Source organism: Proteus sp. G2618 (assembly GCF_009915995.1).
Taxonomy (GTDB): domain Bacteria; phylum Pseudomonadota; class Gammaproteobacteria; order Enterobacterales; family Enterobacteriaceae; genus Proteus; species Proteus terrae.
In genome coordinates this window covers 1-54673 of record NZ_JAABNI010000020.1, presented here as the reverse complement: position 1 = coordinate 54673, position 54673 = coordinate 1, and the positions used below count along the sequence as shown (strand labels likewise).

The window sequence follows — 54673 nt, the reverse complement described above, 5'->3', positions numbered from 1 at the left end:
GGCGGGTGAGAGTGTTATGGATATTGAATCTGCTGTCTTAATCGAAAAAACAGAGACAGTTTTAACGCAATGGGATGCAACACAAGCAACATTAACTGCTTTAGGTTGTCGCCAAATGCAACGTATCACTTTGTAAAAAGTTTTAACTTATTCCTCTAAAAATCTCTCCTAAAAAAGCATCAGCATGTAAATTTTGCTGATGCTTACCAGAAAAAGTTGTAACAACCGTATCTATCTCTCATTTCTAAGCATAAAAATCATAAAAAAATAACATAAGCTGTACATATTTTTATTATTTTGTAGGATCTACAATTGTCATGTGACTAACTGCCTTACAAGAGTATTTTTCATGGAACTGGAACACGAAAGTAAACGCCCTCTCTACATCCCGTATGCAGGTCCAATCCTGCTTGAATTTCCCCTGTTAAATAAAGGTAGTGCTTTCAGCGAAGAAGAACGCAGCACCTTTAACTTACATGGTTTACTGCCTGAAGCAGTTGAAACCATCGAAGAGCAGGTTGAACGCGCTTATCGCCAATATCTTGATTTCAAAAACGATAACGATAAACATATTTACCTACGAAATATCCAAGATACCAATGAAACCCTGTTTTACCGTCTATTGGAATCTCACCTAACTGAAATGATGCCTATCATTTACACACCAACTGTAGGTGAAGCTTGTGAACATTTCTCTGATATTTATCGTCGTGCTCGTGGTTTATTTATCTCTTACCCTAACCGTGCCAATATCGACGATATGCTACAAAACGCCACGAAACAGAACGTAAAAGTCATTGTTGTAACAGATGGCGAACGCATTCTTGGTCTAGGTGACCAAGGTATCGGTGGTATGGGTATTCCTATCGGTAAACTCTCTTTATATACCGCGTGTGGTGGTATTAGCCCAGCGTACACACTGCCTGTTGTACTTGATGTTGGTACTAATAACCCACAACGTCTAAACGATCCTCTGTATATGGGATGGCGTCATCCTCGCATTACAGGTGATGAATATAACGAGTTTGTTGATGAGTTTATTCAAGCTGTTAAACGTCGCTGGCCAAATGTTTTACTGCAATTCGAAGATTTCGCACAAAAAAATGCGATGCCTTTATTAAACCGTTATCGTGATGAGCTATGTTGCTTTAACGATGATATTCAAGGTACAGCGTCTGTTACTTTAGGTAGCTTAATTGCAGCAAGTCGTGCTGCTGGCCGCCAATTAAAAGACCAAACTGTCACTTTCTTAGGCGCAGGCTCTGCAGGTTGTGGTATTGCTGAGCAAATCATTGCCCAAATGAAATCTGAAGGTTTAAGTGATGAGCAAGCGCGTGAACGTATCTTTATGGTTGACCGTTTTGGCTTATTAACAGACAAACTACCAAATCTACTTGATTTCCAAAGTAAACTTATCCAAAAAAGCGAAACTATTGCTGATTGGGAAACCGAAAGCGATGCAATTTCACTGTTAGAAGTGGTTAAGAATGCAAAACCGACTATTTTGATTGGTGTTTCAGGACAAGCAGGTTTATTCACTGAAGAAATTATTCGTGAAATGCACAAACACTGTGAACGCCCTATCGTAATGCCATTATCTAACCCAACTTCTCGTGTAGAAGCACGTCCTGAAGATATTATCAACTGGACTGATGGACAAGCTTTAGTCGCAACGGGTAGCCCATTTGCACCAGTTAAATACAAAGATAAAGAGTATCCAATTGCACAATGCAACAACTCTTATATTTTCCCAGGTATTGGACTAGGTGTTATCGCATGTGGTGCAAAACGTGTTACTGATGCCATGTTAATGGTTGCAAGCCGTGCATTAGCAGATTGCTCACCAATGGCAAAAGATGGTGATGGTTCTCTGTTACCTTTACTGGCTGATATTCAGCAAGTTTCGCGTTATATTGCAAAACAAGTTGCAAAAGAAGCTCAAGTACAAGGTGTTGCTACCGTAACTTCTGATTCAGCATTAGAAGAAGCTATTGAACGTAACTATTGGTCACCAGAGTACCGTATTTACAAAAGAACCTCGTTCTAAGTAGCTTGAAACACTAAGTACCATTCTGAAAAGCGCGTCATTACTTAATATGAAGCGCTTTTTTCTTGCTTCCCTATCTCCGCTCAAGTAGCCTTAAGTATTATGAAAGTCATTCATTATTTGCGTCATTAAGGCAAGGAAATGCTAAAACGCCTCATTTATCTCTTTCTCACACTTTTTATTCTGCTTGCAGTCACCTTGATTGCCTGCGATCGCTGGATCGGGTGGAAAACCAATCCTTATATCTTTGAAGATGTGGATACGTTGCCCGCTAAAAAAGTGGGCATGGTATTAGGTACATCTAAGTACTATACCAGTGGTTATATAAATCAGTTTTATCAATACCGCATCCAAGGCGCTGTTAATGCTTATAATAGTGGCAAAATTCAGTATTTATTACTCAGCGGTGATAATGCCAAGCACAGCTATAATGAACCGAATACGATGCGTAAAGATCTCATTAAAGCAGGTATTCCGGCCTCTCGTATTGTGATGGATTTTGCTGGCTTCAGAACACTTGATTCAGTAGTACGAACAAAAGAGGTATTTGGTACAGATGGATTTACTATTATCACTCAGCGTTTTCACTGTGAACGAGCCGTTTTTATCGCATTAGAAAAAGGAATTGACGCACAATGCTTTGCGGTTGCATCCCCTAAAAGCATGTTTAAAGTACGTGTACGCGAAGTATTTGCCAGAGCAGGCGCAATGATTGATGTGTATATTCTAAACCGTGAGCCACGCTTTTTAGGGCCACCAGAAACTATTCCTGCAATACAATCTATTCCAGAAGGTATTAAAGGTTATCCTGCGGTTTCACCAGAGGAAGTTGAATCACTTCCTCTGAACGAAAATAATCATGAAAAAACCTAAAAGAATTGTGCTAATTTTGAGGCTGATTTACGCCAGATCCACTCTATAGGCCCTTGTGGGAAATAACGTAACCAAATCACAGCAAAAGTAATATTGATTGCCCAAATGGCCGCAACAAAAGGCATCAATTCCGGTAGAGTAAATTGATTAAATAGCCCCATACGCTGAAATAAATAAATCCCGATAAGGCTTTGCATTAAATAGGTTGTTAACGCCATTTTGCCGACACAACGTAAAGCATAGGCAAAATAAGAATGTTGAATAATATCCCAACTCCAATAAAACAGCGCAATATACCCCAAACTTTGCATCACTTGGATCAGCATGGTTAAAGGTTGTGCCAAAATAGCTGCCCAGCGGTAATCCCAATCAAGGTAATAATCCACCAGCACAATAGCTGTTTGTAAGCTTAAACTGATTGTGAGGAAATAAAGTGCCACATGACCATAATGAGCGCGACTAAATTTCTGCTGTAACCAACCCGACGCCATTAATGCAGAGCCCATCAACATCGCACCAAACAAAAACCAACTGTATTGACGTACTAGATTAAAAACAAAAAGACTTAGCTCATTCAAACGATAATAAACACTATTTAAATAAGGCCCTGTTTTCCAATCTGATTCAGCCAATTGAGAATATGACGTGCTGTACCAAACGGTATCAATAAAATCACGATAATAGTAAAACAACGCACCTAAAATAAGTGCGCCACAAAAATAGAGTATTATTCCCAATATAAACTGGTGTTTTGTCGCTATTGATTTAATAAACGCAAAAACAAATAAACCACATATACTATATGGTAATAAAATATCACCTTCCCAAATAAATAGTGTGTGAATAAGGCCAATCAAGGCCAGCACAACTAACCGCGATATATTAAAACGCGCTCCTTTATGCAAAAGGAGATAAAGCGTACCACCAAATAGCAAGGCAAAAATAAAGAGGAATTTTCCTTGAGCAAACAGATTTAATGCCATCCATGTTATACGATCACCAAAAGAGGCTTCTCCCGAATGTAATGGGTTAAATGAAGCCACTCTTAATAATGCAAAACCTGAAATATTGAGCAATAAAATGCCAAGGATCGCCATTCCTCTCAACGCATCGAGAGCTTCGATACGTTGATGGGACGATTTATTCATTTTTATTTAAAATCTCAAAGATGACGAACAGCGCGCAAAAACTCCTGACGCGTATTTTGACTCGATTTAAATAACCCACCTAACGAGGTAGTTGTTGTTGCACTAGTTGCATCACGAATACCACGAGCCTTAACACAGTAGTGAACCGCATCAATAGAAACAGCCACATTTTTTGTGCCTAGTAACGTTTGTAATGCGATAAGAATTTGCTGTGTTAAGCGTTCTTGAACTTGAGGGCGTTGAGCAAAGAATTGCACAATACGATTGATTTTAGATAACCCAATCACTTTATCTTTCGGGATATAAGCCACAATCGCTTTACCATCAATGGTAACAAAGTGATGTTCGCAAGTACTTGTTAATGTGATATCTCGTACTGTCACCATTTCATCAACTTGCATTTTATTTTCAATTAGCGTGATTTTTGGGAAGTTGTGGTAATCCAGCCCTGAGAAAATTTCATCAACATACATTTTAGCGATACGACGAGGTGTTTCAGCTAAACTATCGTCGCTCAAATCCAGATTTAACAGCTTCATCACTTCTGTCATATGATGTTCAATTTGCTGTTTACTCTCACTTGGAGAGAGTTTGGGTTCACGAAGAGGCGTTTCCAAACCGCGTTCAACTAACGCAGCATGCACCCATTGCGCCTCTTTACTTAATGATGACATTGGACTCTCCGATAAACACATTAATTAAGTAGCTGTTATCACACTTAGCAACAACAGCCTACACTTTAGATGACCTCAATCACATTATCCAGCGATACCGCATTTTTCGTTATGAAATTATTGCATTTTTGTATGAACTATTTTTAGCTTGCGGATGCTCTTTTTTCTTTTAAACACACCAGAAAACCACCGATTATCAACACAATAAAAGCAACATAAAGTGCAGGTTCTAATTTTCCTGTTAATGCGGTTGAAAGTGAAGAAATTACGGGGCCAACTAATTGTCCGATGGCATAAAAAGTGGTGAGTAAACCCGCCATATAACGCCCATGATCAGGCGCTAGTTCTCTGCCTCGTAAAAAAGCAAGTTGTACAGCGCACATAAGACCGCCACCAATTAAGAACGCGCCAATTGCAAGCCCTGTTATCGTCGGGATCCACTCTGCAATCAAAATACCTAATGCTTGTAACCAAAGCGTAATAGCTAAGCGTAACTGCGTATTTAGTATGTTACGCGTTAAAATGGCGATCCCGATACACAATGCAGCTGAAGCACCAAAAACAGGCCAAACAAATTGTGCAATCAAGCTACCCGGAAAACGCTCGGCTGCCATTTGAGAAAGAAATGTAGCAGGTAAAATATAGCCAAATCCGGCAAAGGTATAACCCCAAATCAGCTTTTTCATCGCTGGAGTGAGCGTTAAAGGGGCAACTTTTACTTCTTCTCTACTCATTTTCCAAGGTTTCGGAAGATGGTAGCTCACATATATGGCACAAATAAAAGCAAGAGAACCATAAATTAACCACCCTGCCATCGCACTCATTTGCCATTTCATAATTAGCACGGCGAGAATACCGCTAATAAATATACCTGCACCCGTTCCTGCATAAACAGCCACACTTAATGCAGGCCGATTAAGACGAGCCAGTAACTCATTAGCCCATGAAGCCACCAGCACTAACGTCCAACCACTTGCCCAGCCAATAAAAAAGCGCGCAATACTATGTGTAAAAGCATCATTTAAAAAAGCAGACAACAGAGTGATTATCACCGCGCCCCAAAGACCTGCCCACAAACGATATCCCACACCTTTAACGGCTTTCATCGCATCATAAGAGCCCGCGAGATAACCAAGATAATTAAATGCAGCGACAATACCCGCACTTGTTAGCGTCAATTGATATTCTGCAATCATCAATGGCACTTGAGGTGTAAATGTAAAGCGCCCTATCCCCATTGCAACCACTAAAGCAAGAAACCCACTAAAAGCGATATGAAAAGCTTGTGCTGAATGACTTTGGTGATTTGAAGTATTCATGGATATCCATTATTTTGTTTTATCATTTTAATGTGCCGCCCATTAATAACAGAACAAGCAACACATTAACCCCAGACAGTTAACATTTTTGCAATAAGAAGTTTCATTTCTTTCTATTCACAAGATGATCTCTGACATGATGATGTTCATCGTGATAGATTAGTATCATGAAATAAAACAGAACATTTCGATAGATCTTGGAGTATATGATGAGTCAATGTCACGTTAGCGGTTTATTATCTCTTGATGAAGCGCTAGAAAAACTACTTGAAAAACCGCTGGCAATTACCAATACCCTTAACATTCCATTAAATAACGCCGCAGATTATATTCTAAGTGAAGATATTACATCTCCACTGAATGTTCCGCCTTTTGATAATTCGGCAATGGATGGTTATGGACTTCGTTACACTGACTTAGAAGCTCAAACTCCACTTCCTGTTGCTGGTAAATCGTTCGCAGGTATTCCTTTTGAGGGAGAACTCCCTGCTGGGCAATGTGTACGCATTATGACAGGGGCAATGGTTCCTGCGGGTGTTGATACTGTCATAATGCAAGAAGAAGCTGAAGTGACTGAAAATGGTGTTCGTTTTCCACACCCTGCGAAAAAAGGCCAGAATATTCGCCGTATTGGTGAAGATATTAAAGAAAATGACATTGTATTACCGGCTGGCACTAAGCTTTCAACAGCGCAATTACCTTTAATCGCCTCTTTAGGTGTAGCAACAGTACAAGTTTATCGTCGTTTAAAAGTGGCTGTTTTCTCAACGGGTGATGAATTACAAACCATTGGCCAGCCATTAAAAGCGGGTCAAATTTATGATACTAACCGCTTTGCGGTACGTTTAATGCTTGAAAAATTAGGATGTGAAGTCTTAGATTTAGGGGTTATCCCTGATTCACCGGAAAAACTGCGTGAAACCTTTAAAAAGGCTGATCAAGAAGCAGATTTGGTGATCAGCAGTGGTGGTGTTTCTGTGGGTGAAGCCGATTACACCAAACAAATTCTTGATGAAATTGGTGAAATTGGTTTTTGGAAACTTGCCATTAAACCGGGAAAACCTTTTGCCTTTGGTCGATTACATAATGCATGGTTCTGCGGCTTACCGGGTAACCCAGTGTCAGCGACCGTGACATTCTATCAATTGGTTCAGCCTTTAATTGCACGTCTATCAGGCTTTAGCCATTGGAAAGCTCCGCAACGTTTCCAAGCCATTGCACAATCACCATTGAAAAAATCAGCAGGTCGCCTTGATTTTCAACGTGGTATTGCAAGTATTAATACAGAAGGTGTATGGCAAGTAGATACCTCTGGTCATCAAGGCTCACACGTTTATAGCTCCTTTAGTGTCGCTAATTGCTTTATCGTTTTAGAGCGTGAACGCGGTAAAGTTGCAGCTGGTGAAACTGTTACTATTGAGCTATTTAATTCTCTATTAAAAAGTGAATAGCCTTTATGAGTATTGAATTAACCGATGAAGAAACGCTACGCTACAATCGCCAAATTGTATTAAGGGGTTTTGATTTTGACGGACAAGAGGCGCTGAAAAGTGCCTCAGTATTGATTGTTGGTGCAGGTGGCTTAGGGTGTAGTGCCTCACAATATCTTACAGCTGCAGGTGTAGGAAAACTCACATTATTAGATTTTGATACGGTTTCCCTTTCTAATCTTCAGCGCCAAATTCTTCATCGAGACGCCACGATTGGTCAACCTAAAGTGCTATCTGCAAAAGCGACATTAGAAGCAATTAATCCTCATGTCACGATAGAAACCGTCGATGCATTACTTGAAGATGAGGCTTTAGCAGAGCTTATTAGCCAACATAATATTGTTATGGATTGTACTGATAATGTGACAGTACGCGAGCAACTTAATCGTCTCTGCTTTCATCAGAAAAAGCCCCTTGTTTCTGGTGCAGCCATTCGAATGGAAGGCCAAATCAGTGTATTCACCTACCAAGATGACGAGCCTTGCTACCGCTGTTTAAGCCATCTTTTTGGTGATAATGCGTTAAGTTGTGTTGAAGCTGGTATAATGGCGCCTGTTGTGGGTACAATTGGCACATTACAAGCAATTGAAGCCATTAAATTACTCACCGGTTATGGTGAAAACCTACATGGTAAGGTATTGATGTTTGATGCCATGCGTATGCAATTTCGTGAATTCAGATTACCTAAAAATCCGCATTGTGAAGTGTGTTCTGCCAAATCACCAGATAACTAACCACTTTCTATCTTAAATAAGGTAAGTCTAACTTCTTTAAACTTACCTTATCACCTTTTAAAGAGAGAGGTATTAATCTGTTTTTTAAGCATTTTAATTGCCCTCTAAGTCGTATTTTTCGTTAAGTCGATGTAATAAGCTTGTAGTATTCACTCTGATTTAATTCTACTATGACCACCCGCGTCAAAACGCAACAGGATGCCCTATAAGCAGAATCATCATTTAAGCACGCGTTTTATGTGCTTAAAAAGCAATACAAGGTAGAAGAATGACATTTCAAATTGCAGACACTCTCTATTACAACGGGCTTATTTATACTGCTGATCATAATAACAATATTGTTGATGCTATCGCGATCAGCCAAGGTGTAATTATTGCTTCTGGTAAAAAAGAGGGGTTACTTTCTTACTGTAATGAAAATACTGAGCAGATTGATTTACAGGGAAGAATGGTCATGCCGGGCATTATTGATGCACATATGCACCCATTTTGGGGTGGCGCAACATTAGCGGGTTGCCATCTTGATTATCAATCGCTCTCTATCGATGACATTTTATTGCGTATTCAGAAATACCTTGATGAAAACTTTATTGATGGTGATACCGAATGGTTAAAAGTCTCCGCATGGTATCGTGAAGGTATGCAACCTGAAGGCGTGCAAATGACACGTTATCACCTTGATACCCTAAATACGACTCGCCCTATTTTGCTCTTTTCTAGCGATTGTCATAGTGTTCTTGCTAATTCTCGCGCTTTAGAGTTGTTAAATATCACCGCTGAAACGCCCGATCCACCAGATGGAAATATTGAACGTGATTGTGATAGAACACCTATTGGTATTCTTGAAGATGCGCCAGCAATGCAAGCCATTGACAAGTTACCGCCACTAACTGAAGCACAAAACCTGCAAATAGCCCGTCATGTTCAAAAATTATTAAATGAACAAGGTGTAACCACTATCATGGATGCGCGTGTAGGCGAGCCTCAATTACGCGCCTTTAATGCATTAAGAAAAGCAGGCGAGCTGACTCTTCGCGTAGAGAATGCCGTTGAAATCACGCCGGATGATGTACCTTGTATTGAAGATATTCCAAACGCTGTACACCATGCTGCCACTCGTTTTTCACAATGGCATCAAATCAGCGAAAATGCTCAACCTAGTGTTGCGATCCGCCACATCAAGCTTTTCCTTGATGGTGTATTGCAAGCGCCGATTATGACAGCACGCTTACACTCACCTTATCGTATCAATGTTGGCACCGATGACACGCCACACTGGCAAGATTCTGATCATATTGGCGATCTCTATTTTCCACCTGAAATTTTAACGCCGCTAGTCACCGAAATTGCCCGTGCTGGTTATCACCCTCATATTCATACTGTTGCTGAAGGTGCAATTAGTACGGCTCTTAATGCCATTAGTGCGATGCGTGAAGCCTTACCTGAAAAAGACATAAGACCAGGGCTTGCTCATAATGAATTGATGTGTAAAAAAGATTACGCTCGTTTTACACAACTAAAAACCTACCCTTTTCTCTCCTTCCAATGGGCGGTAGCAGAACAGAGCAATATCGAAAAAGATATTGAAATGCTGGGTAAATCTCGCTGTGACTATTTAGAGACTGCTGGCAAATTTATTGATGCTGGCGTTACCGTCGCTTTTGGTAGCGATTGGCCGATTGATCCACTTAATGAATGGTACGATTTTAAAGTCGCAATGACTCGCCAAAAAGATGCAGCAAGTCCTCGTCTTGATAATGATCGTAACCTAACATTAATTGAAGTCCTACGCGCAGCCACTATTAATGCAGCTCAAGCATTGGATATGGATAGACAAATTGGATCATTAGAAGTCGGAAAATTTGCCGATTTTATTGTATTAGATAGAAACCTGTTTGAAATATCGGCAGAAGATGTTGAAAATGTCAGGGTATTGTGTACGATCATTGCGGGGAAACCCACAATTTAGCTGAATAATATAAGTAATAAACCCGCTTTAAGCGGGTTTATTTTTATCTACGCACTTAATCTTATGAGAATTAACGTAAATTGGATCTGCTATAAAGCAATCCCCATTACTGTGCTCACTTCTTTTAATCCTTCACGCTCGTAAAAACGTTTAGCCGCACTATTTTCAGCTAATACAGATAACTCAAGATGCGTCATTCTTTCTGATTTAGCCCACTCTTTCATCGCTGTTAATAATAAACTGCCTGTGCCTTGGCTACGTACAGAAGGATCGACAACAATATCATAAATATAAGCATATTTACGCTGAACCAAGCAGTTAAACATTGGTGTTTCTTGAATTTGCGCCATGCTAAATCCAACTACTTTACCGTCTAAATCTGCCACTAAAAGATGAAACTTATCATTTTTTACTCCATTAATAATAAAAGCTTCATCTTGCTTACCCGGTTTTAAACGATCAGGTTGTAAATTCGCCATTTCATTAAATAAATAAGTGTAAAGCGTATTAATTTCTTCTACATCAGACAAAATTGCTTTTCTTATTATTATCATTTTTTACCTTTATTTGTTGTAGGTTTTTACAGGGGGGGCAATATATGTTTCAAATTTATCTAATAATTGAATAGGACATTGTTCTACAATCGCCATATTCCGATATTTTTCATGTAAGAATTGTTCATCCGCCATTTTATCAATCATCATTAATAATGGAGAATAGAACTGATTGATATTAAGCAAGCCTAAAGGTTTTTGATGTAATCCAATTTGGCTCCATGTAAAGACTTCACTAAACTCCTCTAATGTACCAAAGCCACCGGGTAAAGCGACAAAACCTTCAGCTAATTCAATCATTTTACTTTTACGCTGATGCATGGTCTCAACAATATGCAGTTCAGTCAGATTTTTATGAGATATTTCACGCCCTTCTAATAGCGTAGGAATAACGCCAATCACCTTTCCGCCTTCAGCTAATACTGTATCGGCGAGTGTACCCATAATTCCTACACTTGCACCACCATAAATTAAGGTGATATTACGTTTAACCAGCTCTTTGGCAAAAATAATTGCTTGTTCTTTATAAATAGGTGAAGCCCCTAAACTAGAACCACAATACACAGCGATAGATTTTATTTTATTCATTTTTTATTCTCTTTTAGCTAGTTAAAACGAGCTTGGAATTATACTGAAGGTACTTTTAATAAAAAAGGTTAAAAAAAGTGTTTTTACGCTTTTTATTGCACATATATATTTAATCATTATCACCCCTTATATTTATAAGAAGCTGTTTTTTATTTTATTAAAAATAAATTAATTCTTAATAAAGCTAATTTAACTCAATAAATTTAAAATAAAAAATATTTATTAATGAATAACTATATTAAAACAGATAGTTTTAATTTATATTATGCGATCCTTTGTTATCTGCTAACAAAGACACATACGATTGATTATTGACGAGGTTTTATAGGATGTTGTCAGCCAGACACTCAGCTAAATTACAGGTGTTTTACCCTGTGCTTCTTTTGCTTCTCTCCATGCTTTCAATTCAAAGTGGCGCATCCCTTGCTAAAAGCCTATTTCCTGTTATTGGTGCCCCCGCAGTAACGGCGTTACGCCTGTTATTGGGTACTTTGATCCTCTTTTTTATTTTTAAACCGTGGCGACTTAAGTTTTCTCGAGAATCAATTATGCCACTGTTTTTATATGGTTTATCTTTAGGGATGATGAATTACCTTTTCTACCTCGCCCTTGAAACCATTCCTTTAGGTATTGCGGTTGCCCTTGAATTTACAGGCCCTTTAGCTGTTGCTATGTTTTCATCGCGCAGAGCCATCGACTTTTTATGGATAATTTTAGTCATTGCAGGTTTAGGATTATTGCTACCTATTGGCGATAATATTCATGGATTAGATCCTCTAGGTATCCTTTATGCACTGGGTGCCGGTGTAGGTTGGGCGTTATATATTGTATTCGGACAACGTGCAGGTAAAGGTTACGGCGCGGCAACGGTTTCTATTGGCTCGTTAGTTGCGGCTTTTATTTTCGTTCCTATTGGTATGTTACAAAGTAGCCCAGATATTATGTTTAGCTGGTCAATTTTACCTGTTGCACTAGCTATTGCGATTCTATCAACCGCTTTCCCTTACACTTTAGAAATGATTGCTCTTACACGTTTACCCGCTAAAACGTTCGGGACTTTAATGAGCTTAGAACCTTGTATGGGTGCCTTTATTGGTATTATTTTCTTACACGAACATTTGACGTTAATACAATGGGTTGCCCTCGCCTTTATTGTGTTAGCTTCAATTGGTTCAACGGCAACCATAAAAAGCAAAACCAAAATTGAAGAGGTTAAATAATTATTTAACCGTATTTATAAGAAATAAATATTTATTTAAAAAGGATCTTATGATCCTTTTTACTTATTAAGTAATAACTTTACTGGCCTATCATTGCTATTTTGTACGTATTGTCTTACCCTAAATAGGTTATTTCGATAGATTAGATTTTTTTAATAGATGACCTATCAATTTAATAGTATCAATCGATAAGACTAACCATTAATAATTTACTATCATAATTAACAGAAATTAAGATATTGAGTTATTAATTATTTAGGGAGAACGATTATGAGTACTGCTAAATTAGTCAAATCCACACCTTCAACTCTGCTTTATACCCGTAATAACCTTGATGACAGCGTAAAACTACATGCTATAGAGTTATTGCAACAGATGGTGACGCAGTTTATCGACCTATCTCTCATCACAAAACAAGCGCACTGGAATATGCGTGGCAGAAACTTTATTTCTGTCCATGAGATGGTTGACGGTTTCCGCGATACCATTAATCAGCATACTGATGAGTTTGCAGAGCGTGTTGTTCAATTAGGTGGCACTGTATTAGGTACTGCACAAGTGGTGAGTAAGAAAACACCATTAAAGGCTTATCCTCTGGATATTCATGATGTACAAGATCACTTAAAAGCACTTGCTGATCGTTATGCTGCCGTTGCAAATGATATTCGTAAAGCTATTGACGAAGTTGAAGACGAAGATACCGCAGATATGTTTACCGCAGCATCGCGTGATCTTGATAAATTCTTATGGTTTATTGAAGCCAATATTGAGAATTAATTCGTAATAACATATTGAAATTATGTCGTTAAAAGGCTACCTCTCTTTCTCTAGGTAGTCTTTTTTTATTTATCTTTCTCTTTAGGCATCTCTGGTTGATAAATAGGGAAAATAGGTAACGCGGTTAATAAACGCGAACCATAGTTTTTTGTTAGCAAGCGTCTGTCATAAATCACTATTTCACCGTGACAATGATGACTACGAATAAGACGCCCAACCTGCTGAATTAAATTAAACGATGCACTCGGTAAACTCTGCACTTCAAAAGGATAACGTTTTAGCGATTTAAGCCACTCTCCTTCTGTCACAATCACGGGATCTGTCACAGGCGGAAAAGCAATTTTATGAATATGCACCTGCGTTAAATAATCCCCTTTTAAATCGAGCCCTTCTGCAAAAGATTGCAAACCTATCAACACGCTATTATCACCCGCATCAATACGCTTGCAATGTGTTTCGACTAATCGATAGCGTGGCTGATCGCCTTGCACTAATAAGCACAAACGTAAATCTTTCACTTCTTCTAAAAAGCCTTCCATTGCTCGCTGGCTACTAAATAAAACTAATTGGCCTCTGTGGTTATTCTCTTCCATACTGTGTCGAAAATAACGCGCCATCTCTTTTAAATGTTCACGTTCATGGCTCATGGTCGGTTCATAACGCATTTTAGGAATAACTAATCTACCTTGCTCTTTATGTTCAAAAGGCGAAGACAATGTAATAAAGCGATCATCAAAATGCTCACTTAAGCCTGTTAATTCTTGAATACGAGAATAGCTATTTAATGAGCGTAATGTCGCAGAAGTAATAACCACATGTGGGATATTTTTCCATAACAATTGCGTCAGTTGTTCGCTAACACGAATGCCAGCACAATGAAAATAGAGATGAGACTGCTTTTTATCGTAACGGCGCGTTAACCATTTGGATACTGGCGCTTTTGAGGTTTGCTCTAATGTGGCTAAGCGCCACAGTTTTGCCATATTTTCTAAATAACCCACCATTCTACTGGTCGTTAAAATAGCACGATGTAAACGTACAACATCTTCTTTTGCAGTACGCTCTGTTAAATCATTTAAAATGGCTTCGCCCAACATTTTTAAACCATCTGTTAGCTTAAATAATGTCTGGCAACTTAACAGAAGTTGTTCAGGCAATTCACCTAACGGGAAGAGGTATTCATCTTGCTCACTACGTTCTGGCAATAGTGCGCGTGTAAATGTATCAACCTCTTGATAAGCTTCACGCAACTTAGCGATATGGGCATCAAAACGAATAGGATCAGCCAATTTAGGCGGCCTTATCGGAATAAATTGCGCTAAATACTGGCTAACATGGCGAGTGATATTATCAAGCTGATTATTAAGAGCAACTAAGGTTATTTCCCCTTCAACTTCAAGGGCATCTCGCGCAACATCAGGAATATGGTGCCCTTCATCAAGTACCAAAAGTAGATTTTTAGCATCTGGCAACACAGATTCACTTTCCATTGCCGCCATCACTAAAGCGTGATTGGTAATAACCACATCCACTTCATCAATTTCACGGCGGGCAATAAAGAAAGGACAACGATGATAATATTGGCAATTGCGCCCTAAACAGTTCATCTTATCCGTGCTGATTTTACGCCATAAGCTATCTGTTAATGCGCGTTTATGATGATCACGCAAACCATCCCAACCAAAACTAGTGAAATCATTTTTCAGCTCTAGGCAAATTTCTCTTTCTGCACTTGTCGCCACATCAACTTTATCTTCAAGCAAAAACATAAGGTCAATTTGCTCACCTTCTGTTGCACAAATCGCATCTAAATTACGAGGGCATAAGTAACGTCCACGACCAAAAGCGCCAGTAAACGTGAGATCAGGAATGATTTTTTTAAGTAATGGTAGATCTTTGCTATAAATTTGATCTTGTAATGCCACATTGGCTGTACTGATTATCAGTGGTTTTTTCTCATCACGGCTAATAGCAATACCCGGAATAAGGTAAGAGAGTGTTTTACCCACGCCAGTTGGGGCTTCTATCACTAAATGACGTCCCATCTCATCAGAAAAAGTCTTAGCCACCTCAGCTATCATTTCACGCTGTGGCGCTCGCGGAATAAACCCTTCGATATGCTCAGGTAGGGCTTTATACCACTGACTTATTTGATTTTTAACTGATTGAGAAAGGGACATAACCACTCTGTAACTGATTTTAAGAAAGGCGCCATTGTCTCATAACACTGTATAAAAATCAGTAGTTACCTTCATTTGCTCTCCTTTTTCATCAAAGAATGGATAACATCTCGAAATTATTGAGCTTTGTTATAGATTATTAATTCAACTCTTCATAGTATGAGTATTCATTACGTAATATCTAAAATAGTCTTATAAAAAATGTGATTTATTGGTTTTATTAAACACAACACCAGTTAAGAGATACCTATAATGACTTCCGCAAAGCGCCCTATTTTTAACTTAGAACTTGATTTGCTTCGAACCTTTGTTGCTGTTGTCGATGGAAATACCTTTGCAGCGGCGGCTGAGTCTGTTTGTCGTACACAATCTGCCGTAAGCCAGCAAATGCAACGACTTGAATCGCTGATAGGCAAAGAGCTGTTTGCTCGCCAAGGACGAAACAAAACACTGACAGAAGCAGGTACACAACTGCTTAATTATGCTCGCCGTATTTTGCGTTTGAATGATGAAGCCTGTCTTTCATTGATGCATGAAGAAATTGATGGGATCTTAAAAATTGGCTCTCCAGATGATACGGCAAACACGATTTTACCTGATCTTCTTGCGCGTTTTTCTGGAGCCTATCCTCGCCTTATCATGGAAATTATTGTTAAACGTAGCCCATTTTTAATGTCTATGTTAGAAAACAACGAGCTGGATTTGGCCATTTCCACTGAAGAACATGTGGGTTATCCCAAAATTGTATTACGAGTTTCTCCCTCTTTATGGTATTGCGGAAAACACTTCCGGTTTGATCTTGATGAACCCTTACCGTTAGTTGTATTAGATGAACCCAGCACATACCGCGATATGATGATAAATCACCTTGATCAACAAGGTATTCGTTGGCGAATCGCTTATATTGCTACAACGCTTTCGGGTGCTAGAGCCGCAGTACGTGCAGGCTTAGGCATTATGGCGCGCTCAATTGAGCTTTCAGGTGATGATTTACGCATTTTAGGCGAAAAAGAAGGCTTACCGGCTTTACCTGCTATCAGTTATAACTTGTATCTCAATGCCAACAGCCCCGGAAAAGCAGCCCAAATACTGTTTGATTCATTAAAAAATGAACAAAATGAAGTGATTAATCATGCCGACATAACACTTCAACAAGAATAGAGATCCTAGAGCCCTTAAATCGTGTTGATAACCAAAGTAATAAAAGATTAAAACCATAAAACAGGACACCGATTATGACCCAATTTCATGGCATTTTTCCTTACCTTGTTTCACCAGTTGATCAAACTAAAGGTACCATCCTCGAAGCTTCATTACGTCGATTAGTCGAACATTTGATTTCGTGTGGCGTTCATGGTTTAAGTCCATTAGGTAGCACTGGTGAATACGCTTATCTCTCTCAAACACAACGCAATGAAATTGTGCGTATTACAGTTGATCAAACCGCAGGCCGAATTCCCGTTATTGCGGGTGTTGCAGGTTTTTCAACTGCAGATGCTTGTCATCAAGCTGAACAATACGCTCAATTAGGCGTCGATGGCATGGTCTTAATTTCACAAAAAATGTACCCATTAAGCGAAGCCGCACAAGCTGGTTATTTCCGAACTATCGCCGAAGCTTTTCCTGAAAAATCCATGACAATTTATACCAACCCAGGACTTTTGGGAGATGTTCTTCCTATTTCTTTATTCAATGAGCTTAGCTATATCCCGAATATTGAATATATTAAAGATGCCTCAAGCAATACAGGTCGCTTACTCACCATGATCAATACGTTTGGTGAGCGTGTTAAGATCTTTAGTGCTTCAGCTCATATTCCATTGTTGGTGTTAAAACTTGGCGGTGTAGGTTGGATGGCGGGGCCTGCTTGTGTGTTGCCAAAGCAATGTGTTGAACTGTATGAGTTAGCAACAAAAGGCGATTTTGATACAGCACTAGCAAAACAAAAAGAGATATGGCAAATCAATGAAGCGTTTACAAAGTACTCGCTCGCATCATGTATTAAAGCATCCTTAAATATTCAAGGCTTTGAAGTCGGCTCTCCTATTTTACCGCAAGAGCCTCTAAATGAAGCAGCAATGAACGATCTACGCCAAATTATTGCTCGCCTTGATTAATAAACTATTCTTATTTAGAAATAGCAAAGGCTAGATTTTTCCTATTCTGGTCTTTGTTATCTGTTTAACTCAATTTTCTCATCAAAAATACAGGTCAATACTGTACCATATTGAATAAGAATGAAATAATAACCACCGTTGTTGTAAAACTGAGCTTACCCTATCACCATAACGAGGAGAAAATATATGCTCATTTCCGTCAGTGAAATAATGGAAATATTGCCTCATCGTTATCCATTCTTATTAATTGATCGCGTTATTTCTGAGCCAGCTGAACTTGCTAGTGGCAAATTAACAGCCATTAAAAATATCACAACCAATGATACGGTTGTTTTTGGTGAGTTTTATCCACCTTTATTACTACTTGAAAGTATGGCTCAAGCTTCTGGCGTTCTTGCCCATTACTACCTTTCACCAATGGGTAAAGATCAACAATGTTATTTTGCCAGTATAAAAAATGCGCGTTTTTATGACGTGGTGAAAGCGGGCGATCAGCTACATATTGAGATCCAATTTCGCCGACAACGACGCACAATTGTTAGCTTTTCAGGTACGGTGAAAATTGGTGAGAAGGTAGTTTGTATATCTGAATTTATGTGTGCAAGACAATAAGTAAAGGATTGGTAGTTAAAACCAATCCTTTACACTAATCTTTTATACGAATCCTTTATACAATCACCTTGTTTGCATTATTTCAGCCTAACCTTCTATTTCTTTAATACGTAATAATTGTGTTATTTCTGAAATAGTGACATTGTCGAAATGCAGTATTTTTTCAACTAACTGTGCTGATTGTTCTGCTTCTATCACCAAAGATGCATTATCGTAAAACTTACTGATCACATCTTTATCTGCCATTGGATTTTTCGGATTACCGTATTGAATGTCTAATCTTTCCGTGATCTTCTCGCCATTTTTTAATGTCACGAAAATTAATCCTGGGAAATAAGTAGGAAATGGGATCTCCCCTTTTTCGGGATAACGATAACTTACACGCTTCGCTAATGACTGAATATCTTCCCGTTGTAGGTTTTCAGGTAATAATGAAGAGAGCGTTAAAGCGTTATCTAGAAAACCCGCAGCAAATAACCATGGCAAACTAAATTTAGCCCCATACGCGGTTTGAGGTACCCATTTTGTTTCAAGTGGCTCGCAAATCAAAGCAGCCGCTACTGGATCGACAACACACTCAACACTATCAATATCATCAGCCATGATCCCTTTTTTCAGCAAATTACGCCCACAATCTACAGTCGCATGAGCGAAATGGCATACCGGATAAGGCTTAATAGAAACATTTAAAAATTCCCACACATCACCTAATCCTAATGCCACTTGTTCTGGTTGTGCTTGCTCTTTAATACCATGTGTTTGATAAAGGCTATAACGACCTTCAAATATTGTGTCAGGACCTGTCATTCCGCCTTTTGCTAATGATGCTGCGATAATACCTGATTGTGCAGCCCATCCCGCATGAAAGCATTTAGAAGATGAACTGTTAGTAAGATATTCTGCCACACCTCCTGCTTGGCTTCCTGTTAGGCCTATTGCATTCACAGTTTGTTCTGGCGTTAACTTTAATAGTGAAGCGGCACAAGCTGTTGCGCCAAAAATTCCCGCAATTGCTGTGGCATGAAAACCTCGCTGATGAAATCCACTATGGCTTGCTAAGCCTACTCTTGCTGCCACTTCCCAGCCAATCACCCATGCCGTTAAAATATCTTTTGATGACGCACCAATAGACTCACCCAATGCAAAAGCAATTGGCGTTAATACCGCGCTACCATGTGCAATCGAATCAGTATGTGTATCATCAAAATCTAAGGCATGTGATGCAATACCATTTGTCAGTGCCGCCACCGTAGTGCTTGTTGTTAGCGAACTTCCCCAAATCGGAATGTTACCTTGGCTATCAGGTAAAAAAGCCACACCTTGACGACTTTGAATAGCACTTTGTTGCACACTTCCAGCAAGTGCGACACCTAATGTATCTAATAAATGAATTTTGGCTCGGCTAACAACTTGAACAGGTAAATCAGAGAAAGTGGTTGTAGTAATAAATTGGGCTAACTGCTGACTCAATGTCATAAACACCTCGGGATAGATAAGAAAAAGCCAGCAATATCACCGGCTTTTAGATAATAAGAAGATTGGATGTAATTAAGTCACTTAGTCATTTAACCAGCCAGAAGCTTTGGTTTGTGCGACAACTCGATCAACTTGGGCTGGTGCATTACCGACATATGTCGTTGGATCTAAAAGTGCATCAAGTTCCTCTTGAGTAATGTGATCACGAATACGGGTATCACGATTAATCGCTTCAACGAAGGTTATGCCTTCTTCTTGCCCAGACATTGATGCCTCATACACAATTTCATGCGCGGTTTGTTTACCTGCTTTATCAGATAATGCAAACATCACACGCTCTGCCAGCATAAAGCCACCAAGAATATCCATATTTTCGCGCATTTTTTCAACATGCACATTCAGTCCGCCTATTACTGTTTTCATATTATCGAAAATAACAGACAGCATCAGGCACATTTCAGGCATGATCTTCCATTCCATTTTCCAGATTGCACCATCACGCTCATGTTGGTGTTTCATCATATCCGTTAAAACAGAAAGATTCGCTTTTAGGGTGTTACTCACACAGGCCGCATTTTCAACAATGGCAGGGTTACGTTTATGTGGCATGGTCGAAGAGCCTACTTGTCCTTTGCTGAAAGGCTCGGATAACTCATCAATTTCGTTATGTGCTAATAGTAGGATTTCATTAGCAATTTTACCTAGAGTTCCACTAATTAAGCCCATTAACATGCCATATTCACTGAATCTATCTCGCGCAGGTTGCCATGAAATTTCAGGTACACCTAAACCTAAGCGTTTTAATACACGGGCTTCTAATTCATCAGCTTTATCGCTTAAAGAAGCCTTTGTACCCACCGCACCAACAACACTACCTACAAATAAGCGAGGTTCGATCTCTTTAAGACGTTGATAATGACGCGCTAACTCAGTTAACCAAATTGCGGTTTTATGGCCAAATGTAATTGGCAGAGCTTGTAATGCTAATGTACGCCCAACCATTGGTGTGTTGCGATGTTGTTCACTTAATGACAGTAATGCACGACCTAATACTTTGATATCACGTAAGAAAGTATGATGAGCATCTTTTAGTTGCAGTACAAGACCGGTATCAATAACATCTTGTGTTGTTGGACCAAAGTGAACGTATTCCCCATAGTGTTCTGGGCAAGCATGTTCTAAACCACGAATTGTTGGCACTAATGGATGGCGAGTAAGACGCACTTGTTCTAATACATAATCCATATCGAGCTTTTCAAGTTTCGCGGTGTCTGCAATCACTTTTGCAGCCTCTTTTGGGATCAAACCTAATTCAGCTTGCTCAATCGCTAATGCGGCTTCGTAATCAAGCCAATTTTGCATTCTAGTTTTATCAGAAAAAATAATTCTCATCTCTTCTGTTGACCATAAATTCTTTAATAAAACCGAATCAAAAACGCTGGTTCCCATAATTATTTCCCCTGTTAAAAGAATAATAAAAAAATCGTTTTTTTAATCAAACGACTTGTTAGATTGTTATTTTATTTATGCAATATAATCTCAATAAAAACACTTTGATAATTTTAATCTAATTTCAAATATTTCTAATCAATTAAAAAGTAGCATTAATTCAATTAGTTATAAACAACCCTTTATTTATTACTTATAACTTTTGAATCTTAAATGTTATTTAAGATTTAATTAGAATAATTAATGCTAAAAAGTTAGAGGAAGATCATCATTTTTAGAAAATAGCTATTTTAAAAATAAATAAGTTTGTTATAAATAATAGAAACAAAATAAGCGCAAACAGTAATTAATCCTTTTATTTAATTACCGGGGAACTCTATTTCTATATTTGGAGATATTAATAATGAAACAAAATAAACAAACAAAACTGATACACAGTGGACGTCAAGAAATCAAAACTTCAGGCCCTATTAATCCACCCGTAATGAGAGCCAGTACCATCGTTTTTGATTCGATTAAGAGTTGGCGTGATGTTCGTGATCGTCGTGCAACAGAGCGTGTTTTAAGCTACGGTGCGCGTGGTACAGAAACCGCATTTGCCCTTGAAGCTTTAGTAACCGAATTAGAAGGCGGCTATCGTGCTCAGTTATTCCCTACTGGGTTAGCCGCTATTGCCGTCACAATTATGGGATATGCCCGCAGTGGTGGACATGTTTTATTTGCTGATTCTGTTTATGAGCCTGTTCGTAAAATTGCATCGGCTTTTCTTGAGCCTAATAATATCGCTTATAGTTTCTTTAAAACCGATGGTTCTGATTTTGAACAAAAAATTCAACAAAATACACAGCTTATTTTTGTCGAATCACCGGGCTCACTCCTTTATGAAATGCTAGACCTGCCTGAAATTTGCCGTATTGCTCATGAGAAAGATATTCCTGTCGGTGTTGATAATACTTGGGGCTCTGCATGGCTCTATAACCCGCTGGAATTAGGCGCGGATGTCTCTGTTATCGCGGCAACCAAATATTTATGCGGTCACTCTGATGTGATGATGGGCATTATGGTTGCGAATGAAAAAGCATGGAAAAAAATTGGTGCATTACCTGAAGCATTAGGGCAAGCCAGTAGCCCAGATGATGCAGCATTAGTTCTTCGTGGTATGAGGACATTAGGTCAACGCATCGCAGCACATGGTAAATCAGCACTAGCCATTGCACAGTGGTTAGAGACTCGCCCTGAAGTTGAAAAAGTCTGGTTCCCTGAATTACCTAATCATCCTCGTCATGATTTATGGAAACGTGATTGCAAAGGCAGTAACGGTCTATTAACCATTGAATTTAAACAAGAATATACCGCTAAACAATCAGAACAATTTATTGATGCGCTTGAGCTTTTTGGCATTGGTGCTTCTTGGGGGGGATTTGAAAGCCTCGCTTTACCTGCCAATGTTATCGGTGCGAGAACAGCATCTGATTGGCGTGAAGGTCATGGTCCTTTTGTCCGTTTACATATTGGCCTTGAAGCAACGGATGATCTTATTGCAGATATTACACAAGCTTTTTCAGCATTAAACCAATAACAAAAATATTGCATCATTACCGGGGAATTCACTATGACAGGTTTAATCATTGCCGCGCTGGTAACAGCGTTGGTGGTTTATTTACTGGCGCGAGGTTATAAACCTCAGCCAGTATTATTACTCGGCGGATTATTGCTATTACTCTTAACAGCATCTCTCGACCTTAATCCGTTATTGCCAGAAAATAAATCCACCCAATTTAAATATTTTGATATTTTCCAAATCTTTACGGATATTATGAGTTCTCGCCTAGCGGGTCTTGGTTTAACATTAATGGCAATTGCGGGTTTCTCTCGTTATATGGAACACGTTGGCGCAAGTCGCGCTTTATTCGCTATTTTTGAAAGACCATTAAAAGCGATAAAATCGCCTTACTTATTATTAGTGATTTCATTTTTAGTCACCCAAATCTTGGTTATCTTTATTCCTAGCCATGCAGGTTTAGGTATGCTGTTAATGGTCACCATGTATCCGATATTAATTCGTTCTGGTATTAGCCCACTTTCCGCTTTAGCCGTAATTGGATGCTGCCAATTTATCGACCATGGCCCTGGCTCTGGTAACGTGATTATGGCGGCGAAAACAGCGGATATAGAACCTGCCGTCTACTTTGTTCAACACCAGTTACCGATCACAATTCCTATTATTATTGCCGTTGCGATCACTCATTTCTTTATTCAACGCTGGTGGGATAAACGTGAAGGATTTGTTTTTGACCCAACAACCATTGATGCTGTAAAGGAAGAAGGCAATAAAATTCCACTGTCTTATGCCTTATTACCTGTCATCCCTTTAATTCTCATTATCGGCTTCAGCCCTTTGTTACACCCGTATATTAAATTAGAAGTCACCACAGCGATGGTTATTAGTACCGTGATTGCACTTCTTTTTGAATATGTTCGCTTACGCGATGCAAAAGCAGTAATGAATAGCTTTATGTTGTTCTTTGAAGGAATGGGTAAGCAATTTGTCTTAGTGGTATCGTTAATTGTATCTGGTGAGTTCTTTGCTAATGGTTTACTAAAAAGTGGTGCCGTCGATACGTTAATTAGCTCAGCTCAAGACGCGGGTTTTGGTATTGCAGCCATGATCATTGTAATGAGCGCCATTCTTGCATTAGCGGCCTTTTTAATGGGCTCAGGTAATGCAGCATTCTTCTCATTTGCCGCCTTAACGCCCAAAATTGCCGCCTTCTTAAAAGTTGATGTCATTACCTTAATTTTACCAATGCAAATAATGACCAGCTTTGGCCGTACTGTTTCGCCAATTACCGCCGCGATTGTTGCCATTGCAGGTATTGCGAATGTCTCACCTTTCCAAATAGTTAAACGTACCGCCATTCCTATGGCTGTCGCGGCTATTGTGAACTTAGCAATGACATTCTGGTTTTTATATTCCTAATTAAGTTGCGTTACCCTTCCCCTTAAACTCATTTACTCCTGAGTTTAAGGGATTTTTTCTTATCATTGACTGTAACCTTTGATTGAAATAATTAACGTCAACATTAACTCTACTCAGGCTATTTATAAAAAATAAATAGCCTGTTTATTTATCTATCACCCCCTTTTTTTTGCCTAAAAATAAGACGTTTTAGCCACTATCATTTGTTGATTAAACCGACTTAGTACTTGTTTCAACTTCATATCTCGATATACTTTTGCGCAACATTCATCTGCAAATGAACATTATGAAAAAAATAATTATTGTGATTATCGCGCTACTTGCTTTTGGTTCTATCGGTGGTGTTTTCCTTGCTGGCTTAAATATCTATACGCGCTCCACAACACCAATAGAAACAGAGCAGACTCAACCTGAAACACCACCTACACAGCAATTTCCAGCTATCCCTGACAGCTCACATTCTGCTAAATAAATGAGGTCGCACCGTGGAATACGATTACTTTGTTACTCCCCAATGGTTATTTGAACATCAAAATGATGCTGATCTTGTGATCCTTGATGTCAGCGCACCAATGCCAACTCAACAGATTGACTATCAAGCGCTTTACCTTGAGCGTCATATTCCACATGCCCATTTTTTTGATCTTGATGAAGTCGCAGATAAAACTACATCACTACCACATATGTTGCCTTCTGATACCCTATTTTCAGAAACATTGACACAATTAGGTATCTCTAATACCACAACCGTTATTATTTACGATCAAGGTAACTTATTTTCTGCACCAAGAGGTTGGTGGACATTAACAACACTAGGTTGTCGTAATGTGCGTATTCTTGCTGGTGGTTTACAAGCATGGATTGAGGCTAGGTTTGCAACAGAACAAGGTGAGGCAATAAAAGTACCAGCACAGTCTCCTTTTGTGGTTGAACGTCATGCACAACGCTATGCCAATAAACAACAACTTCTTGATAATTTAGAAACTAAGCAAAAACAGATGATCGATGCTCGCTCAGCTGATCGTTTTTATGGTAGAGCACCAGAGCCTCGTCCGGGCTTGCGCAGTGGACATATTCCTGGCAGTAAAAACGTTCCGTGGAATGAGTTAGTTATTAATGGGCAGTTAAAACAGAAAGCTGAGTTAAAGCTGATATTTGAACAAGCGGGCGTTGATTTATCACAGCCTATTATTGTTACTTGTGGCTCAGGTATGACTGCGGCAATTTTATTTTTAGCGTTGACCGTATTGGGTTGCCAATCTATTGCGCTCTATGACGGCTCTTGGGCGCAATGGGGAGCTGAAAGTGCTCTTCCTTGTGAATGCTAATTTAATCCGTTTATGCTTAAAAAAGTAAACCCGCATTATGCGGGTTTATTATCAATATCTATTGGGTATGGAGGTATTAACTTGCGAAGATTTTTGCAAGATAGAGCACGACAATGGCGCCGATGATAGCAACAACAAAGCTACCAAAGTTAAATCCATCAACTTTACCTTTGCCAAAAAAGTTACTAATCGCACCACCAACAACCGCACCCACAATACCCAGAATACAAGTCCATATCAGACCAATATCATAAGAGCCTGGCATTAAGAATTTCGCCAAAATACCCGCGATCAAACCAAAGATAATCCAAGCAATAATTCCCATATTCCCCCCTAAAATAGTCTTGATATAAACAACATACCTAAAAAATGTCACTTATTGAGTGTAAGTCGAAAAAGTGATTATTTCCAATTATTAGAAATAAATTACATAATATTTAAGATAAATGGATGGTGGATGGATTATTTCTTAATGAATAAAAAAATAGCGCTGATTAATTAGCGCTATTTTTTATTGGTTAAGATTATTTTTAAACTACAGAGACTCTATTGCTACTGCTATTTCTGGCGACGTTTTTAATGTTCTAATTTGTCTAAATAACTCATTGGCTTCTGGATACTCTTTGCGTAAATAACTAAACCACTGCTTAATACGTGACGCATGATAAATAGTCGTATCACCACGCTTTTCTAATCGAACATAGCGCTTTAATAATTCAATCACCTCTTGCCAAGGCATTCTAGCTTCTATGCCTTTTACAACACGGCTTAAGTTAGGGGTATTCATTGCACCGCGGCCAATCATTATCGCATCGCAACCTGTTGTGGCTAAGCAGGCTAATGCATCTTCACGGTTCCAAATTTCGCCATTAGCAATTACAGGTATTGAAAGTCTTTGACGAATATCTCCAATGGCCTGCCAGTTAATTTTTTCGGCATTATAACCATCTTCTTTTGTTCTGCCATGTACAGTGATTTCTGTAGCACCACCTTGCACCACTGCATCTGCAATCTCATGGCTATACGCAGAAGAATCCCAGCCAAGTCTCACTTTAACAGATACAGGCAACTCTGAAGGCACTGCATCACGTATTGCTTTTGTTGCTTGATAAATCGTTTCTGGCTGTCTTAAAAGTGAAGCGCCACCACCACTACCATTGACTGTTTTTGAAGGGCAACCGCAGTTTAAATCAACCCCCCAAGAGCCTAAAGAAACGGCTCTAAAGGCATTTTCAGCCAACCATTGTGGGTGTTGTCCTAATAATTGCACCCGTACAAGCGTGCCACTTTTTGTGCGGCTTTCTGTCTGCAATTCAGGGCATAAACGGTAAAATGCTTTCGTTGGCAATAATGAATCTACAACTCGTACAAACTCTGTAATACAGAGATCGTAATCGTTAATCGAGGTGAGTAACTCTCTCACAAGGGGGTCTAAAACCCCCTCCATTGGCGCTAATAAAACTCGCACTTTTTAACCTCAAAACTCTTTTCTAGCTTTTGACCAAGGGCTTTGATTATCATTACCTTCATCACTTTTACGTGAACGACGAGGCCCTAATTTTCCGGTACGAGAACCATCTTTATTACGGTAGTTTTCTTTGCTTTTATTACGTCCAGACTCTTTGCCTTCACTATCGCCGTCTTTACGACTATTGTTGCGATTGTCTTTACCACGAATATCTGCACGACCACCACTTCTACGTGGTGCATTATTCTTTGGTTTTTTATGCAAAGGCGCTGCTTTAATTGAAGGATCAGGATCGTAACCTTCTAACGCTAAACGTGGAATTTCACGTTTTAATAAACGCTCAATATCAGCTAATAAACCATGTTCATCAACACAGACAAGTGAAATAGCCTTACCCGTTGCAGCAGCGCGGCCTGTTCTACCAATACGGTGAACATAATCTTCTGCGACTTGTGGTAATTCAAAATTGACAACATACGGCAGTTGGTCGATATCAAGACCACGAGCGGCAATATCTGTTGCAACTAATGCTTTTAATTTACCATCTTTAAAATCAGCTAATGCGCGAGTTCTCGCACCTTGGCTTTTATTGCCATGAATAGCAGCTGATTTAATACCATCTGCATTTAAATGTTCAGCAAGTTTATTCGCACCATGTTTAGTACGGGTGAAAATCAGCACTTGAGACCAATTTTCTAAACCAATTAAATGTGATAACAGCTCGGTTTTACGCTTTTTATCAACTAAATGCACATGTTGATCAACAGATTCTGCGGCTGAGTTTCTTGGTGCAACGGAAATACTCACCGGATCATTTAATAGCGAATTGGCAAGACCAGTGATCTCTTTAGAGAATGTCGCTGAAAATAGTAAATTTTGACGTTTTTTCGGTAATTTACTAATTACACGGCGAATATCGTGGATAAAGCCCATATCTAACATACGGTCAGCTTCATCAAGCACTAAAACTTCAACGCGAGAAAGATCAACCGCATTTTGATGTTCAAGATCGAGTAAACGTCCCGGTGTTGCAATCAGTACATCAACACCACCGCGTAATTTCATCATTTGTGGATTAATACTTACTCCACCAAAAACAACTAGTGAACGAATTGGAATATAACGACTATACGCTTTTACGTTTTCAGCAATTTGAGCCGCTAGCTCACGCGTTGGTGTCAAAATCAGCGCTTTAACGGGTTGACGACCTTTTATTTTTTCTGCTGATTGAGACAGCTTTTCCAATATTGGTAATGTAAAAGCAGCTGTTTTACCTGTGCCCGTTTGTGCACTCGCTAATACGTCTTTACCCGCCAAAATCGGCTCAATCGCCTGTTGTTGAATAGGGGTTGGGGTTTTATACCCTTGTTCATCAATAGCGCGGAGAAGCGCCTCACTTAAACCAAGCGATGTAAAATCGGTCAAAACAGTAGTCTCCTACAACCAGAACGTATAACACGGTGATTGAAATTAAAATGACGGGCTTTCATACTGTCAATCTATAGGTAATATTACTCTATAGGTGCTATCATTTCTCGATATAGACAGTGGTGAAAGAGAATGAACCTTGTTAGGTTAACCTAATAACCCCTATTCTAACAGTTTTTGCTGTATTCAGAATACAAAAATAATTTTCAATAATAGATTGCACTTTTTTTATTACACATCACCTTTATTCGATTATTATCACAAATTTTCCCTATTGTTCAATATCATCTAATATAATACGTCTTGTTATCGCTGTTTTTAATATCATTGGTTTTGTTACATTTTACTTAAGTAAGGTATCTTCTATTATGTCAGACACCCAACAGAAGACGACGCGCGGTGAACTAGCAAAACGACAATTATTGGAAGCGGCATGTGAGATCTTTGGTAAAAATGGGCCTGATGCCGCCACAACACGCCAAATTGCACAAGCTGCTCAACAAAACATTGCCGCTATCGCTTATTATTTTGGTTCTAAAGAAGGGTTATATCTCGCCGTTGCACAGCATATTGCTGATCTTATTCGCCTTGATTTTGAACCTACAGTTTCCATTCTTGACGAATTTCTTGAGCGGCCTAACCCAACAGAACATCTCCCATTACTGCAAACGCTTATTACAGATAGCTTTTTACAATATGCTCAACTGGTGCTTGATAAAGCCAATATTCATCTTAGTCGCATTATGGCAAGAGAACAGCTTGTTCCAACCGAAGCATATTCCTTGATCCACCAGCAAGCATTATCGCCTCTTTTAACGCGCGTAAACAAACTATTAGCTATCTATATTGGTTTAGATCCTTCACTACCTACAACGATGTTACATACTCACGCTATTTTGGGAGAAGTGTTATCATTTCGTTTAGTTAGGGAAACAATCCTAAGACAAACTGGATGGGATAGAATTGGTAAAAATGAGTATCAGATTATCTCCAATACTTTAAAAACTCATATTACTTTATTACTCAACGGATTAAGAGAGATTTACACTAACACCCATCACGTATAAATAGAGTTATTATGAAAACTAAAAAAGTCAGTTTCTTTATTATCTTAATGATTATTATCGGTATTGTTGCAGGTATCTATTATTACGAAGAAAACAAAGAGTCTGAATTAGTACTCTATGGCAATGTCGATATACGTACAGTCAACCTTAGTTTTCGTGTTGCTGGAAGATTAGATACATTACAAGTTGATGAAGGTGCGCCTGTTCAAAAAGGGCAATTATTAGGCAAGCTTGATGATGCGCCCTATCGCAATGCACTAAATAAAGCTTATGGTGAGCGTGATAGTGCAATTGCTTCACTCGCTTTAATGGAAGCGGGATATCGCACTGAGGAAATCGCGCAAGCTCAATCTGATGTGTCATTAAAGCAGGCCGCTTGGCAATACGCAGATAACTTTTATAAACGTCAACAAGATCTTGCTAACCGAAAAGTGATTTCAGCCAACGATTTAGATAGTGCAAGAAATAATCGTAATCAAGCAGCAGCTGCCTTAAAAGCAGCACAAGATAAGCTAAATCAATATCAAAACGGTTATCGAAAAGAAGACATTGATGCGGCAAAAGGACAAGTTATGCAAGCTAAAGCTGCCGTTGCTCAAGCTGAATTAAACCTCCAAGACACGCAATTAATCTCTCCATCACAAGGTACTGTTTTAACTCGAGCTGTAGAGCCCGGAACGATGTTATCCGCTGGAAGCCCTGTATTTACAGTATCATTAACTAATCCCGTTTGGGTCAGAGCTTATATCAGCGAAACTCACTTAAGCGAAGCCGTTCCTAATCGAGAAGTTTATCTATACACCGATGGGCGTAAAGATAAGCCTTATCACGGTACGATTGGATTTGTTTCACCAACAGCTGAATTTACCCCAAAAAGTGTTGAAACACCGGAGTTAAGAACCGATTTAGTTTATCGTCTCAGAGTGGTTGTAACGGATGCTGATGATGCATTGCGCCAAGGTATGCCTGTCACCTTAAAATTTGCCTCCTCTCATTAAGTGTGGGGGAAAAATGGAACACACTGATTACACTATCCAACTTCAAGGTGTTGAGAAATGCTTTACAGGGCTAGAAAGCCCTGCAGTTTCGTCATTAACAGCCACCATTACAGGTGGCTCTGTAACAGGTTTAGTTGGCCCAGATGGTGCAGGCAAAACAACCTTAATCCGTATGCTTGCAGGTTTATTAAAGCCTGATGCGGGTGATATTCATATTTTAGGAATGGATCCGCAAAAGCAGAGTGTTGATGTCAGAGCTATTCTTGGCTATATGCCACAAAAATTTGGTCTTTATGAAGATTTAACGGTATTAGAAAACCTCAATCTTTATGCTGACTTAAAAAATGTTGTCGGCGATGAGCGCAAAAAAGTTTATCACCAACTGCTCACCTTTACCGATCTCACTCGCTTTACATCTCGCCTAGCAGGCAATCTTTCAGGAGGGATGAAACAAAAACTGGGTCTTGCTTGTACTTTATTAGGTAGCCCTAAAGTTCTGCTTCTTGACGAGCCAGGCGTGGGAGTCGATCCCATTGCACGCCGTGAACTTTGGCAAATGGTACATGCTTTGGCCAGCGATGGTATGTTGATACTATGGAGCACCTCTTATCTTGATGAAGCTGAGCAATGTAAAAACATTCTCTTACTTAACAAAGGAGAACTACTTTACAGTGGCATTCCTCAAGATCTAACAGCAAAAATGGCAGGTCGCTCTTTTCTACTCAATGTTGAAGGTCATCAGCGTAGAAAAGTATTGCAACAAGCAATTATTCAACCTCAAGTTACTGATGGCGTTATTCAAGGACAATCCGTTCGTTTGATCTTAAAAAAACAGAGTAATCAAACTGAATTACTGAACGCTTTGGGTAAACCTGATGCGAAGCTTATTCCCGCTACACCACGCTTTGAGGATGCTTTTATAGATTTATTAGGAGGCGGCCCTTCTCATAAATCTGAATTAGCTGAAATTATGCCGCAGATCCCTCCTGCACCTAATGAAACGGTAATTGAAGCACAACAGTTAACCAAAATGTTTGGTCAATTTGCAGCGACCGATCATGTTGATTTCCAAGTTAAACGAGGTGAAATTTTCGGTTTGCTGGGCCCTAATGGTGCTGGTAAGTCGACAACCTTCAAAATGATGTGTGGTTTATTAGTCCCCACTAGTGGCAAAGCGCTTGTGTTAGGTATGGACTTAAAAGAGAGCTCAGGTAAAGCACGTCAACATTTAGGTTATATGGCACAAAAGTTCTCACTTTATGGCAATTTAAAAGTGGGACAAAACTTGAAATTCTTCTCTGGTGTCTATGGCTTACATGGCAAACAACAGCGCGATAAAATCAACGATATGATAACTGCCTTTGGCTTAGAGCCGATGGTAAATCAAATCACTGAAACCTTACCTTTAGGTTATAAACAGCGCCTTGCTCTTGCGTGCTCATTAATGCACGAACCTGATATTCTCTTTTTAGATGAGCCCACATCAGGCGTTGATCCACTAACGCGACGAGAATTTTGGCTACATATTAATGGCATGGTTGATAAAGGAGTGACCGTGATGGTTACCACTCACTTTATGGATGAAGCAGAATATTGTGATCGTATTGGTTTGGTTTATCGCGGAAAAATCATTGCGGCAGGCGAGCCTGATTCTCTCAAAAAAATGGTTGCTAGTAACGATAATCCAACCCCTTCAATGGAAGATGCTTTTATTGGATTAGTGCTGGATTATGATAAAAAACTTGAAAGTGAAAATGATAAAGGGAGCGAAAAACATGCGTAATTTAGCTCAATCCTCTCATGCACGCTTTTCTTGGCGACGTCTATATGCCTTGTGTTTAAAAGAAACAAAGCAAATAACTCGTGATCCCAGTAGTGCCTTAATTGCTATTGTTATCCCACTTACTTTGCTGTTTATCTTTGGTTATGGCATCAATTTAGACTCAAGCAAATTAAATATTGGTATTTTAACTAATCAACAAAGCCAACCAGCACAAGAGTTAGTTTATACCTTCACGAATTCACCGTATATCAATGCAACTATTAGCGATAATCGACAATTATTAATTGATAAAATGCAGGCAGGGCAAATTCGAGGCATTGTGGTTATTCCCGTTAATTTTGCCGAATTACTCGCTCGACAAGATACTAAAGCCCCTATTCAAGTGATCACCGATGGCAGCGAGCCCAATACCGCAAACTTTGTTCAAGCTTATACCAAAGGGGTTTGGCAAATTTGGTTGCAACAACAAGCTATCAGTAAAGGGATTGATACTACGCCATTAATTGAAATAGAGCCTCGTTATTGGTTTAACCCCGCAGCAATTAGCCAACACTATATTATTCCGGGTGCTGTCACTATTATTATTACCGTAGTGGGCGCTATTCTTACCTCGTTAGTGATTGCCCGCGAATGGGAAAGAGGCACTATGGAAGCCCTACTTTCCACCCAAATAACACGCACAGAACTCTTACTTTCAAAACTTATTCCTTACCAAGTGTTAGGCAGTTTTGTCATGGTGTTATGTATGGTAGTCACCGTGTTTGTGCTTGGCGTACCTTATCGAGGATCGTTGTGGATTTTAGGCGGGATCACCTCACTCTTTTTAGCTACCGCTTTAGGCATGGGATTGCTTATTTCCACGTTAACGCGTAATCAATTTAATGCCGCGATGATTTCGCTAAATGCCGCATTTTTACCCGCAATTATGTTATCAGGCTTTGTTTTTGAAATTGATAGTATGCCCATATTTATTCAAGTGGTGACCTATTTTATTCCTGCACGTTATTTTGTGAGTAGTTTGCAAACGCTATTTTTAGCTGGCGATATTCCGTTGATATTGATGCTAGATATGTGGTTATTAATTGTATCGGCGATATTTTTTATTGGATTAACGGCGTTAGCAACACGTCGTCGATTAGATTAAAGGGAGAGTTTTTATGTTTTATCGCCTTCTCACCCTGATAATGAAAGAGTTACAGTCATTATTACAAGAGCCTCAAACGCGTATTATTTTAATAATGCCGGTTATCTTTCAGATGATCTTATTTCCTTTTGCCGCGACATTAGATGTTACCAATGCCTCTATTGCCATTTTTGATGAGGACAATGGTAAACAATCTATTGAGTTAACCCAACGTATCGCCAAAGCGAGTGCATTCTCTCAAACTCTTTTGCTTAAAAATGAACATGAAATAAAAGAGACTATTGATAATCGTAAAGCGCTTTTATTAGTTCGTTTTCCGCAGAATTTTAGTGCTGACCTAGAAAGCCATGTTCCTGTTAAATTGCAAATAATCCTAGATGGTCGAAATTCTAATAGTGCGCAAATTGCCGCTAATTATGTGCAACAAATCGTACAAAATTATCAAACTGAATTAGCAGGTAATACACCTTCTTTACTGAATAAAACAGAACTTGTTGTTCGCAATTGGTATAACCCGAATTTAAATTACAAATGGTTTATTGTGCCTTCTTTAGTAGCATTGATTATTACCATTGGCGTGATGATAGTTACGTCACTTTCTGTTGCTAGAGAGCGTGAACAAGGTACATTAGATCAACTGTTAGTTTCGCCACTATCAACATGGCAAATTTTTGTCGGCAAAGCGGTTCCAGCAATGATTGTGGCTGCTGTTCAAGGCACCATCGTATTAATTATTGGGATATTCGGTTATCAAATTCCATTTTCAGGTTCATTAATCCTGTTTTACTTTACCATGCTTATTTATGGCTTATCGCTGGTGGGTTTTGGCTTATTAATATCCGCATTAAGTTCGACTCAACAGCAGGCCTTTATTGGTGTATTCGTGTTTATGATGCCAGCCGTTTTATTATCCGGATATATTTCCCCCGTAGAAAATATGCCCGTTTGGCTACAACATGCCACATGGATAAACCCAATTCGTCATTTCACTGATATTACAAAACAGATTTACCTTAAAAATGCCGATATCACCGTTATATGGCACAGTTTATGGCCTTTATTAGTGATTGCAGCCGGCACTGGTACTTTTGCGTATTATCTTTTCCAAAGAAAAATAGCTTAAAACGATAGCCATTAATTTATTAAATAAAAAAATCCCACAACTTATTAAGTTATGGGATTTATTGTTTATGCTGTTGTTAAACTACGTTTGCACGTAAATATCGTTAAAATTAACGACGGTCGCCTAAAATACGCAGTAACATTAAGAACAGGTTGATGAAATCTAAATAAAGCGTTAATGCACCCATAATGGAGTAACGGCGCATATTTTCTTTATCTTCTTGATTAATCTCATTACCCATGTCTTTTAATTTTTGTGTGTCGTAAGCAGTTAAGCCAGCGAAAATTAACACACCCGCGTAAGAGATAACCATGCTCATCATTGAGCTTTGCATAAAGATATTAACGATAGAAGCAATAATGATACCGATAAGCCCCATAAACAGGAAGCTACCCATACCCGTTAAGCTACGCTTAGTGGTGTAACCATAAACACTTAATGCACCGAACATTGCCGCACAAATAAAGAATGTACTCGCAACTGATGATGCAGTGTAAATAATTAATACACTAGAGATAGTTACCCCTGTTAATGCGGAATATAGCATAAATAATGAGGTTGCAACTGCACCACTCATTTTATGAACCATACCTGATAACACGAAAACTAACCCTAACTGAGCAATGATCAGACCAAAGAAGACGACCTTGCTAGAAAAAATCATTGATAATAATGCTTCGCTTGATGCAACGTAGAGTGCTACAAACGCAGTTAATAACAGACCAACAGTCATCCAACCATAAACCTGAGCCATAAAGGTTTGTAGGCCAGAACCTGTGCGCTGTACGATTGAATCATTAGAACGTGAAAATCGATCCATGATGATTACCCTTTAATCATAGTGATAACGTTAGGTTTAACGATAACGTTTATTTCAGTAAAGAGCCCATTATGAGCTCATTAGAATTTAATTTTATCACACTGATTTTACATTTCCATGAAATAAACTGTATGAAATGTCATCATAAAATAAATTGAGGTAAAGTTTTGTAGCATTAAATTGAGTGTGGTGATTTATTCCCAGCGCTCGGCTGAGTCATAATCACTTTGGCGTGCATCAACCCATCTATCGTTATTTTCAGAAAGTCCTTCTTTTTTCCAAAATGGCGCGCGTGTTTTTAAGAAATCCATAATAAATTCGGCGGATTCAAAGGCGCTATTACGATGAGAACTGGTTACACCGACAAACACTATCTCTTCACCAATATGCAGAGTTCCTACGCGGTGAATAACGCTTACACGCTGTAGAGGCCAGCGAGAGCGGGCTTCGTTTACAATATCTGTTAGTGCTTTTTCAGTCATTCCCGGATAGTGTTCAAGCGTGAGCGTACTCACTTCATCACCGAGATTATGATTGCGAACTTTACCAGTAAATGTCACAACAGCACCATCGCTGTCACACTCTGAAAGCCATTGGTATTCATCACCAACGCTAAAATTTTCGGTTTGTACTGAAATACGAGTTGATGCGCTCATCTTATCCTCCTGTAACAGGTGGGAAAAAGGCGATTTCATCACCATCATTAATAACGTGAGAGCTTTGAACAAAGGATTGGTTTACCGCAGAGAGTAACTTGCCATCTTCTAACGCGAGTGACCAACGTTCACCTTTAGTGATTAATGCCTTACGTAAATCGTCTACCGTGTGGTACTCACAATCTAATTCAAGAGAATCAACGCCGACTAATTCACGGACTTGAGCAAAAAAGAGAACTTTAATCATGCTTCCACCTTAAAATGACCAGATTTGCCACCTGTTTTTTCTAATAAACGTACAGGCCCAATCACCATATCTTTTTGAACGGCTTTGCACATATCATAGATGGTCAATGCTGCTACCGATGCCGCAGTTAATGCTTCCATTTCAACGCCTGTTTTACCCGTTAAACGGCAAACAGATTCAATGCGTACACGGTTAGATTCTGTCAGTGCTTCTAAACGCACTTCAACTTTAGTTAATAACAGCGGATGGCATAACGGGATTAATTCCCATGTTCTTTTTGCTGCTTGAATTCCTGCAATTCTTGCCGTCGCAAATACATCACCTTTATGATGCTTGCCTTCGGTGATCATGCTTAATGTTTCTGCTGACATTTCAACAAAGGCTTCAGCACGCGCTTCTCGCACTGTTTCAGCTTTAGCGCTAACATCCACCATGTGAGCTTCACCGGCAGCATTAATATGAGTTAGTTGAGACATGCACAACTCCTGAAATTAACGAAATAACAGAGCGAAAAACTACCCACCAATAACAGATAAGTTTGGTGTAATACCGCTATCGCCTTGATGAAGAAAATGGGTTTCTCGTTTATGAAGAAGACCACCCTGAATACGCTGTTGTAATGCTTCTTGTTGACTATCATCAGCAAGTAAGTCGCGTAGAGGAATACCATTTTCACCAAATAGGCAAAGATGGAGATTACCAATAGCGGAAACACGTAAACGGTTACAAGTTAAACAAAAGTCTTTCTCATAAGGCATGATCAGACCAATTTCACCTTGATAATCAGGATGGGTAAATACTTGAGCAGGCCCGTCACTACGAGCGCGAGGAATTTGTAACCAACCTTCATTGAGTAAGCGTTGGCGAATAACTTCACCAGATAAATGAAAGCGGTTGAAAATATCACTACCGTCACCAGTTTCCATTAATTCGATAAAGCGCAGTTGGATAGGTCTGTCTTTGATCCAATTAAGAAAATTAGGGAGATTTTTATCATTCACATTGCGCATTAGCACAACGTTAACTTTTACTTTTTCGAAACCAGCAGTGAATGCAGCATCAATACCTTCCATCACTTGGCTAAATTTATCTTGCCCAGTAATAGCATGGAATTGGCGAGGATCGAGGCTATCAACACTCACATTAATCGCACTTAAACCCGCATCACGCCATTGAACAACATCTCTGGATAAACGATAGCCATTGGTTGTTACTGCGATTTTTTTGATAGATGCATTGTCTTTAATGGTTGCGATAATATCAGTAAAATCACGACGCATCGTAGGTTCGCCACCTGTTAGGCGAATTTTTTCTGTTCCTAATGCGGCAAAAGATTGTGTCAGTCTGCTGATTTCATCTAACGAAAGAAATGATTTATGACCGTTAGGCTTATAACCATTAGGCAGGCAATAAGTACAACGGAAATTACAAACGTCTGTAATTGAAAGACGTAAATAGAAAAATTTGCGGGAAAACGCATCAACGAGTTGTTGCATAGTAACACCTTTCCAAATTCGGGAGATGCTGGCATTTCTACCTTGCACCCTGGTGACTTGTTTCGTCACGGCCAGAACATCATATCTTGTAAACACACGACTTAGACGTTAAGGCTAGGAGTTAATCTTTACCTGTTTTTCACAGGTTTCTAATACCTATATATTTATTGTGGATTCTACCTGCTAATTTTTCAAAAAGCGAATAATGTTTTCGCTATATAATTTATAATACAACGACTTACGACACTTTAGTCTCTCTAATAACATAAGTAAAAGCACTTTCATTGATTAAATATCAATCTATTAAAAATAAAATTAAACTAGGAATGTGATGAAATCACGTCGTGATCATAGGCTTAAAATTTAATTGTGATAAATTAGCGGCAAATTTTTAAAGATGAGTAGAACAAATATGCGAAATCGCACGCTAAGTGATTTAGATCGTGTTGTTGCCCTTGGTGGTGGTCATGGCCTTGGACGTGTGCTTTCAGCACTCTCCTACTTAGGCTCTCGTCTTACTGGTATTGTTACAACAACAGATAATGGCGGTTCTACTGGCCGTATTCGCCAAGAGGAAGGCGGTATTGCGTGGGGAGATATGCGCAACTGTATTAATCAGTTAATTACAGAACCTTCCGTTGCTTCTGCAATGTTTGAATACCGTTTTTCTGGTACTGGTGAACTGGCTGGGCATAATTTAGGTAATCTTATGCTTAAAGCACTCGATAACTTAAGTGTTCGCCCTTTAGAAGCCATTAATCTTATCCGTGGATTATTGAGAGTTAATGCTCATCTTATTCCTATGTCAGAACAAGCCGTTGATCTTATGGCGATAGACGACCAAGGAAATAAGATTTATGGTGAAGTCAATGTTGATAATTTACCTAAGATCCCCCAAAAACTTGATCTCTACCCTAAAGTCCCGACTACACGAGAAGCCATTGAAGCGATTGAACAAGCAGATTTGATCTTAATTGGTCCGGGTAGTTTTTTTACCAGCTTAATGCCTTTGTTATTACTGCCAGAACTTGCGCAAGCATTACGCCGTAGCAGTGCAACAACGATTTACATTGGTAATTTAGGCAAAGAGCTAAGCCCTGCGGCTGCCAGTATGACAATGTCTGATAAAATCGCCATGATGGAGAATTATATTGGTTTACAAACAATAGACGCGGTGATTATTAGTCCTGAAACTCAATATGAATCGATGAAAGGTCGATTAATTGTACAAGCGCAATTGGAAGCCAAAGATATTCCTTATCGTCACGACCGCCATCTATTAGGCAAAGCTATTGAGTTAACGTTGCAGCAATTAGGACAACGTAATTCATCACCTCAAGCTGTTAAATAGGATTTAATTACCTACTTTCATAAAAAAACCGCACCTGCAATAAACAGCAAGTGCGGTTTTTTGTTGGTAAAAAACAATATCACTATTGGTTTTCAGCGCGTTATTAGCTATTAAGTTGTTTTAATGTAATACGCTGGCTAATCGCTTCTTCAATTTCATCAAGTGTCATTGGTACATCATTTTTCATCAGACCAAGACCTGCAACAGTACGAGAAAACGACATTAAATCTAATGGCGGTAAATCCATGATCCAATTCTCTTCTGTTGCTAGTGTATCTTCAGCATTTAGAATATTTTGTATAACATCCGTAAAAGCTTGATGAGAAGATACCCAATCTTGATCACCACTTGCCCAAAACCAACGAGCAGCAATAAAGTTTCTCCACATATCTTCCCAACCATCATAAATGCGACGCAACATTGATGCGCTCATTAATGACCATGTTTGGGCTTCTTGTTGAGTAATATAACCTTGCTGGCAACCTTCTAAACAGAGCTTGTTAAAACGGCAGAGATCCCAAATAAGATATTTCACATTTTGGATATTCATGCGATTTGTACTCATCATATCGATTTGCCATAAACGCTCATTTTTATCGTGTTCAGTTAACTCAGAAAGTAAAATATCATTTTTTAATGACTGAATATCGTCCTCTTTGCCATTCAAAATTTGGTCACGTAGCTGATAAAAATCATTAGTGTGACCTTGAGTGAGCAACCAAAATAGTTGATAGACTAAATCCCAACGGTCGTTAATTCCCCAACCTGCTGATAATCCACCATCATCTTTACCTGGTTCGTATTCGTTATATGCCCACTCATTCATTGCGGCATAAGGTGCTGCAACATATAACCCCCATTCATTGGGCAACAACTGACCTGACGTATTTTCTGCTTCAGATAAAATGGGCTCCTGCCCTGCTGTTGATGGTTTTTGTAACTCACTATCTTGTACAGCAAATTTGCGTAGCCATTTAAAAAGCATAATAAGAAGAATAACACCAAGAATTACCCCTGCAGAGCTGGGAAACCCTGCATAAACATAACCACTCATTCACTGTCCTTAATGTCTTTTTTATCTTTGTAAATAATTGACGCTTTGTTTGTTGTGGTATTTAAACAGTTGAACGCCATTAAGGGAATATCAAACAAGGCAAAAAATGGAAGATAGAAGATAAAAAGGGATAATCCCTGTAAAAATACGAATATCCCTTTATCAATTTGTGAGCTTAATTTCTTTGATTAAGAGTTAGCAATAAACTGAGCGCGTAATGCCTGCAACTTATCACGAGTACTCGCCGCTTTCTCAAACTCAAGATCTTTTGCATATTGGTACATTTCGGCTTCTAAGCGTTGGATCTCTTTCTCCAATTCAGCCGTTGATAACAACGGATAATTTTCATGAATATCCGCTGCCTTATGCCCTTTCTTATTACGTCCTTGAGAAGGCTGACCAATCTTAAGGATATCGCCCACTTTCTTGTTTAACCCTTTAGGCACAATGCCATGCTCAAGGTTAAACTGTTGTTGTTTCTCACGACGGCGTTCGGTTTCGCTTATGGCTTTCGCCATTGAATCAGTAATTTTATCGCCATATAAAATCGCTTTACCTTCTAGGTTACGAGCTGCACGACCAATGGTCTGAATCAATGAACGCTCTGAACGTAAGAAGCCCTCTTTATCAGCGTCCAAAATCGCCACTAAAGAGACTTCTGGCATATCCAAACCTTCTCGAAGTAAGTTGATACCCACTAAGACATCAAACTCACCTAGGCGCAAATCACGAATAATTTCGACACGTTCAACAGTATCAATATCAGAGTGTAAATAACGAACACGCTCGCCATGCTCTTCAAGATATTCCGTTAAATCTTCAGCCATTCGTTTTGTCAGTGTTGTCACCAGCACACGTTCATTTTTTGCTGCACGAATACGAATTTCAGAAAGTAAATCATCAACTTGTGTTCCAACTGGTCGCACTTCGACAATGGGATCAAGTAAGCCTGTTGGCCTTACAACTTGCTCAACAATTTCATCGCCCGATTTTTCAAGCTCATATTTACCCGGTGTTGCTGAAACATAAATTGTTTGTGGTGCTAATGCCTCAAACTCTTCAAAACGTAATGGGCGGTTATCAAGTGCAGAAGGTAAACGGAAGCCATATTCAACTAGGGTTTCTTTACGAGAGCGGTCGCCTTTATACATTCCACCAATTTGAGGAATAGTAACGTGTGATTCATCAATCACTAATAAACCGTTAGCAGGAAGGTAATCAAACAGAGTTGGAGGTGGCTCACCGGGACCTCTACCTGACAAATAGCGGGAATAGTTTTCGATACCGGAGCAATACCCCAACTCGTTCATCATTTCGAGATCAAATTGAGTGCGCTGTGTCACGCGTTGCTCTTCTACCAGTTTATCGTTAGCTAAAAGCACTTTGCGTCTCTCTGCGAGTTCTTTTTTGATTTCTTCCATCGCTTCAAGAATACGTTCACGCGGGGTGACATAGTGCGTTTTAGGATAAACGGTAAAACGGGGCACATTGTAGTGAATTTGCCCCGTTAAAGGGTCAAACAGTGAAAGACGTTCGACTTCTTCATCAAAAAGCTCAACACGTAATGCATAATCATCAGATTCAGCAGGAAAGATATCTATCACTTCACCACGGACACGAAATGTACCGCGCTGAAAAGCTTGATCATTGCGAGTATATTGTAAATCAGCAAGGCGACGTAAAATGGCACGTTGGTCGATTATCATGCCGTTAGTCAGATGAAGCATCATTTTTAAATAGCTATCAGGATCACCCAAACCATAGATAGCAGAAACCGATGATACAACAATAACGTCTTTACGTTCTAGCAAGGCTTTAGTGGCTGATAGACGCATTTGTTCGATATGTTCGTTAACAGATGCATCTTTTTCAATAAAGGTATCAGAGCTTGGGACATACGCTTCAGGCTGATAATAATCATAATAAGAAACAAAGTATTCCACTGCATTTTCAGGGAAGAATTCTTTCATTTCACTATAAAGCTGTGCTGCCAATGTTTTATTTGGCGCCAACACCATAGTTGGACGATTTAGGTTGGCAATCACATTGGCAATCGTAAAGGTTTTACCTGAACCTGTTACCCCCAAAAGAGTTTGATGAGCAAGACCATCATCTAATCCTTCACAAAGTGAGGCAATAGCAGCAGGTTGATCACCACCTGGTTTAAATTCAGAATGCAGTTTAAAATCTTTGCTCATATTTTCTTCTCCTCGCTGACACTCCTTATGATACTGGATAAAAATCCAGCTTCAATCTCTATCTAATAAAAATTGTCTGAATAATTCAGCATAAGTTATCCCCAGTTTTGGAACTGGAATTTTTTCAAAAAGCAACCCCCTTTTTTGTGAATTATTCAAAGAGACACACTGACACCATTCGCTCTATTGATTTTATTTAATTAATTGATATATAAGAATTAAAAATAAAAGTTGAGAATAACACCAATCTTTAGCAATGCCTTGTATTCTCTCTATTCAGAGTATTTTTATAATGGTAATACACAAGGTTATCCACAGGAATAGTGGATAACTATACAAAGTTGTTATCTCTCGGTAGGTTACGTCTTTTTTTCTACCTTAAAATATCCCTCAAAATTGGCGAAATTTATTTTTTTTATTTTTTTATTGGTATAAAAAATGGACTTTTATAACTTACTTAATAATGGCCTATCAACTTAGTTTTAAACAGGAAAGATCGAGATAAGGAGTGAAATTATGCTCTTTTACTTCGTTTAAATAGGGTATTTTGCCTAAAAAAGGAGCCTTTATATGCTGTTTTAATGTTGCTAGATACTCTTTCTGATATCGCCCTGCTGGCTCAACTTCGTTCGCAATCCAACCCGCCAATGTTAAACCAGATTGAATAATTGCTTGTTGCGTTAATAACGCATGATTAATACAACCCAATTTAACACCCACAGTCAAAATAACAGGTAGCTTTTCATTGATAACCCAATCAGAGAAAAATTGTTTTTCTGATAGTGGTGTAAACCACCCCCCTGCTCCTTCGACTAAAACCCAATCAACTCGTTGTTTTAAGTAAGACAATCCTTCTGACATCACATCAAAATCAATAGGCTGGTTCATTTCTTGACTAACAATATGTGGCGATGTAGGCGTTTCAAAACAGTAAGGGTTAACACGCTGATAATCTAATTTTACCGTACTGAATTTTTGCAGTATAAGTGCATCTGAATTACGTAAACCTTCATTTAGCCACTCACTTCCTGATGCAACAGGTTTATAGCCCGCAGTTTGATATCCTTGATACGCTGCACATTGTAACAGAGCACTGCTTACCACAGTTTTACCTACTTCTGTATCTGTACCTGTTAAAAACCATGTCTTAGCCATGTGATATTTTTCCTATAACAATTTGATAGGTAAGTAAATATTTGCCTGATTCTGTTTTCCACACATTTTCTAGTGCACGGAATTTTTGTCGTGTCATTAACCCCTTTTGTCGATCACCCTGCACAAAATTGGCGCCAACCCCCTTCAAAGAAGCAAAGAGCGCATGTAATGAGTCGTATTGTTCAGTGACAGTTTCAGTAGAAAATTGGCAATGAAAACCACGACACGCTTTCTCAATATCTTGAAGCGATAAAAAGGGATTTACATGAGGGTGTTTATCAAGAGATTGCCAAGCATCTCTAACTTCTTGCAGTGTCAACGTAGTGAGTGTTGAGAAATAAAGTGCACCTTTTACATTGACTGTATTCATTAATGTTTTAATAGCACCAGATAAATCCTCACACCATTGCATCGCTAAATTACTAAACACAATGTCCACACTTTGTGGTGTAATCGCGCAGTGTTCGATATCACTTTGTAAGTAACCATCAGCTCGCTGTTGTTGTTTTGCTACTTGTAGCATGCTGTGTGACAGGTCAAGTGCGATGACAAACTTGCCTTGTTGCTTCCATTTTTGGCTGAAATATCCTGTTCCACATCCTGCATCTAACACAATATTGCCACTATCATGATGCGCTAAATCCATTAATTTATTGCCACTATAGCGCTGAATATTAGCATGATTATCGTAATGAATAGCTGCTTTACCAAAAGTTTGAGCTATACGTTGTTTATCTGTTTTGACTGAAGAAAGCATGAAGCGTCTCGATTAACAGCTTAATATCTGAAAGGTGATGGCGAGTAGTTAACGTTATTCGTAAACGTGCACTTTGAGGGGGTACGGTGGGTGGAAAAATTGCTTTTACCCAAAGTCCTTTAGATTGCAGATAATCTGAAAGTGTTTGGCATAATTGTTCATCACCAATAATTAATGGCTGAATAGCCGTTTTTGAAGGTAATAATTTAATCGGAAGTGAAATTACACCTTGGCGAAAGGTATCAATTAATTGTTGAAGATATTCCCGTTCATTATCCGCTTGCTTAATAACATTCAAAGCAGAGTTTAAGGCTATAGCTTGTGCTGGTGGCATTGATGTACTGTAAATAAGATGCCGAGCATATTGTTCAAAAAACTCTGCGGTTGGCTTATTACAAAGCACAGCCGCCCCGCTGACACCAAACGCTTTACCAAAAGTGACTACCAATATTTCAGCTTTAATCCCTGCATCATCGCAACTACCTCGGCCTTCTTTACCTAAAACGCCAATACCATGCGCATCATCGACCATTAACCATGTATGATGTTTTTGGCTTATTGTTGCTATTTCTCTTAATGGTGCTTTATCTCCATCCATACTAAATACCCCTTCTGTTACCACTAAGGTTTTATTAGCTGACGTTTTATTAAGCCGTTGAGATAAAGAGCCAGGAGAATTGTGTAAAAATCGCCATAATGTAGCAGGTGATAATACTGCAGCTTCCATTAGAGAAGCATGACAAAGTTTATCTGCAATAATTGCATCGTCTTTTTCAAGTAATGCCGAAATGACACCTTGATTAGCACTGTAACCGGATGAAAATAACAGCGTATTATCATAACCTAACCAATCTGCAAGACGCTGCTCTAACTGCGCATGAGCTTGTGTAAATCCTGTAATATGTCCTGATCCGCCACTACCTACACCGTATTCATCAGCACCTTGTTGCCATGCTTTAATGACGTCCGCATGCTGACTCATGCCTAAATAATCATTGCCTGAAAAATTAAGGTATTTTTCACCGGATGTGGTGATCAAAAAACGCCCATCCGCTTGTTTGATCACTTTGCGCTTTCGCCATAATGGCGTATTTCTACGCACATTAAGTTGTTCATCTATATAGGTTTGCCAGCTCATTACAGTGCCGCGTTATAAAATTGTTCAGTGTCTTTATTGGCAACTGCTTGTATTAACGCCTCTTCTTGCTGATTGTCGCCCATAGATACTGCTAATCGTTCAGGATTTAAGCCTAATTTGCGGAATAATTGGTGATCTTTATCTTCGGTTGGATTGGTTGTCGTTAATAATTTACAACCATAAAAAATAGAGTTAGCCCCAGCCATAAAGCAGAATGCTTGTGTTTGTTCACTCATTTGCTCACGCCCCGCAGAAAGACGCACATAAGAGCGAGGCATCATGATACGAGCAACTGCAATAGTACGAATAAAATCAAAAGGATCGACATCTTCATTATCTGCAAGTGGTGTCCCTTTTATTTTGGCAAGCATATTGATCGGCACACTTTCAGGAGGCTGTGGCAAATTAGCTAACTGCACCAACATTGCTGCCCTGTCTTTAACTTCCTCTCCTAACCCTAAAATTCCGCCAGAACACACTTTAATGCCAGCATTGCGTACTTTATCAAGCGTATCTAAACGATCTTGATAGGTACGTGTTGTCACGATACTGCCGTAAAATTCAGGAGAGGTATCAAGGTTGTGGTTATAAAAATCCAGCCCGGCATCTGCTAAGCGGTTAGCTTGTGAATCATCTAATTTTCCGAGTGTCATGCAGGTTTCCATACCCAACGCTTTAACTTCTTTCACCATTTGCTCAAGGTAAGGCATATCGCGCTCATGAGGGTTTTTCCATGCTGCTCCCATACAAAAACGCGTTGAACCGGCTGCTTTGGCTTTTTTTGCAGATTCAATCACTTGTTGCACTTCCATTAAGCGCTCTTTTTCTAATCCCGTTTTATACCGCGCGCTTTGGGCACAATACTTACAATCTTCAGGACAAGCTCCTGTTTTAATGGAAAGTAACGTACTCACTTGGATTTGTGAAGGGTCAAAATGTTGACGGTGAACTTGTTGTGCCTGAAAAACCAAATCTAAAAATGGCATATCAAACAGTGCTCTGGCTTCTTTTAGTGTCCAACGTTTTAGTGCGCTCACAATGCAATCTCCTGTTTAAAAGTGATTGCCAGTTTAAATAATAGGGTTATCATGTCAACTAAAATTGATCACCTTTGGTTTACATGATTAAGTGAAAAATATAATGACACCTGAAGATATCGCTTTTGATTTACGCCATATTTGGCATCCATACACTTCGATGAGTAATCCGTTGCCTGCTTACCCTATTGTCAGTGCAAAAGGCATTGAATTAGTCTTGGCTGATGGTAGAAAACTGATTGATGGAATGTCTTCATGGTGGGCAGCAATTCATGGATATAATCATCCTGAACTTAATGATGCGGTTACCACACAATTAAACAATATGTCTCATGTTATGTTTGGTGGTATTACTCATCCCCCAGCAGTATCTCTTTGTCGTAAATTATTAGCGATAACACCAGCGCCTCTTGAATGCATATTTCTAGCAGATTCAGGTTCGGTTGCTGTTGAAGTCGCACTGAAAATGGCGTTGCAATATTGGCAAGCTAAAGGTGAAAAACGTCAACGTATTGTGGCGTTAAAACAGGGCTATCATGGTGATACATTTGGTGCTATGTCAGTGTGTGATCCCGATAACTCGATGCACAGTCTCTACAAAGGTTACTTACCTAATCATCTCTTTGTGGATGCACCAAAAACCGGTTTTTATGAAGAGTGGGATCCGGCTGATATCAACTCATTACGCTCAACACTAGAACAACATCATCAAGAAATTGCGGCCGTTATGCTTGAACCAATTGTTCAAGGTGCAGGTGGAATGCGAATTTATCATCCTGAATATTTAAAACACGCAAGAGCTTTGTGTGACGAGTTTGATGTACTACTCATTGCCGATGAAATAGCCACTGGTTTTGGTCGAACAGGTAAGTTATTTGCCTGTGAACATGCTGAAATATCGCCAGATATCATGTGTGTAGGTAAAGCATTAACAGGTGGGTATATGACTTTATCAGCCACCTTAACTACACGTCATATCGCAGAAACCATCAGTCAAGGTGATGCAGGATGTTTTATGCATGGCCCTACTTATATGGGAAATCCTTTGGCTTGTGCTGTTGCTGATGCCAGTTTATCTCTATTAGCAAAAGGCGATTGGATAAACCAAGTTGCAGAAATTGAAAAACAACTAAAACGCGAGCTATTACCGTTAAAACAGGCTAAAAGTGTCAAAGATGTGCGCGTTTTAGGTGCGATTGGTGTGGTCGAAATGAACGAGCCAGTCAATATGGCAAAATTACAAAAAATCTTTGTTGATGAAGGGGTTTGGATCAGACCTTTTGGCAAACTTATTTATATTATGCCACCGTTTATTATGCCACCAGTAAGCCTCACTAAACTCACTCAAGCTATTGAAAAAGTGGTTAGTCTCTCATAAATCTTTCATAAAAAAATAAACCTCTAGCAAGGCAATATTCTGCTAGAGGTTCACAGTAATTTTTATACTGTGACAGTTATTTCGTCACGACGGTAACCCACATTGCGCCTTTACCTACTGGGTAACACGCTAATTCAGTTAATGCACCAGTGTGTTTGTCAATACGAGAGACAGAGGCAAAATCTGATTTTTGACCACAAGAAATCAGGTAATTTCCTGTATTATCAAGATTAAAACCTCGAGGCTGTGTTTGAGTTGGGTAATAACCCACAGGTTGCAGATAATCGCCCGACTCTGAAATTGCCATCGCACAAATAAAGCTTTCTGAGCGCTCGCTGGCATAAAGAAAACGTCCATCTGGTGTAATATGAATATCTGACGCCCAACGGGTACTGTTAAAGGTTTCAGGGACGATATCGACCGTTTGCATTAAACGATATAAATCCCCCATACGACGATATACATTGATTGTCGCATCTAATTCATTCAGGCAATAAAACACATCACCATTAGGATGAAATGCCATATGACGAGGGCCTGCGTTCTGTACTGTTGTCAGCTCTTCAGTGCCCGCCTCTGTTAAATGACCGTTTTCTGATAAATTAAATAAACGAATATGATCTTCACCTAGGCAAGGAACAATCAGTTGTTTATTATTCCAATCGATATTGGATGAATGAGGCTTATTTAACCCTTCAATAATTTGAATAGCTGATTGAGGGATCCCCTTTTCATTAATAGGCAAAATAGCCAAATTGCCTTGATGATAAGAAGGGACAAATAAGAAACGCCCTGTTTTATCTAAACATAAATGAACAGGCGTACTTGGAATGGAAGTGATAGCCTTTTGCTCTAATTGACCATCGGCAGCAATAGCAAATGTCACCACACTAAAATGAGGACGAATACCTACATAAAGGTATTTTCCATCTGCACTTGCAATCATCGGTTGTACTTGTCCTACAACCTCAACAACCTGCAATAAATCCATTTCACCTTCAGTGTTTAATGCATAAACATGGATTTGCTGGCTCTCTGGACTTGCTATGTAGACTACCTGTTTCATTCCTTCTCCTTAAAACAGATTACCCATTGATTTATAAAGAATAATAGAACAGCTAACGATAACCTGTCACGATTAAGCTAGTTTATCTTTTATTGGTTAACGTGTACCATCAACGACATTGCATCTTAATACTATCAAGGGGCTTATTTATGTCATATCGCGTTATTGCTTTGGATCTTGATGGCACACTGCTTGATGACCAAAAACGTATCCTGCCAGAATCTTTAGAAGCACTCAATCTTGCAAGAAAAGCAGGTGTTAAAGTTTTAATTGTAACAGGTCGTCATCACGTTGCTATTCATCCATTCTATCAAGCACTCGATCTTGATACCCCTGCGATCTGCTGTAATGGAACTTACCTTTATGATTACATTGGTAAAAAAGTATTAGAATCGGACCCACTAACTACACAAGAAACCAGAGCAGTATTAGATCTCGTTAAACAAACTGATGTACACCATTTAGTGTATGCTGACGATGCAATGATGTATGACCAACTTACCTCAGCAGTACAACGCACACTTAATTGGGCTGATACTCTTCCTCTGACACAGCGCCCTAACCTCGTTAAAGTCGATGATTTCTATAAAGCCATGCATGATGTTAATGCCATTTGGAAAATTGCGACAACAACGCCAGATCACGATGAGTTACGCACTTTAGTTGAAAAAATTGAGCAACAAGTCGGTTTAGAGTGCGAATGGTCTTGGGTTGATCAAGTTGATATCGCCAAAAAAGGCAACAGTAAAGGTCGTCGTTTACAACGTTGGGTTGAAGCGAATGGCATGAATATGAGTGATGTTATTGCCTTTGGTGATAATTTTAATGATCTTAGTATGTTAGAACATGTGGGATTAGGTGTTGCAATGGGTAATGCTTCAGATGAAGTGAAAGCGCGAGCTAAAATGGTCACTAAAGTGAATTCACAACCGGGTATTGCAGAGACTATTCATAAATATATTTTGTCTTAGTCTTATTTTTACCATTCCCCAAAAGTAAAAGACCTCATTTTAAATGAGGTCTTTTTTATCGACAAATACAATTGATAAATCAAAGATGACGACTTAGCGAAATGCTCTTTATTTGCGCATAAAGCCATTGCCCTTCTTGAATATTCAATTCATCTTTTGCCCAAGGCGTGATCCTCGCCCATAAATAATTGCCATCATTGACAAGTTTCACATCAACTTGACCATCATTTTTAATGGTTTCAACTACTTTCATATGCAATATATTACGAATACTGCTATTTGATGGACGAGTGGTAGTCAGTGATACATCAGAAGCATCAATACGGACACGCACATCACGACCAATTTTAGCCTCGATTTGAGGCAACCACAGCACTTGGTTACCGAAAGCCGTTGCTGTCATCTCGTAATGGCTATGGTGTTCTACTACCATCACATTCGCGATACTGCTGAGTGTCTCTTTTTGTAACCACGGACGTAATGCACTACTTGCCCATACATCTTCCAGCTTACCTGTTGCCTTAATTTTTCCTGCATCCATTACAATAACGTTATCTGCAAGTCGAATAATTTCATCAAGGCTATGGCTCACATACAAAATAGGAATTTGTACATCTTGTGAGAGCTTTTCTAAATACGGCAGTAACTCACGTTTACGCGGTAAATCAAGCGATGCTAAAGGCTCATCCATTAGCATAATATCGGGAGCTGTTAACAACGCTCGCCCTATGGCAACACGCTGTTTTTCGCCACCTGATAAGGTGATAGGAAAACGCGGAAGTAAATGTTCGATACCTAACAAATGAATAATGCGATCAAATTGCACTTTCATTGTTGGAGACATACCGTAAAGCAGATTTCCTTTTACTGTGTAATGAGGAAACAGTCGTGCATCTTGGAATACATAACCCACTTTGCGTTTTTCAGGTGGTAGATAAATTTTCTTTTCTGTATCAACCAGTGTGTGATTATTTAATACAATCCGTCCTGAATCTGGCTTGGTTAAACCACCAATCACATTAATCAGTGAGGTTTTACCAGCTCCGGATAAACCAAAGACAGCGGTAATACTTTCTGTTGGTAGTTCAGTATTGACTTCCAGACGCAGTGATCCTAGCGTCTGTTTAAAATTCATTTCTAGCATACGCCCCCCAATCTTTTACGACCCCAACGAGTTAGCCACTCTGAAGCCATTAAAGAGACGAGCGCCAAAATAATTGCAATAACACATAAACGGGCAGCATCCATTTCCGCACCCGGTGTTTCAATTAAGGTATACATTGCCAGAGGGATCGTTCTTGTTTCCCCCGGAATATTGGAGACGAAAGTGATTGTTGCGCCAAATTCTCCCAATGAGCGCGCAAATGCCAACACAATTCCTGCGATGATCCCTGGCATAGACAAAGGTAACGTTATGGTAAAAAAGACGCGTATCGGTGATGCCCCTAAGGTTCTCGCCGCTTGTTCCATACGTTGATCGACAGCTTCTAATGCTAATCTGATCGCTCTAACCATCAGTGGAAATGCAACAACCGCGGATGCAAGTGCTGCGCCTCGCCAACTAAAGGTAAAGCTAAAACCAAACCAGTCATACAACCATTCACCAATAAATCCACGTCTTCCCATGCTGATCAGTAAAAGATAACCGACCACAACAGGAGGTAGAACTAAAGGTAAATGAATAATGCTATCAAGCAATGATTTACCAGGAAAACGTACCCTAACTAAAAGCCAAGCCATAAAAATACCAAAAGGTAGACTAATAATAACTGCAATAGTCGATACCTTAAGGCTTAGTATGATGGCTTGCCATTCGTATTCACTTAACATCTCCAAAAGTATAATTCCTACAGTGGGCTAAAGCCGTATTTCTTAAAGATTTCTGCGGCTTGAGGTGTTTTCAGATAGTCATAAAAATCACGAACTGCTTTATTGTCCTGACCTTTTACAACTGCCATTGGATACTCAACAGGTTTGTGGCTATCAGCTGGGAATACGCCGACCACTTTCACTTTATCACTCGCAACCGCGTCAGAACCGTATACGATACCTAATGGTGCTTCATCACGTTCAACCAGCGCCATACCACTACGTACGTTATTAGTACGAGCCATATCTGGGCTTACTGTATCCCATGCACCTAAATATTCTAATGATTCTTTTGCATAGATACCAACAGGCACATGGCCCGGATCGCCAACAGCTAGTTTTCCGCCATTAAGTAAGGATTTCCATTTGGTTTCCTTATTAATAACAACGTCATTTAATTTACTATCTTTAGGGGCAATGAGTACTAAATCATTACCTAATAGTGTATGACGTGAATCTGCAACCATTAAATTTTTATCGATTGCGTAATCCATCCACTGCTGATCTGCTGAAATAAACAGATTTGCAGGTGCACCTTGTTCAATTTGGCGAGCCAGCGTTGAAGAAGACGCATAAGATGCAACAACTTCAGTTTGCTTTTCTTGCTTATATTGTGCCGAAATTTCATTAAGAGCATTGGTAAGAGAAGCGGCAGCAAATACCGTTACTTTTTCCGATGCAAAACTTTGGCTTACTAAAGCAAAAGAGATAACTGCGCCAGCAAGTAACTTGCCTGATAATTTTTTCATGTTCTAATTCCACTTAAATTAAAGGATGACACGCTGTATATACCAAGATATAGCGTAAAATGAAAGAATTAGATGTTAGAAACTGGTTATATATCAATAAATATAACCATTAAAAAGAAACAGTAAATGGAGATAGATGCGCACTCAACAACACGACAATTTGAAATGTGTGAATAGATACTCTAAATAATTCAAGTTACAGCTAGGCGACAAGTGAATGAGTCGCTAGGAGCATACACAAGTATGTGACTAGTGCGAATGAACGCCGTGGCTTGAAATATGGCAAGTACGCGTAGATAAAAAAACAGCCCTTTACAAAATAAAGGGCTGTTCTAAATCAGGGAGGGAGAAATTATGATTTTTTGTCTGCTTTTGGCTGACTTGGTGAAATCAAGTTAAACACTTCACCTAAACCATAAATGATGCCCATAATCAGTACCATTACAACAGGTACCATCAAGAGAGCAAACCCTAAACTTTTCAACAATTCAAGCATGATAACCTCTTTATCATGGTATATTCGGAAAGCCAGAGTTGGCATTTCTTCACGAATGACGAATAATAACGCTATAGATGTATATATTCTAGAGAATTATCGCTTTGTGTCGGCACAAAAAATGCGATAAACACACAAAAAAAGAAGAAGCCTATCATTATGCAAGCAGAAATATTATTAACTCTTAAACTTCAAGATAAGCTCTTTGCCGATCCTCGTCGCGTAGCATTGTTAAAACAGATCAAGGCGACGGGTTCAATTAGCCAAGGGGCAAAAATGGCGGGCATTAGTTATAAAAGTGCTTGGGATGCCATTAATGAAATGAATCAACTCGCAGACGAACTTCTTGTTGATAGAGCAACAGGCGGTAAAGGTGGCGGTGGTGCAACTCTCACACATTATTGTGAGCGCTTACTTCAACTTTACGATCTGCTCGGTCAAATTCAGCAAAAAGCCTTTGATGTATTGAAAGATGATTCACTCCCTCTGGATAGTCTTTTAGCCGCTATTTCTCGTTTTTCATTACAAACCAGCGCTAGAAACCAATTTTTTGGTACGATTATTGAGCGTGACAACCTGCAAGTTCAACAACATGTTAATGTGCAACTTGCAGATAGAAAAACGATCATTCGTGCTGCTTTAACAGAGAAAAGCGCTGATCGCCTAGGGCTTAAAAAAGGTAAAGAAGTACTGATTTTAATTAAGGCACCTTGGGTCAATATTGAAAAAGGAACTTCTTTAACACAGCAATATGACAATGCGCTTTCAGGCACACTCACTCAAATTGAGACCGGAAGTGAAAACAGCGAATTAGTGGTGACATTAGAAGGTGGACAAGAAGTTTGTGCCACATGTTCTAATCAGCACGTTAAAGAGCAAAAACTGCATATTAATGATAGCGTAACCGCTTTATTTAATGCTGATCAGGTGATTGTCGCAACACTGTGTTAATCATTAATATGATTGCTTTTAAATAAAAAATAAAACCATCACTTAGTTATTATTTTAACAATAATATTAAGTGATGGTTTTGAGGCTTAATAATAATTTCATTACCTACAATACTTAAACCGCATAGGCTCATATTCTAAAATAGAAGATAGATTAATATTAAGCATTAGTTAAATCTAATTTGGCACTATTCAAAATAGTTATAAAATCATCTAAAGTAAATTTACGCTTTACATCTTTACTTAAAAATCGGCTATCATTAAAAATTCAATTTCTATTTTATCGATTCCACTATCTTTATTTAATTGACAAAGTATTTATTTTTTATGAAATTTCGACAGTAATATTCTCATATTTATTGTCACTTAAAAAGTCGATTTTAAAGTTAGAATCTATCATCTTTTTCCATTTAATTTATGAATAACATTATAAAAAATTCTAGATAACAGGTCCATCCCATCGTAATCGGTTACGTAATTCATTAGGAACCAAATCAAATAACATTTTGATATGCTTTACATTGCCATCATACAATATACTTATTTTTGAACTACATTTCTCAGTATATGTTTTAGCTTGAAAATTTAAAAATGAAATATCACTTTCATCAAAATCTTGATTAAGTATTTTTTTAGGTAAATTATGAATTAACTGTAATTCATAATAACAAGATTTATCTTTTGCTTTTGCTATCATTCCTCTAGATTGAATATTTCTTAATTGAGGTAAAATCCAATA

The 54673-nt window shown here is 39.0% G+C and carries 51 protein-coding genes, 1 pseudogene and 1 riboswitch; of the genes and pseudogenes, 24 read left to right on the top strand and 28 right to left on the bottom strand.

The window, feature by feature from the left end; genetic code table 11:
* From GWJ01_RS10905 to sanA, 3 genes and pseudogenes are all read left to right on the top strand, one after another.
* Positions 1 to 136, top strand: a pseudogene (locus tag GWJ01_RS10905) (cytidine deaminase); the annotation flags it as partial.
* Between the two features lie 213 nt (positions 137 to 349).
* Complete coding sequence (locus GWJ01_RS10900; RefSeq protein ID WP_088493349.1) at positions 350 to 2047, top strand: NAD-dependent malic enzyme; 1698 nt, start codon at positions 350 to 352, stop codon at positions 2045 to 2047.
* 141 nt (positions 2048 to 2188) lie between these two features.
* Positions 2189 to 2920, top strand: coding sequence for an outer membrane permeability protein SanA (gene sanA / locus GWJ01_RS10895; protein WP_109393505.1), 732 nt, complete (start codon positions 2189 to 2191; stop codon positions 2918 to 2920).
* Here the strand turns inward: sanA and yeiB are convergent.
* From yeiB to GWJ01_RS10880, 3 genes are all read right to left on the bottom strand, one after another.
* Positions 2917 to 4068, bottom strand: a complete 1152-nt coding sequence (gene yeiB / locus GWJ01_RS10890; protein ID WP_109402268.1) for a DUF418 domain-containing protein YeiB — start codon at positions 4066 to 4068, stop codon at positions 2917 to 2919. The two genes, sanA and yeiB, sit on opposite strands and share 4 nt — an antisense overlap.
* A gap of 14 nt (positions 4069 to 4082) precedes the next feature.
* Positions 4083 to 4742, bottom strand: coding sequence for a GTP cyclohydrolase I FolE (gene folE / locus GWJ01_RS10885; protein ID WP_023581251.1), 660 nt, complete (start codon positions 4740 to 4742; stop codon positions 4083 to 4085).
* Positions 4743 to 4885: 143 nt separating this feature from the next.
* Positions 4886 to 6061: a YbfB/YjiJ family MFS transporter gene (locus GWJ01_RS10880; RefSeq protein ID WP_109402267.1), complete on the bottom strand. Its 1176-nt coding sequence runs from the start codon at positions 6059 to 6061 to the stop codon at positions 4886 to 4888.
* Positions 6062 to 6270: 209 nt separating this feature from the next.
* Between GWJ01_RS10880 and moeA the strand changes: the two genes are divergently transcribed.
* From moeA to GWJ01_RS10865, 3 genes are all read left to right on the top strand, one after another.
* The gene (gene moeA, locus GWJ01_RS10875; protein WP_109402266.1) at positions 6271 to 7512 is read left to right on the top strand and encodes a molybdopterin molybdotransferase MoeA; all 1242 of its coding nucleotides are present in this window, start codon (positions 6271 to 6273) and stop codon (positions 7510 to 7512) included.
* A gap of 5 nt (positions 7513 to 7517) precedes the next feature.
* Positions 7518 to 8285, top strand: coding sequence for a molybdopterin-synthase adenylyltransferase MoeB (gene moeB / locus GWJ01_RS10870; protein WP_109402265.1), 768 nt, complete (start codon positions 7518 to 7520; stop codon positions 8283 to 8285).
* Positions 8286 to 8553: 268 nt separating this feature from the next.
* Positions 8554 to 10254: an amidohydrolase gene (locus GWJ01_RS10865; RefSeq protein WP_161711083.1), complete on the top strand. Its 1701-nt coding sequence runs from the start codon at positions 8554 to 8556 to the stop codon at positions 10252 to 10254.
* 89 nt (positions 10255 to 10343) lie between these two features.
* Here GWJ01_RS10865 and GWJ01_RS10860 read toward each other — a convergent pair whose 3' ends face one another.
* Positions 10344 to 10808, bottom strand: a complete 465-nt coding sequence (locus tag GWJ01_RS10860) for a GNAT family N-acetyltransferase (protein WP_109393499.1) — start codon at positions 10806 to 10808, stop codon at positions 10344 to 10346.
* A gap of 9 nt (positions 10809 to 10817) precedes the next feature.
* Positions 10818 to 11396: a TIGR00730 family Rossman fold protein gene (locus GWJ01_RS10855; protein WP_109402263.1), complete on the bottom strand. Its 579-nt coding sequence runs from the start codon at positions 11394 to 11396 to the stop codon at positions 10818 to 10820.
* Positions 11397 to 11725: 329 nt separating this feature from the next.
* On the opposite strand from GWJ01_RS10855, the gene rhtA reads away from it, so the two are divergent.
* Entirely contained in the window at positions 11726 to 12616 is an 891-nt protein-coding gene (rhtA, locus tag GWJ01_RS10850) for a threonine/homoserine exporter RhtA (RefSeq protein WP_109393497.1), read from the top strand.
* Positions 12617 to 12886: 270 nt separating this feature from the next.
* Positions 12887 to 13393, top strand: coding sequence for a DNA starvation/stationary phase protection protein Dps (gene dps, locus GWJ01_RS10845; protein ID WP_161711082.1), 507 nt, complete (start codon positions 12887 to 12889; stop codon positions 13391 to 13393).
* Between the two features lie 65 nt (positions 13394 to 13458).
* Here dps and dinG read toward each other — a convergent pair whose 3' ends face one another.
* The gene (dinG, locus tag GWJ01_RS10840) at positions 13459 to 15573 is read right to left on the bottom strand and encodes an ATP-dependent DNA helicase DinG (RefSeq protein ID WP_109402262.1); all 2115 of its coding nucleotides are present in this window, start codon (positions 15571 to 15573) and stop codon (positions 13459 to 13461) included.
* 252 nt (positions 15574 to 15825) lie between these two features.
* On the opposite strand from dinG, the gene GWJ01_RS10835 reads away from it, so the two are divergent.
* The 3 genes from GWJ01_RS10835 (at position 15826) to fabZ (ending at position 18302) form a co-directional block, all read left to right on the top strand.
* Positions 15826 to 16734, top strand: coding sequence for a LysR family transcriptional regulator (locus tag GWJ01_RS10835; RefSeq protein ID WP_109393495.1), 909 nt, complete (start codon positions 15826 to 15828; stop codon positions 16732 to 16734).
* Positions 16735 to 16808: 74 nt separating this feature from the next.
* Positions 16809 to 17690 (top strand): dihydrodipicolinate synthase family protein, encoded by an 882-nt coding sequence (locus GWJ01_RS10830; RefSeq protein WP_109393494.1) that lies wholly within the window; start codon positions 16809 to 16811, stop codon positions 17688 to 17690.
* Positions 17691 to 17876: 186 nt separating this feature from the next.
* A complete protein-coding gene (gene fabZ, locus GWJ01_RS10825) occupies positions 17877 to 18302 on the top strand; it encodes a 3-hydroxyacyl-ACP dehydratase FabZ (protein WP_161711081.1) in 426 nt (141 codons plus the stop codon).
* A gap of 87 nt (positions 18303 to 18389) precedes the next feature.
* On the opposite strand, the gene GWJ01_RS10820 is transcribed toward fabZ, so the two are convergent.
* Positions 18390 to 19778, bottom strand: coding sequence for an MmgE/PrpD family protein (locus tag GWJ01_RS10820; protein ID WP_161711080.1), 1389 nt, complete (start codon positions 19776 to 19778; stop codon positions 18390 to 18392).
* 81 nt (positions 19779 to 19859) lie between these two features.
* Positions 19860 to 21227 (bottom strand): adenylosuccinate lyase, encoded by a 1368-nt coding sequence (gene purB, locus GWJ01_RS10815; RefSeq protein WP_109393491.1) that lies wholly within the window; start codon positions 21225 to 21227, stop codon positions 19860 to 19862.
* A gap of 403 nt (positions 21228 to 21630) precedes the next feature.
* On the opposite strand from purB, the gene metC reads away from it, so the two are divergent.
* The 4 genes from metC to sseA all read left to right on the top strand — a co-directional run bounded on the left by metC (position 21631) and on the right by sseA (position 25535).
* Positions 21631 to 22806, top strand: coding sequence for a cystathionine beta-lyase (metC, locus tag GWJ01_RS10810; RefSeq protein WP_109393490.1), 1176 nt, complete (start codon positions 21631 to 21633; stop codon positions 22804 to 22806).
* Positions 22807 to 22839: 33 nt separating this feature from the next.
* Positions 22840 to 24207 carry a C4-dicarboxylate transporter DcuC gene (gene dcuC / locus GWJ01_RS10805; RefSeq protein WP_109393489.1) on the top strand — a complete coding sequence of 456 codons (1368 nt, stop codon included), beginning with the start codon at positions 22840 to 22842 and terminating at the stop codon, positions 24205 to 24207.
* Positions 24208 to 24493: 286 nt separating this feature from the next.
* Entirely contained in the window at positions 24494 to 24679 is a 186-nt protein-coding gene (locus GWJ01_RS10800; RefSeq protein WP_109393488.1) for a hypothetical protein, read from the top strand.
* 13 nt (positions 24680 to 24692) lie between these two features.
* On the top strand, positions 24693 to 25535 hold the full coding sequence (gene sseA, locus GWJ01_RS10795; RefSeq protein WP_109402260.1) for a 3-mercaptopyruvate sulfurtransferase: 843 nt from the start codon (positions 24693 to 24695) through the stop codon (positions 25533 to 25535).
* A 76-nt stretch (positions 25536 to 25611) separates the two neighbouring features.
* On the opposite strand, the gene GWJ01_RS10790 is transcribed toward sseA, so the two are convergent.
* The 3 genes from GWJ01_RS10790 to rhlE form a co-directional block, all read right to left on the bottom strand.
* A complete protein-coding gene (locus GWJ01_RS10790; RefSeq protein ID WP_088493367.1) occupies positions 25612 to 25860 on the bottom strand; it encodes a GlsB/YeaQ/YmgE family stress response membrane protein in 249 nt (82 codons plus the stop codon).
* A gap of 210 nt (positions 25861 to 26070) precedes the next feature.
* Complete coding sequence (dusC, locus tag GWJ01_RS10785) at positions 26071 to 27003, bottom strand: tRNA dihydrouridine(16) synthase DusC (protein WP_109402259.1); 933 nt, start codon at positions 27001 to 27003, stop codon at positions 26071 to 26073.
* Positions 27004 to 27012: 9 nt separating this feature from the next.
* Entirely contained in the window at positions 27013 to 28428 is a 1416-nt protein-coding gene (rhlE, locus tag GWJ01_RS10780; protein WP_109393485.1) for an ATP-dependent RNA helicase RhlE, read from the bottom strand.
* 371 nt (positions 28429 to 28799) lie between these two features.
* Between rhlE and cecR the strand changes: the two genes are divergently transcribed.
* The 5 genes from cecR to GWJ01_RS10755 are packed head-to-tail and all read left to right on the top strand — an operon-like array spanning position 28800 to position 34546.
* Positions 28800 to 29498, top strand: a complete 699-nt coding sequence (cecR, locus tag GWJ01_RS10775) for a transcriptional regulator CecR (RefSeq protein ID WP_109393484.1) — start codon at positions 28800 to 28802, stop codon at positions 29496 to 29498.
* Positions 29499 to 29509: 11 nt separating this feature from the next.
* Positions 29510 to 30496, top strand: a complete 987-nt coding sequence (gene hlyD / locus GWJ01_RS10770) for a secretion protein HlyD (RefSeq protein ID WP_109393483.1) — start codon at positions 29510 to 29512, stop codon at positions 30494 to 30496.
* A 13-nt stretch (positions 30497 to 30509) separates the two neighbouring features.
* Entirely contained in the window at positions 30510 to 32279 is a 1770-nt protein-coding gene (locus GWJ01_RS10765; protein WP_109402257.1) for an ATP-binding cassette domain-containing protein, read from the top strand.
* Positions 32272 to 33423 carry an ABC transporter permease gene (locus GWJ01_RS10760; RefSeq protein ID WP_075672754.1) on the top strand — a complete coding sequence of 384 codons (1152 nt, stop codon included), beginning with the start codon at positions 32272 to 32274 and terminating at the stop codon, positions 33421 to 33423. The genes GWJ01_RS10765 and GWJ01_RS10760 overlap by 8 nt, the downstream gene beginning before the upstream one ends.
* A 13-nt stretch (positions 33424 to 33436) precedes the next feature.
* On the top strand, positions 33437 to 34546 hold the full coding sequence (locus GWJ01_RS10755) for an ABC transporter permease (RefSeq protein ID WP_109393481.1): 1110 nt from the start codon (positions 33437 to 33439) through the stop codon (positions 34544 to 34546).
* Between the two features lie 109 nt (positions 34547 to 34655).
* Here the strand turns inward: GWJ01_RS10755 and GWJ01_RS10750 are convergent, their stop codons facing one another.
* The 5 genes from GWJ01_RS10750 to moaA form a co-directional block, all read right to left on the bottom strand.
* The gene (locus GWJ01_RS10750) at positions 34656 to 35366 is read right to left on the bottom strand and encodes a Bax inhibitor-1/YccA family protein (RefSeq protein ID WP_036938325.1); all 711 of its coding nucleotides are present in this window, start codon (positions 35364 to 35366) and stop codon (positions 34656 to 34658) included.
* Between the two features lie 194 nt (positions 35367 to 35560).
* Positions 35561 to 36022 carry a molybdopterin synthase catalytic subunit MoaE gene (gene moaE, locus GWJ01_RS10745; RefSeq protein WP_098943826.1) on the bottom strand — a complete coding sequence of 154 codons (462 nt, stop codon included), beginning with the start codon at positions 36020 to 36022 and terminating at the stop codon, positions 35561 to 35563.
* A gap of 1 nt (position 36023) precedes the next feature.
* Positions 36024 to 36269 (bottom strand): molybdopterin synthase sulfur carrier subunit, encoded by a 246-nt coding sequence (gene moaD, locus GWJ01_RS10740; RefSeq protein WP_098943827.1) that lies wholly within the window; start codon positions 36267 to 36269, stop codon positions 36024 to 36026.
* Positions 36266 to 36745, bottom strand: a complete 480-nt coding sequence (gene moaC / locus GWJ01_RS10735) for a cyclic pyranopterin monophosphate synthase MoaC (RefSeq protein WP_072062889.1) — start codon at positions 36743 to 36745, stop codon at positions 36266 to 36268. The genes moaD and moaC overlap by 4 nt, the downstream gene beginning before the upstream one ends.
* Before the next feature lie 39 nt (positions 36746 to 36784).
* Positions 36785 to 37765: a GTP 3',8-cyclase MoaA gene (moaA, locus tag GWJ01_RS10730; protein ID WP_161711079.1), complete on the bottom strand. Its 981-nt coding sequence runs from the start codon at positions 37763 to 37765 to the stop codon at positions 36785 to 36787.
* Positions 37755 to 37898: riboswitch (molybdenum cofactor riboswitch) on the bottom strand. (Overlaps the previous gene by 11 nt.)
* Before the next feature lie 279 nt (positions 37899 to 38177).
* On the opposite strand from moaA, the gene yvcK reads away from it, so the two are divergent.
* Positions 38178 to 39116, top strand: a complete 939-nt coding sequence (gene yvcK / locus GWJ01_RS10725; protein WP_109402254.1) for a uridine diphosphate-N-acetylglucosamine-binding protein YvcK — start codon at positions 38178 to 38180, stop codon at positions 39114 to 39116.
* Positions 39117 to 39219: 103 nt separating this feature from the next.
* On the opposite strand, the gene GWJ01_RS10720 is transcribed toward yvcK, so the two are convergent.
* The 6 genes from GWJ01_RS10720 to bioB all read right to left on the bottom strand — a co-directional run bounded on the left by GWJ01_RS10720 (position 39220) and on the right by bioB (position 46455).
* Positions 39220 to 40170, bottom strand: a complete 951-nt coding sequence (locus tag GWJ01_RS10720) for a DUF1266 domain-containing protein (protein WP_109402253.1) — start codon at positions 40168 to 40170, stop codon at positions 39220 to 39222.
* Positions 40171 to 40358: 188 nt separating this feature from the next.
* A complete protein-coding gene (gene uvrB / locus GWJ01_RS10715) occupies positions 40359 to 42368 on the bottom strand; it encodes an excinuclease ABC subunit UvrB (protein WP_109393476.1) in 2010 nt (669 codons plus the stop codon).
* Between the two features lie 471 nt (positions 42369 to 42839).
* Positions 42840 to 43523 carry a dethiobiotin synthase gene (gene bioD / locus GWJ01_RS10710; protein ID WP_109402252.1) on the bottom strand — a complete coding sequence of 228 codons (684 nt, stop codon included), beginning with the start codon at positions 43521 to 43523 and terminating at the stop codon, positions 42840 to 42842.
* The gene (gene bioC, locus GWJ01_RS10705; RefSeq protein WP_161711078.1) at positions 43516 to 44280 is read right to left on the bottom strand and encodes a malonyl-ACP O-methyltransferase BioC; all 765 of its coding nucleotides are present in this window, start codon (positions 44278 to 44280) and stop codon (positions 43516 to 43518) included. Before bioC ends, bioD begins: the two co-directional genes overlap by 8 nt.
* Complete coding sequence (gene bioF / locus GWJ01_RS10700) at positions 44255 to 45418, bottom strand: 8-amino-7-oxononanoate synthase (RefSeq protein WP_109402251.1); 1164 nt, start codon at positions 45416 to 45418, stop codon at positions 44255 to 44257. The genes bioC and bioF overlap by 26 nt, the downstream gene beginning before the upstream one ends.
* Positions 45418 to 46455 carry a biotin synthase BioB gene (gene bioB, locus GWJ01_RS10695; RefSeq protein WP_098943836.1) on the bottom strand — a complete coding sequence of 346 codons (1038 nt, stop codon included), beginning with the start codon at positions 46453 to 46455 and terminating at the stop codon, positions 45418 to 45420. The genes bioF and bioB overlap by 1 nt, the downstream gene beginning before the upstream one ends.
* Positions 46456 to 46558: 103 nt before the next feature.
* On the opposite strand from bioB, the gene bioA reads away from it, so the two are divergent.
* On the top strand, positions 46559 to 47833 hold the full coding sequence (bioA, locus tag GWJ01_RS10690; RefSeq protein WP_109402250.1) for an adenosylmethionine--8-amino-7-oxononanoate transaminase: 1275 nt from the start codon (positions 46559 to 46561) through the stop codon (positions 47831 to 47833).
* Between the two features lie 76 nt (positions 47834 to 47909).
* On the opposite strand, the gene pgl is transcribed toward bioA, so the two are convergent.
* Complete coding sequence (pgl, locus tag GWJ01_RS10685) at positions 47910 to 48899, bottom strand: 6-phosphogluconolactonase (protein ID WP_109402249.1); 990 nt, start codon at positions 48897 to 48899, stop codon at positions 47910 to 47912.
* Positions 48900 to 49048: 149 nt separating this feature from the next.
* On the opposite strand from pgl, the gene GWJ01_RS10680 reads away from it, so the two are divergent.
* Positions 49049 to 49870 carry a pyridoxal phosphatase gene (locus GWJ01_RS10680; protein ID WP_109393470.1) on the top strand — a complete coding sequence of 274 codons (822 nt, stop codon included), beginning with the start codon at positions 49049 to 49051 and terminating at the stop codon, positions 49868 to 49870.
* Positions 49871 to 49949: 79 nt separating this feature from the next.
* Here GWJ01_RS10680 and modC read toward each other — a convergent pair whose 3' ends face one another.
* The 4 genes from modC to GWJ01_RS10660 all read right to left on the bottom strand — a co-directional run bounded on the left by modC (position 49950) and on the right by GWJ01_RS10660 (position 52984).
* The gene (gene modC / locus GWJ01_RS10675) at positions 49950 to 51014 is read right to left on the bottom strand and encodes a molybdenum ABC transporter ATP-binding protein ModC (protein WP_161711077.1); all 1065 of its coding nucleotides are present in this window, start codon (positions 51012 to 51014) and stop codon (positions 49950 to 49952) included.
* The gene (gene modB, locus GWJ01_RS10670; protein ID WP_075672738.1) at positions 51008 to 51700 is read right to left on the bottom strand and encodes a molybdate ABC transporter permease subunit; all 693 of its coding nucleotides are present in this window, start codon (positions 51698 to 51700) and stop codon (positions 51008 to 51010) included. The genes modC and modB overlap by 7 nt, the downstream gene beginning before the upstream one ends.
* 17 nt (positions 51701 to 51717) lie before the next feature.
* The gene (gene modA, locus GWJ01_RS10665) at positions 51718 to 52488 is read right to left on the bottom strand and encodes a molybdate ABC transporter substrate-binding protein (protein WP_161711076.1); all 771 of its coding nucleotides are present in this window, start codon (positions 52486 to 52488) and stop codon (positions 51718 to 51720) included.
* 352 nt (positions 52489 to 52840) lie between these two features.
* Positions 52841 to 52984 (bottom strand): AcrZ family multidrug efflux pump-associated protein, encoded by a 144-nt coding sequence (locus GWJ01_RS10660; protein WP_071788544.1) that lies wholly within the window; start codon positions 52982 to 52984, stop codon positions 52841 to 52843.
* Between the two features lie 159 nt (positions 52985 to 53143).
* Between GWJ01_RS10660 and modE the strand changes: the two genes are divergently transcribed.
* The gene (modE, locus tag GWJ01_RS10655; RefSeq protein ID WP_087803643.1) at positions 53144 to 53935 is read left to right on the top strand and encodes a molybdenum-dependent transcriptional regulator; all 792 of its coding nucleotides are present in this window, start codon (positions 53144 to 53146) and stop codon (positions 53933 to 53935) included.
* A 438-nt stretch (positions 53936 to 54373) separates the two neighbouring features.
* On the opposite strand, the gene GWJ01_RS10650 is transcribed toward modE, so the two are convergent.
* A partial coding sequence (locus tag GWJ01_RS10650; RefSeq protein WP_202611179.1) for a zinc ABC transporter substrate-binding protein occupies positions 54374 to 54673 on the bottom strand: 300 nt, incomplete at its 5' end.

Coding starts and splice junctions, on each gene's coding strand:
- bioF (WP_109402251.1), bottom strand. CDS start 45,418: ATGAGCTGGCAAACCTATATAGATGAACAACTTAATGTGCGTAGAAAT.
- GWJ01_RS10760 (WP_075672754.1), top strand. CDS start 32,272: ATGCGTAATTTAGCTCAATCCTCTCATGCACGCTTTTCTTGGCGACGT.
- cecR (WP_109393484.1), top strand. CDS start 28,800: ATGTCAGACACCCAACAGAAGACGACGCGCGGTGAACTAGCAAAACGA.
- pgl (WP_109402249.1), bottom strand. CDS start 48,899: ATGAAACAGGTAGTCTACATAGCAAGTCCAGAGAGCCAGCAAATCCAT.
- moeB (WP_109402265.1), top strand. CDS start 7,518: ATGAGTATTGAATTAACCGATGAAGAAACGCTACGCTACAATCGCCAA.
- GWJ01_RS10835 (WP_109393495.1), top strand. CDS start 15,826: ATGACTTCCGCAAAGCGCCCTATTTTTAACTTAGAACTTGATTTGCTT.
- moeA (WP_109402266.1), top strand. CDS start 6,271: ATGAGTCAATGTCACGTTAGCGGTTTATTATCTCTTGATGAAGCGCTA.
- folE (WP_023581251.1), bottom strand. CDS start 4,742: ATGTCATCATTAAGTAAAGAGGCGCAATGGGTGCATGCTGCGTTAGTT.
- bioA (WP_109402250.1), top strand. CDS start 46,559: ATGACACCTGAAGATATCGCTTTTGATTTACGCCATATTTGGCATCCA.
- moaC (WP_072062889.1), bottom strand. CDS start 36,745: ATGTCTCAACTAACTCATATTAATGCTGCCGGTGAAGCTCACATGGTG.
- modC (WP_161711077.1), bottom strand. CDS start 51,014: ATGCTAGAAATGAATTTTAAACAGACGCTAGGATCACTGCGTCTGGAA.
- bioD (WP_109402252.1), bottom strand. CDS start 43,523: ATGGCTAAGACATGGTTTTTAACAGGTACAGATACAGAAGTAGGTAAA.
- GWJ01_RS10755 (WP_109393481.1), top strand. CDS start 33,437: ATGTTTTATCGCCTTCTCACCCTGATAATGAAAGAGTTACAGTCATTA.
- modB (WP_075672738.1), bottom strand. CDS start 51,700: ATGTTAAGTGAATACGAATGGCAAGCCATCATACTAAGCCTTAAGGTA.
- GWJ01_RS10765 (WP_109402257.1), top strand. CDS start 30,510: ATGGAACACACTGATTACACTATCCAACTTCAAGGTGTTGAGAAATGC.
- purB (WP_109393491.1), bottom strand. CDS start 21,227: ATGGGAACCAGCGTTTTTGATTCGGTTTTATTAAAGAATTTATGGTCA.
- hlyD (WP_109393483.1), top strand. CDS start 29,510: ATGAAAACTAAAAAAGTCAGTTTCTTTATTATCTTAATGATTATTATC.
- GWJ01_RS10720 (WP_109402253.1), bottom strand. CDS start 40,170: ATGAGTGGTTATGTTTATGCAGGGTTTCCCAGCTCTGCAGGGGTAATT.
- GWJ01_RS10860 (WP_109393499.1), bottom strand. CDS start 10,808: ATGATAATAATAAGAAAAGCAATTTTGTCTGATGTAGAAGAAATTAAT.
- uvrB (WP_109393476.1), bottom strand. CDS start 42,368: ATGAGCAAAGATTTTAAACTGCATTCTGAATTTAAACCAGGTGGTGAT.
- GWJ01_RS10790 (WP_088493367.1), bottom strand. CDS start 25,860: ATGGGAATTATTGCTTGGATTATCTTTGGTTTGATCGCGGGTATTTTG.
- dinG (WP_109402262.1), bottom strand. CDS start 15,573: ATGTCCCTTTCTCAATCAGTTAAAAATCAAATAAGTCAGTGGTATAAA.
- GWJ01_RS10830 (WP_109393494.1), top strand. CDS start 16,809: ATGACCCAATTTCATGGCATTTTTCCTTACCTTGTTTCACCAGTTGAT.
- GWJ01_RS10855 (WP_109402263.1), bottom strand. CDS start 11,396: ATGAATAAAATAAAATCTATCGCTGTGTATTGTGGTTCTAGTTTAGGG.
- moaD (WP_098943827.1), bottom strand. CDS start 36,269: ATGATTAAAGTTCTCTTTTTTGCTCAAGTCCGTGAATTAGTCGGCGTT.
- metC (WP_109393490.1), top strand. CDS start 21,631: ATGAAACAAAATAAACAAACAAAACTGATACACAGTGGACGTCAAGAA.
- GWJ01_RS10750 (WP_036938325.1), bottom strand. CDS start 35,366: ATGGATCGATTTTCACGTTCTAATGATTCAATCGTACAGCGCACAGGT.
- dps (WP_161711082.1), top strand. CDS start 12,887: ATGAGTACTGCTAAATTAGTCAAATCCACACCTTCAACTCTGCTTTAT.
- GWJ01_RS10660 (WP_071788544.1), bottom strand. CDS start 52,984: ATGCTTGAATTGTTGAAAAGTTTAGGGTTTGCTCTCTTGATGGTACCT.
- yeiB (WP_109402268.1), bottom strand. CDS start 4,068: ATGAATAAATCGTCCCATCAACGTATCGAAGCTCTCGATGCGTTGAGA.
- moaA (WP_161711079.1), bottom strand. CDS start 37,765: ATGCAACAACTCGTTGATGCGTTTTCCCGCAAATTTTTCTATTTACGT.
- GWJ01_RS10865 (WP_161711083.1), top strand. CDS start 8,554: ATGACATTTCAAATTGCAGACACTCTCTATTACAACGGGCTTATTTAT.
- modE (WP_087803643.1), top strand. CDS start 53,144: ATGCAAGCAGAAATATTATTAACTCTTAAACTTCAAGATAAGCTCTTT.
- modA (WP_161711076.1), bottom strand. CDS start 52,488: ATGAAAAAATTATCAGGCAAGTTACTTGCTGGCGCAGTTATCTCTTTT.
- dcuC (WP_109393489.1), top strand. CDS start 22,840: ATGACAGGTTTAATCATTGCCGCGCTGGTAACAGCGTTGGTGGTTTAT.
- moaE (WP_098943826.1), bottom strand. CDS start 36,022: ATGAGCGCATCAACTCGTATTTCAGTACAAACCGAAAATTTTAGCGTT.
- GWJ01_RS10680 (WP_109393470.1), top strand. CDS start 49,049: ATGTCATATCGCGTTATTGCTTTGGATCTTGATGGCACACTGCTTGAT.
- rhtA (WP_109393497.1), top strand. CDS start 11,726: ATGTTGTCAGCCAGACACTCAGCTAAATTACAGGTGTTTTACCCTGTG.
- fabZ (WP_161711081.1), top strand. CDS start 17,877: ATGCTCATTTCCGTCAGTGAAATAATGGAAATATTGCCTCATCGTTAT.
- GWJ01_RS10800 (WP_109393488.1), top strand. CDS start 24,494: ATGAAAAAAATAATTATTGTGATTATCGCGCTACTTGCTTTTGGTTCT.
- bioC (WP_161711078.1), bottom strand. CDS start 44,280: ATGCTTTCTTCAGTCAAAACAGATAAACAACGTATAGCTCAAACTTTT.
- GWJ01_RS10880 (WP_109402267.1), bottom strand. CDS start 6,061: ATGAATACTTCAAATCACCAAAGTCATTCAGCACAAGCTTTTCATATC.
- yvcK (WP_109402254.1), top strand. CDS start 38,178: ATGCGAAATCGCACGCTAAGTGATTTAGATCGTGTTGTTGCCCTTGGT.
- GWJ01_RS10820 (WP_161711080.1), bottom strand. CDS start 19,778: ATGACATTGAGTCAGCAGTTAGCCCAATTTATTACTACAACCACTTTC.
- sanA (WP_109393505.1), top strand. CDS start 2,189: ATGCTAAAACGCCTCATTTATCTCTTTCTCACACTTTTTATTCTGCTT.
- GWJ01_RS10900 (WP_088493349.1), top strand. CDS start 350: ATGGAACTGGAACACGAAAGTAAACGCCCTCTCTACATCCCGTATGCA.